This is a genomic window from Halopseudomonas salegens, assembly GCF_900105655.1.
Lineage (GTDB): Bacteria > Pseudomonadota > Gammaproteobacteria > Pseudomonadales > Pseudomonadaceae > Halopseudomonas > Halopseudomonas salegens.
Genome location: NZ_LT629787.1, coordinates 1,203,710 through 1,259,769 on the forward strand (window position 1 = coordinate 1,203,710; position 56,060 = coordinate 1,259,769).

A 56,060-nucleotide genomic window follows, 5' to 3' on the forward strand; every position below is an offset into this window, starting at 1 on the left:
ACAAACCGCTGTTTGGCGATGTGGTTGATGACTTCATGCGCTTTATCGAAGGCGCGCGTCTGGTGATTCACAATGCGGCCTTTGACGTCGGTTTTATCGACGCCGAGTTGCAGCGCCTGAAGCGCGGCCACGGCGTGGTGAAGGACCACTGCTCGGTGCTCGACACCCTGAAAATGGCCCGGGAAAAACATCCGGGCCAACGCAACAGTCTGGATGCCCTGTGCAAGCGCTATGGCATTGATAACTCCCAGCGCGACCTGCATGGCGCTTTGTTGGATGCCGAGATTCTCGCCGACGTTTATCTGACCATGACCGGTGGACAGACTGCGTTGACCCTGGCGGGTCATGGTCAGGATGCCGATGCCGAAGGCGGCGTTAGCCGCAGGCGGCCGGTCAGTCCTGACCTGAGTCAGCAACTGAGGCTGCTGCGCGCCAATGCCGGTGAGCTGGAACTGCACGCCGAGCGCCTGGCTGCGGTAGAGAAGGCCGCTGGTTTTGTCCTCTGGGAGGGCGCGCCGGCTGACAACTGAGACGGCTTGTGGATGCCTGTGACCATGAGTCTTGATATAGTCACATGAGGATTCACCGCTTTATCAGTTTCAGTGCGTTTTTGCATAATTCACCAGGAGTTGTCGTATGCCCGAGTATCAAAGCCTCAAGGTTGAACTGAATAATCAGATTGCCCACATTCAGCTCAATCGACCGGAAAAACTCAATGCCATGAACGCGGCTTTCTGGGAAGAGATGGTTGAGGTGTTCGATTGGGTTGATGCCACCGACGAGGCGCGAGTGGTGATTATCAGTGGCGCCGGCAAGCATTTTTCCGCGGGTATCGATCTCGCTTTGCTATCGACGGCAGCCGGGGAGATGACCCGGGATATCGGCCGCAATGCCGAACGCATACGGCGTAATGTCCTGCGTCTGCAAGCGGCGTTCAACGCCGTCGACAATTGTCGCAAGCCGGTGATTGCAGCCATTCAGGGCTACTGTATTGGTGGGGCTATCGACCTTGTCAGCGCCTGTGACATGCGCTATGCCACAACCGATGCCAGCTTCTCGATCAAAGAGATCGATATGGGTATGGCTGCCGATGTTGGCACTCTGCAACGTTTGCCGCATTTGATTGGTGATGGCATGATGCGGGAGTTGGCTTACACCGGACGCAGCTTTGCTGGCGAAGAAGCGGCAGCCCTGGGTCTGGTCAATCGCTGCTTTGCCGATGCGGATGCCTTGTTGGCTGGAGTAACAGCCATTGCTGAAGAAATTGCCGGCAAGTCCCCCTTGGCGATTCGAGGTACCAAGGAGATGATCCGCTATAGTCGTGATCACAGTGTGGAAGACGGTTTGAACTATATCGCTACCTGGAATGCGGCCATGTTGCAGTCGGAAGACATGAAGATTGCCATGACCGCACACATGACCAGGAAAAAAGCGGATTTTGCCGACTGATATCGGTCGGCTACAGGGAAGGCGGAGGCGTACACCATGTTGACGGGCGCGACATCACTGGACCTGGTCCTGCAGGAGCTTTCGAGCAGCTTGTCCGAGGTGGAGGATTTACTGCAGCGATTCCTGGAGGATCGGCACAACGGCGGTCTGCTGCAGCAGGCAATTGAGGGCTTGCAGCAGTTGCGAGGCACCCTGACGTTGATTGAGTTGCGTGGGGCAGCCTTGCTGGTGGAAGAAATGATCGCCCTGGCGACGGATATTCCCGAGCATGATGCCGAGCAACATAACGATGCATTGTCGGCCTTGTGTGACAGCCTGTTCGAGCTTGAGCGTTATCTGGAATTTACCCGCAGTATCGAGCACGAGTTGCCTGAACTGCTGTTGCCGGTGAGTAATCAGCTTCGTAGCCTGCGTGGCGGCCTGCCGCCATTGAGCGAAGACTTTTTCTTCGATCTGGATCCGCAGCGATTGGCGCGCAAACCCTGGCAGGGTAATGAATCACAGTTGGATGCCCGCAGCATGGCGCGTTTGCGGCAGATGTATCAGGTCGGTTTGTTGACCCTGTTGCGCGATGATGATGCCCGAGCTGCTGCGCCCTTGATGCGCCGGGCACTGCAACGCTGGATGGATGCGCTGCCGCAAGCCGCGGCCAATCTGTGCTGGGTGACTGATGCGGCTCTGGAGGCCGCCGAGCAGACCCCCCTGGCAATGACATCCGAGCGCAAGCGGCTCTTCGCCCGCATTGATCGTCAGATCAAACCTTTTCTCAAGCAGGATATTGCCGGCGCCGACGTTGATCGCGGCCTGATGCAGCATCTGTTGTTTTTGACTGCCCTGGCTGATGCCTCATGCGATCGCGCAGTGGCTGTGCGTGAGGCCTACAGCCTGCCCGATCCAGGCTATACCGAAACCGAGTTGCAGCTGGCCTTTGAGCGCCTGCGAGGGCCGGGTGTCGAGGTCATGCGATCCCTGGCCGATGCGCTGCGAGAAGAACTTACTGCGGTCAAGGACTTGCTTGATCTGTTGGCGCGCAATGCTGCAGGAGACATCGACCAGTCGCAGGAAACCCTGCGCACTGCGCTGGAACGTTTGAGCAAGACCTTTGCCATGCTGCAACTGCCGCGTGAATCGGATGGGCTTGGCCTGGCAGCCGCTCGGGTAGCCGAGTGGTCGTCGGAAAACCTGCCCCAGGGACTGGAACTGGTTGCCGACGCGGTACTCCAGGCCGAAACCACTGCCAATGCGCTTGACGGTCAGCAAAGCTACGCTCAGCGTAATGACGCCGGAGATAGTGCGCAGGAACCAGTGGAATTGAAAGAGGCGCGTATCGTCTTGAAAGAAGAGTCCCAGGCTGGTCTGGCACTGGCCAAGCGCGCCGTGACTGCTTACCTGGAGTCCGGCAATGACAATATGCATTTGTTGAATGTGCCCGGCTCGCTGGAAAGCGTTCGTGGTGGCCTGGTTTTCCTTGGCATGACGCGCGCTGCCGCTATCACTCGTCAGGCAAGTAATTACATTCAGCACAATATGCTGGATAAAAAACAGGTACCGGATGCGCGTCAGCTGGATGTACTGGCTGACGCCTTGACGGGTATCGAGTTCTATCTGGAATCTGCCAAACGCTCAGCCGCTTCCGCTGCAGATGTCCTGGTCATGGCCGAAGACGGCCTGGCTCAGCTCGGTTATCCGGTTACTCAGGAGTAAACATGCTGGCAGGTTTTACCCCGGCGAGCAGTTTCAGCAGTCCGCAGGCAGCTACGCGTTGCCTGATCATCAGTCAGCAGCAATTTGCTCTCTATCAGGGCAGCTTTCTGCTCGACCCGGACACTGCGCGCTATATCGGGAATGTACAACACACGCTGTTTATTGGTTATGTTGATGGTCATCCCTGTGAAGTCTGGCGACTGGAATCTGCGGACAGCTTTCCTGGTCTTAGCTGGCATGGGCTGCGCAGTCTGATTGGCCAGGTAGAGGATGTCGTGTTTCGTGTGCTGGGGCTGGCCCAGCAGCTGGATGCCTGGTACGACACTCATCAGTTTTGCGGTCGCTGTGGTCATCGCATGCAGCCTCATGCGAATGACCGGGCTATGCATTGCGAGCCTTGCGCGCAGACCCAGTATCCCAAACTGGCACCGTGCATTATTGTGCTGATTACCCGGGATGATGAAGTTTTGCTGGCCCGCTCGCCGCGCTTTCCTGCCGGTTTCTTCAGTACCCTGGCCGGTTTTATCGAACCCAGTGAATCAGTTGAAGAATGTCTGCATCGTGAAGTGATGGAAGAGGTCGGGCTTGAAGTCACTGATATTGAATATCTGGGCAGCCAGAACTGGCCGTTCCCGAATTCGTTGATGCTGGGTTTTCATGCCCGCTACCAGAGCGGTGAGATCGTGCCGCAACCCGGCGAGATTGAAGAAGCGTACTGGTGGCCTGTCGATCAGCTCCCGCAGATCCCACCGCGCGGAACCATATCTCGCTGGTTGATTGACTGTCATCTGGCCCGTTTGCGTGGCCAGTCCGAGCCGCCACCACCGCTCTGAAACGGAGTTCATCATGTCTATGCAATATGCGGGATTGGCCGGAGTGCTGCTGTTGCTGGCATGTATTCTGCTGATCATTACCATCCGTATCGGATGGCGTTTGAACTGGTTGTTGGGCTGGCTGCGTGGGCAGCTGATCACGCTGTTGCTGTTGTTCACGCTGGTTCTTGGTCTGATTGCCTGGGACCTGTCCCGTTATCAGGCGTTGCCACTGGAAGGTCGTCTGTTTACCGTGGAGATCCGCGCAACCAATGCCGGTCACGATTTACGCTTGCAGCATGCCGGTAAAACGCATGTTCACTCATTGCAGGGGGATCTTTGGCGTCTGGATTTGCAGGTACTGCGGTGGCAAGGTCTGGCGCACGCCATTGGCCTGCAGGACGGCTATCGGCCCTATCGCCTGAGTGGTCGTTTTCTGTTGCTGGAACGGCAACGGGCGGGTGCGACCCAGCTCGAGTTGCACAACACGCCGGCCTGGCGGGACCCATGGCATTGGCTGGATGGTGGTAGCGGGCGTGGGTGGCTGGCGGCTGATGCATTCAGCATCAATTTCATGCCCCTGGCTGACGGAGCGCGTTTTGCTATCGAGGCAGGGCCGACCGGTTTGACGCCAGTGCCACTGAATGCGCAGGCAGCAAGCGCTCTGACAGGGCAGCCCTGACAGACTGATAATACTGGCCGGCTGCAATAGCCGGCCATTGCTTCAGGCGAGCATGCCGCCGTCAACCGTGACTGTCGTCCCTGTGGTGTAGCTGGACGCGTCGCTGACCAGATACAGCACGGTACCAGCCATTTCAGTCGGATCGGCTGCACGACGAAGTGGAATGCGTTGCAGGGCTTGCTTCATGATGCTGTCGTTGCTGGTCAGCGCTGAAGCAAACTTGGTGTCGGTCAGACCCGGCAGCAGGGCGTTGCAGCGAATGCCGAACTGGGCACACTCGCGGGCAAACACCTGGGTCATGTTGATCACCGAGGCTTTGGTCATCGAGTAGATGCCCTGCATGTCACCGGGTACGCGGCCATTGACCGAAGCCACGTTGAGAATCACGCCACTCTTGTTCTCGCGCATCAGTTTGCCGGCTTCAATCGACATGAAGAAGTAGCCGCGAATATTCACGTCGACTGTCTTCTGGAAGGCACCGAGGTCGGTATCCAGTACGTTGCCGAAGTAGGGGTTGGCAGCGGCATTGTTGACCAGAATGTCCAGTTTGCCGAATTGCTCGCGAATCGCTGCAACCGTGTTGGTGATCTGCTCCATTTCACCAATGTGGCAACCCATGGCACTGGCCTTGCCGCCGGCAGCAACAATGGCGTCAGCGACTTTCTGGCAGTCTTCTACCTTGCGGCTGGATACAATCACGTGGGCACCTTGCTGAGCCAGCAGCTTGGCAATGGCTTCACCGATACCGCGGCTGGCGCCAGTTACCAGCGCTACCTTGCCATCGAGGTCAAACAGTTGGGTCTTTTGCATGGGGTAAATCCTTGTTCCTGGTGAATTACAGCGTTGATTGATCAATAACCTGCAGGCTCATCTGTTCCAGCAGCTTGTTCATGCCGATAAAGGCCGCAAAGCGCTGGTCCTGGGTTTGACCATGGTAGTAGCGATAGTAGATCTGCTGGACGATTCCGGCCAAACGGAACAGGCCGTAGGTGTAGTAATAGTCCAGATTGTTGATCTCGATTCCGGCGCGCTCGGCGTAGTAGTCGGCAAACTCCTGACGGGTCAGCATGCCCGGGGCGTGGCTGGGCTGACGGCGCATGGCCTGCACCGGGGCCGGATCGTCGGCTTGAATCCAGTAGGCGAGAGTGTTGCCCAGATCCATCAGCGGGTCGCCAATCGTGGTCATTTCCCAGTCGAGCACGCCGATGATCTGCATCGGGTTGTCCGGGTCGAGAATCACATTGTCAAAACGGTAGTCATTGTGCACCAGCCCGGGCTTGTGATGGTCAGCCGGCATTTTTTCGCGCAACCAGGCCATGACGGGTTCCCAGTTCGGTGCATCCGGGGTGATTGCCTTGTTGTAACGGCTGATCCAGCCTTCAATCTGGCGCTCGACATAGCCTTCGGGTTTACCCAGATCGCCAAGCCCGCAAGCAGCGTAATCAACATTGTGCAGGTCGACAAACTTGTCGATAAAGCTTTTGCACAGCTCCCGCGTGCTGGCTTCATCCAGGCCAAGTTCCGCTGGAAGATCAGCGCGCAGAATAACCCCGTTGACCCGTTCCATGACATAGAACTCACAACCCAGAACGCTTTCGTCGGTGCAGTGAACGTAAGCTTTAGGGCAATAGGGAAAGCCATCTTTCAGTTGGCTGATAATGCGGTACTCACGGCCCATGTCGTGGGCTGATTTGGCCTTGACGCCGAAGGGCGGCCGACGCAGAACGAATTCCTGTTCCGGGTAGGCGATCAGATAGGTCAGGTTCGAGGCACCACCGGGGAACTGGCGGATCTTCGGGCTGCCTTGCAGGCCCTCGATATGGCTTTTCAGGTAGCGATCTACTGCGTCTGCATCCAGCTCTTCGCCGGCGCGAATCTGGCTCGCCTGGTCTGTCAGAGTCATGGCTGTCCTTTAGGGTCGTTGTCGGAATAGTCGGTTAATCTAATCCAGCTCTGTCTGCGTAACAAGATCAAACGGTCGTTTGAAACCCGTTATCAGTCAGCGTGTTGTTGCTGAATTGGCTGGGCTGATGCGGCTGGAGGCCAACCGAATGGTTGTCAGGCCACGATGGCAGAGTCAAGCAGGCAGGGCAAGGTGGGGCGTGAGTAGCGAAAGCGGACGAAGGTAGAGCGCCGGCAGCGTGGTCCGGCGCTCCGGTCTATCAGCCAGCGGGGAAAAGTTCACCCAGCTTCATGGCCTGCATGATGTCGCCTTCGGCGCGCAGCTTGCCAGACATGAAGGCCTGCATGCCGTCGGTCTCGCCGGTCATGATACCAACCAGCGTATCGCTATCCATGATCAGGGTAACGGTCGGATTGGCAGCTTCGCCGGTATTGACGTCGCAGGTACCGTCCTTGACGGCTACATTGAAGTTGTTGTCATCTTCAATGTTGAACTGGAATACGATGTCCAGGCCCTGGGCGGCAGATGCATTGAAGCGGGAGTCCATCTTGCTGACGATATCGGCAACAGTAGTCATGAGCAATCCTTCCTTATCTTGTGGGGTGTGAGCAAGGCTCTGTGGCTAAGCCCACTGCCGAGATTAGGAGCCTCTCTGGCTGCTGTCAATACAAATTCATACGATCGTTTGAATTTTACCTGCAGCCTGTTGCTGTCACCCTTGAGGACTGTTCCTGTATGCTTGCAGGAACGTCTAGACAAGGAGATACCCGGTGGAATGGTTGGGTGATTACACACTGTTCATGGCCAAGGCAGCGACTGTGCTGGTTGTGGTCTTTCTGATTGTTGCGCTCATTGCCTCGCTGAAAGAACGGCAGCGCGGCAATGAAGGTTCATTGCAGGTCCACAAATTGAATGATCGCCTGGCCAGCATGACGGAAGTCCTGGGTGCAGAGGTGCTCGACAAACAGGCGTACAAGGCCATGCACAAGGCGCGCAAGCTGCAGGAAAAAAAACGCGCCAAGGGCACCGAAGATGCACCTCGAGTATATGTACTGACCTTTCATGGCGACATCAAGGCGGGTGCATTGGAGCATTTGCGGCATGAGGTGACTGCCGTGCTGGAGCTGGCCAGGGCCAGCGATGAAGTTGTGGTCCGGCTGGAAAGTGCCGGTGGCATGGTCCATGCTTATGGTCTGGCAGCCTCGCAGCTGGTGCGGGTGCGTGATGCCGGTATTCCGCTGACCATTTGCATCGACAAGGTGGCGGCAAGTGGTGGTTACATGATGGCCTGTATTGGCAACCGGATCATGGCGGCTCCTTTTGCCATGCTGGGCTCGATTGGCGTGGTTGCGCAGTTGCCCAACTTCAATCGACTGCTGAAAAAGCATGATATTGATTACGAAATGCTCACCGCTGGCGAATACAAGCGTACATTGACCCTGTTCGGTGAAAATACGGAGCAGGGCCGGGAAAAGTTCAAACAGGATCTGGAAACCATTCATCGCCTGTTCAAGCGCTTTGTCAGTGACTATCGTCCGGCACTGGATATTGATCAGGTCGCTACCGGAGAAGTCTGGTTCGGGGCGGATGCGTTGGAGCAGAAGCTTGCCGATGAACTTAAAACCAGCGATCAGTACCTGACCGAGCGGGTCCGGCAGGCCGATGTTTTTGAACTGCGTTACGTGCAGCGCAAGAAGTTGCAGGACAAGCTGGCCGGGGGCACTGCATCGGTGCTTGACCGTTTGCTGCTGACCTGGGCGTCACGCTTTCACAATCAGCGTTTTTGGTAGGAGAGTCGTATGTCTGAATTCAAGGCGTTGCTGGTCAGCGAAACTGAAGGGCAATATCAGTCTGAAGTGGTCAACCGCAAGATTGATGATCTGCCCCCGGGTGAAGTGCTGATTCGGGTCAGATATTCTTCCCTGAACTACAAGGATGCATTGTCCGCCAGTGGCAACAAGGGCGTTACCCGCAACTTTCCGCACACACCGGGCATTGATGCTGCCGGTGTGGTTGAAGCCAGTTCGGTCGGTGATTTTACCGCCGGTGATGAAGTTATCGTCACCGGGTACGATCTGGGCATGAATACCAGCGGGGGATTTGGTCAGTATATCCGTGTCCCGGCTGACTGGGTCTTGCGTCGTCCGCAGGGCCTGAGCTTGCGCGACAGCATGGTGCTGGGTACGGCGGGGCTGACGGCTGCTCTGTGCATTGACAAGCTGGAGCACGCTGGACTGGCGCCCGGCCAGGGGCCGGTGCTGGTGACCGGTGCTACCGGAGGCGTAGGCAGCATCGCCGTGGCCATGCTCAGCACCAAAGGCTACGAGGTTGCAGCGTCTACCGGCAAAGCCCTGCAAGCGGATTTTTTGCGCAAGCTGGGCGCCAACCAGATTGTTGATCGCAGCACACTGGAAAGTGGCAAAGACAAGGTGCTGCTGAAAGATCAGTGGGCCGGTGCGGTGGATACTGTGGGCGGCGACATCCTGTTCAATGTGGTCAAGTCATTGCGCTACGGCGCCAGTGTGGCCTGCTGTGGCATGACCGCAGGCGGCCAGTTCAATGCCAGCGTATTTCCTTTTATTTTGCGCAACGTCAATCTGCTGGGTATCGACTCGGTTGAACAGCCCCTGGTCGTCAAAGCGTCGATGTGGGACTTGCTCTCGGTGCAATGGAAGACCGACCTGCACAATCTGGAGCGTGAAATCAGCCTGGACCAGCTACCGGCAGAAATTGACAAGATCCTCGCCGGCAAAATGGTCGGTCGGATTGTCGTCAACCTCGGCTGAAGCATTTTTCCATAGTTGACCGGCTCAGACAGAAAAGCCACCGCGGGTAACCGCGATGGCTTTCTTTCCAGCTGATAAATCCAGCCGGGGGTTAGTTGCGATCCCGCTTGGGCAGCACATCCTTGATCTTCGCATGCATGCTGCGAATGCTCTTCACTGTCGTATCCCAATCAATGCAGGCATCGGTGATGGATACGCCGTATTCAAGATCTTTCAGGTCTTTGGGTATCGACTGGTTGCCCCAGCCGATATGGCTTTCAACCATCAAGCCGATAATGGACGTATTGCCCTCGAGAATCTGGTTGGCCACATTATCCATTACCAGTGGCTGCAAGCCCGGATCCTTGTTCGAGTTGGCATGGCTGCAGTCCACCATGATGTTCGGTTTGATCTTCGCCTTGGCCAAATCCTGTTCGCAGAGTGACACGCTGACCGAATCATAGTTGGGCTTGCCATTACCACCACGCAATACCACATGGCCGTACTGGTTGCCCTTGGTGGTTACGATGGACACCTGGCCATCCTGGTTGATGCCGAGGAAACGGTGCGGGCTGGAGACCGACTGCAGAGCGTTGATGGCAACAGTCAGGCCGCCGTCAGTGCCGTTCTTGAAACCGACGGCCGAGGACAGGCCGGAAGACATCTCGCGGTGTGTTTGCGACTCGGTGGTGCGCGCGCCAATCGCTGACCATGAAATCAGGTCTTGCAGATACTGGGGTGAAATCGGGTCCAGCGCTTCAGTCGCTGTCGGCAATCCCATCTCGGCCAGATCACGCAACAGTTTGCGCCCGATATGCAGGCCGTCTTCAATCTTGAATGAGTCATCCAGGTAAGGGTCGTTGATCAGACCTTTCCAGCCGACTGTGGTGCGGGGCTTTTCGAAGTACACTCGCATGACCAGGTACAGGGTATCCTTGACCTCGGCGGCCAGTTCCTTGAGGCGCTTGGCGTAGTCCATTGCCGCATCCAGGTCATGAATAGAGCAGGGACCGATAACGATAAACAAGCGATGGTCTTTGCCGTCCAGAATGTCACGAATCACCTGGCGACTTTCGGTCACCGTATGCTGTGCCGCTTCGCTCAGGGGGATCTTGGCCTTCAACTGCGCCGGGGTGATCAGCACTTCGTTGGAAGCAATGTTCAGGTCATCAATCGGTAAATCAGCCATCGGTAGTCTCAATTGGTTATCTGGACTGACGCCACGCCAGTGTCATTTATTTAGAGTGTGCACAGCATAATCAAGGACGCCGCCCCAAGCTAGTCCACAAAGGGGTATTGGGTTAATACAGCGGGTCAATAAGCCCAGGCTGCCATTGCGAGCAGTGCAGCGGCGCGGCAATCCATAAACAGTCCATACACATACGCTATTGTCACATGGCTGACGGTTTGGCCGGCTCAAGTGCACTATCATGCCCAACAGACCAATAATGAATGTAACGAGAGGCAGTCATGCAAACATCACCCCGCATCGGAATCATCGGTACCGGCGCCATCGGCGGCTTTTACGGCTTGATGCTCGCCAGGGCCGGTTTTGACGTACACTTTCTGCTGCGCAGCGAATACGACGCCGTCGCCGAACACGGCCTGTTCGTGCACAGCCCGGTGCATGGCGAGCTGCACCTGCACCCGGTCCAGGCCTACCGCGACGTCGCTGAGATGCCCGCCTGCGACTGGCTGCTGGTCGGCGCCAAATCCACCAGTAACCCGACCCTGGCGCCGATTGTCAGCGCCGCTGCCGCCGAAGGCGCCAAAGTCGTATTGCTGCAGAATGGCCTGAACAACGAAGCCAGCATGCGCAAGCTGCTGCCAGATCACGTGCACCTGATGGGTGGCCTGTGCTACGTCAGCCTGTTCCGTACTGAACCCGGTCACATTACCCACGGCGCCAACGGCCTGATCGACTTTGGCTACCATTCCGGCCCGGCCACGGACGAAGAGGGTGTCCAGGCCATCATCGGTGAACTGGCCGAGATGTTGAAAACGGCTGGTATTCCCACCCGCATTCTGCCCAACGTGGATGCTGCCCGCTGGCAGAAGCTGATCTGGAACGGCCCCTTCAACGGCGCTTCCGTGGTGCTCGACGCCGGCACCGATGCCATGCTCACAGACCCCGGCAGCCGCCAGTTGATCACCGACTTCATGGCCGAAATCACCACGGCAGCCGCCGCCTGCGGTCACCCGATTCCGGACGGTTTTGCCGATAATCTGCTGGCCGCCACCGCAAAAATGCCCGATTATTACCCGAGCATGTATCAGGACTGGAAGCACAAGCGCCCGATGGAGCTGGACAGCCTGTATGCTGAACCCATTGCCCTGGCCAAAGCCGCCGGTGCCGAGATGCCGAAAACCGAAGTTCTGTTGAACATGCTGCGCTTTATTCAGGCCCGCCGGCTGGCCGACGCCTGACGCAACCGAGGCCCGCACAAGGAGAGCACATGCCCGCACAACTGGGGGATAAACTGGTCATCGCGATTTCATCCCGCGCCCTGTTTGACCTGAGCGAAAGCCATCAGGTATTCGAGCAGGAAGGGCTGGAAGCCTACCGGCAATACCAGATAGCCCGCGAAGACCAACCCCTGGAGCGCGGCGAAGCCTTTGCCCTGGTGCAAAAGCTGCTGCATATCAACACCCTGCTGGAAGGCGACAGCCGCGTTGAAGTCGTCCTGCTGTCGCGCAACAGCGCCGACACCGGCCTGCGGGTGTTCAACTCCATCCAGCATTACGGCCTCAGCATTACCCGCGCCGCCTTCGCCGGCGGCCGTTCCCCCTTCGGCTATATCCCGGCCTTTGGCTGTCATCTGTTCCTGTCCACTCATGCCGATGACGTACGCAGCACTCTGGATGCAGGCTTTGCCGCCGCCACCATTCTGGCCTCCGGTATCCGGCGGGAAAGCGGTGACGAATTGCGCATCGCCTTTGATGGTGATGCCGTGCTGTTTTCCGACGAATCCGAACAGATCTTCCAGCGTGAAGGTCTGGCCGCCTTTCAGGCGCGGGAACAACAAAACGCCCACCAGCCCCTGGCAGGTGGGCCGTTCAAATCCTTCCTCGCGGCACTGAGCAAGATCCAGGCAGAATTCCCCGAAGTCGCCGACGCCTGCCCGATCCGCACCGCGCTGGTCACCGCCCGCAGTGCCCCCGCGCACGAACGCGTCATCCGCACCCTGCGCGATTGGGACATTCGCCTCGACGAATCCCTGTTCCTCGGCGGCATGGACAAATCTGCTTTCCTCCGCGCCTTCGGTGCGGACCTCTTCTTCGACGACCAGGAAGGCCACTGCCAACGTGCCAGCGGCGTCGTACCCACCGGGCATGTGCCGCACGGGATCAGTAACCTGCAAGTTACGGACGAATGAGCGGTCTGAAGCCCTGAAAAGCACATCCCCTGAATGTCAGGTCGTCACGGTCTGTGGCATCGCGGTGACGAAGAGGGTGCATGCAGAATGGGTTCTTGTTTGCCTGCTGGCTTTTCTAAATAAACAATCTAAGATAAAAGCTCATACTGTGCTTTATGGTTATAAAGCTGGTTTGGCGTTGGTCAGACCGCAGGGGGAATATCGATGAAGCTTCAGCAACTGCGTTACATCTGGGAAGTGGCGCATCACGACCTGAACGTCTCTGCCACGGCGCAAAGCCTGTTTACGTCCCAACCCGGTATCAGCAAGCAGATCCGGCTGCTGGAAGACGAGCTGGGTGTTGAAGTCTTCTCCCGCAGCGGCAAGCACCTTACGCGAATAACTCCGGCAGGTGAGCGCATCATTGCTACTGCCGGCGAGATTTTACGCAAAGTCGAAAGCATCAAGCAGATATCCCAGGAGTTCAGCAATGAGCGCAAGGGCACTCTGACCCTTGCGACCACGCACACTCAGGCCCGTTATGCATTGCCGCCGGTGATCAGTGGCTTTATCGAGCGTTATCCTGACGTATCCCTGCACATGCACCAGGGCACGCCGGTGCAAATTTGCGAAATGACAGTGGACGGCACTGCCGACTTCGCTATTGCTACCGAGGCGTTGGAGCTATTCACCGATCTGGTGATGATGCCCTGTTATCGCTGGAACCGATGCGTCATCGTTCCGCGGGGTCATCCGCTGACCGAGTTGCCGGAGCTGACGCTGGACGCCTTGGCTGATCACCCACTGGTAACTTATGTATTCGGCTTTACCGGGCGTTCGAAACTGGATGAAGCCTTCAGCCATCGGGGGCTGGCGCCCAAAGTGGTGTTCACCGCCGCCGATGCGGATGTGATCAAGACCTATGTGCGTCTGGGTTTGGGTGTGGGTATCGTCGCGCATATGGCACTGGACCCGAAGACCGACCAGGACCTGGTTACCATTGATGCCAGCAAACTGTTCGAACCCAGCATCACAAAAATAGGCATTCGCAAAGGTACTTTCCTGCGCGGCTTTATGTACGATTTTATCCAGGCTTTCGCACCGCACCTGACACGGGAGATTGTCGACCAGGCTCTGGCTGCGCATACCCGGCAGGAGCTGGAAGCCTTGTTTGCCGGGATCGAGCTGCCCTTGCTTTGAGGCGGGCAGGGCATGAACCCGGTGCTCAGGGCTTGCTGGATTTCTTGCCCAGGCGCACGGCTATCACATCGCAGGGTGCGCCATGCAGGACGTCGTTGGCAGTAGAGCCGAGCAGTAATGCCAGACCATGCCGGCCGTGGCTGCCAACAACAATCAGATCGCAGTCCTGTTCGTCGGCAACCCGGTGTATTTCCTGCCGTGGGTGACCGAAGGCAATTTGCAGCTGGTCTTCGGGCAGGCCGTAGTCGCCGGCAAACAGCTGCATCTTTTCCTTGGCCTGTTCAAATTGCTGTTGCTGCAGCATCGACAGGTCCATCGGCACATCACCCCCGTAGGCCATAGCCAGGGGCTCAACCACGTGCAGCAGGGTGAGTCGGGCATCCAGCGTTTTCGCCAGGGCCACAGCATGGTCGGCGACACTGCGACATTCCTCAATCAGATCAACGGCCACCAGAACGTGGTTATAGAGCATGAGATCCCCTGAATTGGTATTCTTTTGCTCGATAGTAGCAGCAACCTTGCTATCGTCCAGCGGTTTTTATGCATTCCCGATACGCTCGTACTGGATGGTCATTTTATGCCGAAAAGGTTTTATTGCGTTGCCATTTAAAGGCCTGCTGTTCAGTGTTTACTTTTCGAAAGATGCATAACCCATTGATATGTATTGTTATGCAAGCTCGACTTCAAAATGGTCTAGACTGGTTGGTCACATCGCTTACGCCTCCACAGATTGACAAGTTGGGCGTTTTCGCAGAAGGTGTGCGCACCCGAATCAAACAAGTGTATGAATTGTACGGCTAAAACCGGGCAATCCCTAACTCGGGACGTTCATGACACTGGCGGTAGAGCCTTCCGGGCCAGCCACCAGATGTTTCTCATGTGCTTTCACAGCGTGGAGATCAGTTGATGATTTACGAAGGTAAAGCCATCACGGTTCAGGCCCTCGAAGACGGCATCGTCGAACTCAAATTCGACCTGCAGGGCGAGTCGGTCAACAAATTCAACCGGGCCACCATGGCCGAGTTTCAGGCAGCCGTTGAAGCCATTCAGGGCGACAGCAGCATCAAGGGCGTTGTTGTCACCTCCGGCAAGGATGTATTCATTGTCGGCGCCGACATCACCGAATTCGTCGGGACTTTCCAGCTCCCTGAAGAAGACCTGGTCGCCGGTAATCTGGAAGCCAACAAGGTTTTCAATGCATTTGAAGACCTCAATGTGCCCACGGTAGCCGCCATCAATGGCATGGCGTTGGGCGGTGGTTTTGAAATGTGCCTGGCCTGTGACTATCGCGTCATGTCCAGCGCTGCGAAAGTTGGTCTGCCGGAAGTCAAGCTGGGCATCTACCCGGGTTTTGGCGGTACTGTACGTATGCCGCGTGTGATTGGCGTCGATAACGCCATCGAGTGGGTCTGTGCCGGCGCTGAACAGCGTGCCGACAAGGCACTGAAAGTCGGTGCCGTGGATGCTGTGGTTGAGCCGGCCAAGTTGAAAGAAACGGCCGTGGCTACTGTCAAGCGTGCCATTGCCGGCGAGCTGGACTACAAGGCCAAGCGTCAGCCCAAGCTGGAAAAGATCAAGCTGAATACCATCGAGCAGATGATGGCCTTCGAAACCTCCAAGGGTTTCATTGCCGGTCAGGCGGGTCCGAACTATCCGGCGCCGCTGGAAGCGGTCAAAACCATCCAGAAAGCTGCCAATCACGGTCGTGAAAAAGCGCTGGAAGTGGAAGCTGCAGGTTTTGCCAAACTGGCCAAAACCACGGTTACCCAGGCGCTGGTCGGTCTGTTCCTGAACGACACAGAGCTCAAGCGCAAAGCCAAGCAGTATGACAAGGAAGCGGCCGACGTGAACCTGTCTGCCGTGCTCGGTGCCGGGATTATGGGCGGTGGTATTGCCTACCAGTCAGCCGTCAAGGGCACGCCGATCCTGATGAAGGATATCCGTGAAGAGGGTATCCAGCTGGGTCTGGACGAAGCCTCCAAGCTGCTCGGCAAGCGTGTGGCCAAGGGCCGCATGAAGCCGGAACAGATGGCGCAGGCGCTGAACGCCATTCGCCCGACCATGTCCTACGGTGATTTTGGCAACGTCGATATCGTTGTTGAAGCTGTGATCGAGAACCCCAAGGTCAAGCACGCCGTGCTGGCTGAGGTGGAAGGTCATGTGAAGGACGATGCCATCATCGCTTCCAACACCTCGACCATCTCTATCACCTATCTGGCTCAGGCGCTCAAGCGCCCGGAAAACTTCTGCGGTATGCACTTCTTCAACCCGGTACACATGATGCCGCTGGTGGAAGTTATCCGTGGCGAGAAGTCCAGTGACCGCGCTGTTGCTACGACGGTTGCCTACGCGAAGAAGATGGGCAAGACGCCGATTGTGGTCAACGACTGCCCCGGCTTTTTGGTCAACCGCATCCTGTTCCCGTACTTCGGTGGTTTTGCTCGCCTGATCGGTATGGGTGCTGACTTCCAGCGCGTCGACAAGCTGATGGAAAAATTCGGCTGGCCCATGGGCCCGGCATACCTGATGGATGTCGTCGGCATGGATACCGGCCATCACGGCCGTGACGTCATGGCGGAAGGTTACCCTGATCGTATGGCTGACAAGACCAAGACTGCGGTCGATGTCATGTATGAAGCCAACCGTCTGGGCCAGAAGACCGGCAAAGGCTTCTACGCCTACGAGATGGACAAGAAGGGCAAGCCGAAGAAGGTCGTCGATCAGGAAACCTATGAGTTGCTGAAGCCGGTTGTGCTTGAGCAGCGTGAGTTCACTGACGAAGAAATCGTCGAGATCATGATGGTTCCGCTGTGCCTGGAAACTGTACGTTGCCTGGAAGATGGCATCGTTGAATCCGCAGCTGATGCTGACATGGGCCTGATCTACGGTATTGGCTTCCCGCCCTTCCGTGGTGGCGCCCTGCGTTACATCGACACTATCGGTGTAGCTGAGTTCGTTGCTATGGCCGACAAATATGCCGAGTTCGGTGCCATGTATCACCCGACCGAGAAGTTGCGTGAAATGGCCAAGAACGGTCAGAAATTCTTCGGTTAATTGCGGAACGTAAAGAGCGAGATTAAATCTATGAGCTTGAATCCGAGAGATGTCGTAATTGTCGACTTCGGCCGCACCCCGATGGGCCGTTCGAAAGGCGGTATGTACCGTAATGTGCGTGCCGAGACCATGTCCGCCAAACTGATCACCGGTGTGCTCGAGCGCAACCCGAAAGTTGATCCGGCTGAAGTGGAAGATGTGATCTGGGGCTGCGTCAATCAGACCCTGGAGCAGGGCTGGAACATCGCCCGCATGGCGTCATTGATGACACCGATCCCGCACACCAGTGCCGGTCAGACGGTCAGCCGCCTGTGTGGCTCGTCCATGAGTGCGCTGCACACGGCTGCCCAGGCCATCATGACCGGAAACGGTGATGTGTTCGTGGTCGGTGGTGTTGAGCATATGGGCCATGTTGGCATGATGCACGGGGTCGATCCGAATCCGGCATTGTCACTCTATGCGGCCAAGGCGGCCGGCATGATGGGCCTGACCGCGGAAATGCTGGGCAAAATGCACGGCATTACCCGCGAGCAGCAGGACCAGTTTGGCGAGCGCTCGCACCGCCTGGCGCACAAGGCCACGGTAGAAGGCAACTTCAAGGACGAGATCATCCCGATGGAAGGTCACGATGCTGATGGTGCCCTGCGTCTGTTCACCGAGGACGAAACCATTCGCCCGGAAACCACTCTGGAAAGTCTGGCTGCACTGCGTCCGGCCTTTAACCCCAAGGGTGGTACTGTGACTGCGGGTACGTCTTCGCAGATCACTGACGGTGCTTCCTGCATGATCGTAATGTCTGCCGAGCGCGCCAAGGCCCTGGGTCTTGAGCCGCTGGCAGTGATTCGCAGCATGGCTGTAGCCGGGGTGGATCCGTCGATCATGGGCTATGGTCCGGTACCGTCCACGCAAAAGGCACTCAAGCGTGCTGGCCTGAGCATGGATGACGTCAGCCACGTCGAACTCAACGAAGCCTTCGCTGCCCAGGCGCTGCCGGTCCTCAAAGACCTCAAGCTGCTGGACAAGATGGAAGACAAGGTCAATCTGCATGGCGGCGCCATCGCTCTGGGTCATCCCTTCGGCTGCTCCGGTGCGCGGATTTCCGGTACTCTGCTGAATGTGATGAAGCAGAACAACGGCACCATCGGCGTGTCGACCATGTGCGTTGGCCTCGGTCAGGGCATTACTACCATCTTCGAACGCGTTTGAAGCGGTAGTGGTTGAAAAAAGCCGGGGCTCAGCCCCGGCTTTTTTATGGCTGCTGCCTGCTGGGCGCAGCAAAAATGAGAACCGTCATCTAGAGTGTGGGCACTGACTACTGAGGAACTGACATGCGCGGTAATGATGCAAGCCTGTTGCGGCCGGGGTTGTACCGGCACTATAAAGGCAAGGACTACGCTGTGATCGGTGTGGCACGCCATTCGGAAAACGAAGAAGAACTGGTGGTTTATCGGACCCTGTATGGTGATTTTGATCTCTGGGTACGGCCATTGGCGATGTTCACCGAACAGGTGCAAGTGGATGGCGAGTGGTTGCCACGCTTTACCTTTATCCGCGAAGACGTGTAGGCTCTGGCCCTCCGGGCTTGCTGCGCCAGCATGCAGAGCGGAACCTCTGGCCTGAATCGGCCACTTCGAATTGATTGCGTCAGGAAAACTGTTACTCATGGGAAAAGCACTGGTCATTGTGGAGTCGCCGGCCAAGGCCAAGACGATCAACAAATATCTTGGTAACGACTTTGTGGTCAAATCCAGTATCGGCCACATCCGTGATCTGCCCACCAGTGGCAGCGGCAAGACCGAGAGCAAGCCCAAGGGTGGCCGCAAGGCTGCATCAGCGCCTGAGGTCGACAAGAAGACCAAGGCTCGCATGCAACTGGTCAATCGTATGGGGGTAGACCCCGAGAATGGCTGGGCGGCACGCTATGAAATCCTGCCGGGCAAGGAAAAAGTGATCGAAGAACTGCGGCGCCTGGCCAAGGACGCCGACACTGTCTATCTGGCAACGGATTTGGACCGTGAAGGGGAGGCCATTGCCTGGCACCTGCGTGAGTCCATTGGCGGCGATGAAAGCCGCTACAAGCGCGTGGTGTTCAACGAGATTACCAAGAAAGCCATCCAGGAAGCCTTCTCCAAGCCAGGCGAGCTGGATCTGAACCGGGTCAATGCGCAGCAGGCGCGGCGTTTTCTTGATCGCGTTGTGGGCTATATGGTCTCGCCACTGCTGTGGCAGAAAATTGCCCGTGGTCTGTCAGCCGGTCGTGTGCAGTCGGTGGCGGTAAAACTGATTGTCGATCGCGAGCGTGAAATTCGTGCCTTCATCCCGGAAGAGTTCTGGGAAGTACATGCCGGCTTGACGACCCCCAAGGGCGAGCCGGTGCGCTTTCAGGTGGTCAAGCAGCAGGGCGAGACTTTCCGCCCGGTCAGCAAGGCGCAGACTGATGCGGCGTTGAAGCTGCTTGAACAAGCCAGCTACGACGTTGCCAAGCGTGAAGACAAGCCGACCAGCAGCCGACCCAATGCGCCCTTCATTACCTCGACATTACAACAGGCTGCCAGCACGCGTCTGGGTTTCAGTGTGAAGAAAACCATGATGATGGCCCAGCGTCTTTATGAAGCGGGTTACATCACTTACATGCGGACCGACTCGACCAATCTGTCGGCCGATGCGATCAGTATGGCGCGCGCCTATATTGAGAAAAACTTTGGCGACAAGTATCTGCCTGAGAAGCCGAACCTGTATAGCAGCAAGGAAGGCGCTCAGGAGGCGCATGAGGCCATTCGCCCTTCCGATGCAAAGATACGCACCACTGACCTGAAAGGCATGGAGCGGGACGCTGAGCGCCTGTATGAGCTGATCTGGCGGCAGTTCCTCGCCTGTCAGATGATGCCGGCCAAGTACCTGTCAACCCTTATCACGGTCAAGGCCGGTGAATTCGAGCTGCGCGCCAAGGGGCGCATCCTGCAGTTCGATGGTTATACCAAAGTCATGCCGGCCCAGGGCAAGGGTGGTGAAGATGAAGTGCTGCCGGAGATTCAGGTCAAGGACAGCCTGGGGCTGGAAAAGCTTGACCCCAGGCAACACTTCACCAAGCCGCCGGCACGCTATTCCGAGGCCAGTCTGGTCAAAGAGCTGGAAAAGCGGGGTATTGGCCGGCCCTCGACCTATGCCTCGATTATTTCGACCATTCAGGACCGGGGTTATGTAACCCAGAATAGCCGGCGTTTTTATGCCGAGAAAATGGGTGACATTGTCACTGATCGCTTGAGTGAGAGTTTCCCCAATCTGATGGATTACAGCTTTACGGCAACCATGGAAGAGTCACTTGACGAGGTTGCTGAAGGGCAGGTGGTCTGGAAGCGGGTGCTGGATGATTTCTACCAGGATTTCAGCAAGAAGCTGGCGGTCGCCGAGTCCAGCGACAATGAACAGGGCATGCGCGCCAACCAGCCAACGCTGACCGATATTGCCTGTCACGAATGTGGCCGGCCGATGATGATTCGCACCGCCTCAACCGGTGTATTCCTCGGTTGTTCCGGTTATCAATTGCCACCCAAGGAGCGTTGCAAGGCTACTGTCAATCTGGTGCCGGGGAACGAAGTCGCCGATGACGATGAAGAGGGTGAATCCCGTGTTTTGCGCAGTCGCCGTCGCTGCCCGATTTGTGACACGGCGATGGACAGTTATCTGGTCGATGAAAAACGCAAGCTGCATGTCTGCGGCAACAATCCCGATTGCAACGGCTTCGAGATTGAAACCGGCCAGTTCAAGATCAAGGGCTACGACGGTCCGGTACTGGAATGTGACAAGTGCGGCAGCGAAATGCAGCTCAAGACCGGTCGTTTCGGCAAGTATTTTGGTTGCACCAACAGCAGCTGCAAGAACACGCGCAAACTTCTCAAGAGTGGCGAAGCCGCACCGCCGAAAATGGACCCGGTGTTGATGCCGGAGCTCAAGTGCGAGAAAGTCGACGACGTTTATGTGTTGCGTGACGGGGCCTCAGGTATGTTTCTCGCCGCCAGCCAGTTCCCGAAAAACCGGGAGACCCGGGCGCCACTGGTGCGCGAGCTGATTCCGCACAAAGCCGAGATCGACCCCAAGCATCACTATATTCTGGATGCTCCGCAAAAAGATCCCGAGGGTAATCCGAGTGTCGTGCGCTATAGCCGCAAGACCAAAGAGCAGTATGTGCAAAGCGAGATCGAGGGCAAGCCAACCGGTTGGAAGGCTTTCTTTGATGGCAAGCGCTGGGTGGAAGACGGCAGCCCCAAAGGCGCTACCAAAGCGGCTGCGAAAGGCAAAGCCAAGCCGGCTGCGAAGAAAGCCAAGAGCTGATCACGGCTATGGCCAACGAAGCCTATACCCGCACCAATCAGTCGTTGTATTTTGCCGCGACTGCCCTGGCGGCCTGGCAAGAGACTGAAGCCTCAGCGTCCCTGGATGCTCGTACGCAGGCCCGTTACCAGGGTGAAACCTGCCTGTTCCACCTGTACCGGGGTGTACTGGCGCTGATCCATGAGGTGGCGGATTTTTACCGTTGGCCGCTGGTGGATGTGAGGGATGTCGAGGCACTGCTGACGGATTCGCGCCTGGCGGATTTTCCCGGGCCTGAATTGGGTGAGTTGCTGGAATTGGCGCAGCGCCAGGATGACTGGTTGGCGCCGCTATTGATGGCCTGGAAAAGCTTGCTGGCCCCTCCTGTCGCAGGCAGCCAACCAGAGGCGCCGGAGCTGATTGTCCGGGTGGGCGGTCAGCCGGCTGCCTGGTCAATCGAGCGTGCGGAGGCTGCGTTGCAGGGCATCAAGGTTTTATGTGCACGACAGCGGGAGCTGATGCAGGAGTGGTAAGCGTCTGCGTCGTAGCGGCGGCTGTGTTACAATGCGGTTGAACTGCTCGGAGACCACGCAATGCCTTCACCCTTTCTCGAAATAGTCGAACTGTCCGACGGCCGTGTTGCCCTGCGTCGCTCTGATGACGATGGCGAGCCCTTGCTGGTTATCGAGTTTTCGGTCGATGCACAGGATTATCTGCAGGGACAGTACATTGAGGTGGCCAAGGCGATGATCAGTGCCGGCATGCAAATGGCCGGGCAGGTCATGGAAGATGATGATCAGTTGCCGGAAGACCGCGTTCTGCACTGAGTGCATGCCTGATTGACGCCGGCCGACTGCCGGCGTAGTGGTCAGGCTTTCATCGCCCGTTTCAGGGCATACGAATATTCAGACTTTTACACTGGCCTTGTCGGGCAGCCTTTTCCAGTTGAGCGCTTACGGCTGCATCAGTCGAAAGCCAGCTGATCACGGTATGGCTGCAACCCAGGCTGAGCAGTTCCTGGCATAGCTGATTCCCCTGCATGCGGCCGTTGCTGCGCACAATCAGAATGCGTTGCGGATCCAGTCCGGTAGCTCGCAGCCACGCATGGCTAACCAGCTGTGGCGGGTTGAGCAGGGTCAACCAGCGATCACCGGGGGTGTTGGCCAGATCGCGCAGGACCGGTGCCAGCCACTGCAAGCATTGTTGCGGCTGTCCGCTCAGCGCCATTTCGCTATAACCGCTATCACTTGTGTTGTGAGCTGATGGCAGGTTGGGTACGGGTCTGGTTTCACGTCGGGCAGGAAAACCCGAGGCCATCAGGGCATTATGAAACAGGTCGGCCTGAGTCAGGCTCTGCTGTGGGGCGCGATACTGCATGATTCTCTCCTCAGCGGCGAATTACACCAACACTCAATCCTTCGATGGCTAATTCTTCTTCGCCCAGATCGACTTCGATCGGGCTGAATTCAGGGTTTTCAGCAATCAGGGATACTTTGCGGCCTTTTTTCTGAAAGCGCTTGACGGTGACTTCATCACCGATACGGGCGACCACGATCTGGCCATTGCGTGCTTCGGTCGTGCGATGAACGGCCAGCAGGTCGCCGTCCAGAATGCCCACGTCTTTCATGCTCATGCCTTTGACGCGCAGTAGATAATCAGCGCGCGGCGAGAAGAAGGCGGGATCAATCCGGCAATGATCTTCAATGTTTTCCATCGCCAGAATCGGTGCACCGGCGGCAACCTGGCCAACCACGGGAAGCTGATTCTCGTCACTCACTTCGCCGTTATCAGGCAGGCGGATGCCGCGAGAGGCGCCAGGAATCATTTCAATGGCACCTTTACGTGCCAGGGCACGCAAGTGGTCTTCTGCAGCGTTGGGCGAGCGGAAGCCGAGCTCGCGGGCAATATCGACGCGGGTAGGTGGATAGCCATTGGTTTCCATGTATTCGCGGATAAAGGCGAGTATCTGCTGTTGCCGTGCCGTCAGTTTTTGCATTGCTGTGCTTCCCTGTTTTTATATACAGTAGCTGTGATTATATACAGTTGTTGTGTGGGCGCAAGTAGCTGTGTTGACTTTGTTCCATACAAGGCATGGGTATTCACCCGAGTGATGAACCTGGTCCAGGCGCCTGGGCTGCTTGCTCGCGCGTTCAGGTTTCTATAACGTCAGTCATCAGGCTTGACACTATTGCGTTTGAAACGTATGTTTCAAACATCTGTTTATCCAGTGGAGTCTGGCATGGCCCAGTCGGAAACCGTTGAACGCATCCTTGATGCTGCTGAACAACTCTTTGCTGAAAAAGGCTTTGCAGAAACGTCCTTGCGCCTTATTACCAGCAAGGCCGGGGTTAACCTGGCGGCAGTCAACTACCATTTCGGCTCCAAGAAAGCGCTGATCCAGGCAGTTTTTGTGCGTTTTCTGAATCCTTTTGTCAGCAGCCTTGAGCAAGAGCTCAATCGTCGCGGACAGTCACACGAGGAGGCGCCGGGGCTTGAAGAGCTACTCGACATGCTGGTGCGTCAGGCTCTGCTGGTGAAACCCCGTAGCGGGAATGACCTGTCGACTTTCATGCGTCTGCTCGGATTGGCCTTCAGTCAGAGTCAGGGTCACTTGCGCAAATACCTGGGTGAAGTCTACGGTGGGGTGTTCCAGCGCTACATGGGATTGGTGCATCAGGCGGCGCCCGATTTGCCGGCCCAGGAGTTATTCTGGCGTGTTCACTTCATGCTCGGCAGTGCGGCCTTCACCATGTCCAGCATGAAAGCCTTGCGGGCGATTGCCGAGGCTGAGCTGGGCTCGCATACCGGAATTGATCAGGTATTGCAGATGATGGTGCCTTTTCTGGCTGCAGGTATGCGTGCGGACAGTGCGGCCAAACGTGCCGATGCAGCAGACGCTGTCATGGAGTTGACCGAAGCCTGAAGTGCTTTGCTTCTCGCCAATAACTGTTTCGAGTCTTACCTGAACCTTGCTGATCCGTTATCGTGTGCACTTTCAAACGGAGAGTGCCATGGCCCTGGAACTGATCCATATCTCTTTGTCCGAACAGACCCTGCGTGGTTTTAGTGCTGGCCGGGAATCCTGTCTTTTTCCTGTGTCGACGGCGCTCAATGGTGCCGGGGAAATGGATGGCAGTGGCTGTACACCACGCGGCCAGCACCGCGTTCGTGCCCGTATCGGTGACGGTGAGCCGTTGGGTGCGGTTTTTGTCGGTCGCCGGCCTACCGGTGAAGTCTGGAGTCCCGAGCTGGCTGCATGCCATCCACAGCGTGACTGGATACTGACCCGGATTCTGTGGTTGTGCGGAGAGCAGCCCGGTTTCAACCGGGGTGGCGACTGTGACAGTCAACGCCGTTTCATTTATCTGCATGGTACCCCGGATGATCAGCCCATGGGCGTTGCTCTTTCCCATGGTTGCATTCGGCTGCGCAACACCGACATGCTTGAGCTCTTTGCGCAGACACCGGTCGGTTGTCGGGTGCTGATCAGTGAACAGTCAGGAGACAGCCTTTGAAACCCGATTCCCCGCAGCAAGCAGCCTTGATGATGGATGTCGAGGGGCTCTGGTTGACCCCTGACGACCGCAGTTTGTTGCGTCAGCCTGAAGTGGGCGGTGTGATATTGTTTGCGCGCAATTGCGCGCATCCGTCGCAGGTCCGTGAACTGGTGCGCAGTATCCGCCAGTTGCGTCCGGAGCTTTTACTGGCAATTGACCAGGAAGGCGGCCGGGTCCAGCGCCTGCGTCAGGGCGTCTTGCGCTTGCCGGCCCTGGGGCGTATCGGCGGTTCAGGAGAGCAGGCTGGTATTCTGGCCGAGGCAGCTGCCTGGCTAATGGCAACCGAGATGCTGGCCTGCGGTATCGATATCAGTTTTGCGCCGGTGCTGGATCTGGATCGCGGCCGCAGCCAGGTTATTGGTGATCGCTCTTTGGGGGCGGAGCCGTCTCGGGTCACCAGCCTGGCCAGCGCCTATATCCGTGGCTTGAACGCCGCCGGAATGGCGGCAACCGGCAAACATTTTCCCGGTCATGGTTGGGCAGAAGCTGATTCGCATATCGCGATTCCCGGCGATGAGCGTCCGCTGGAGGTGATCAAAGCCAGCGACATGCAGCCCTTTGCGGCCTTGGCCAGCCAACTGGCCGGCATTATGCCGGCACATGTGATTTATTCAGCGGTGGATTCACAGCCTGCGGGCTTCTCACGCTTCTGGCTGCAACAGGTTCTGCGTGGTGAGCTGGGCTTTGGTGGCGTGATTTTCAGCGATGATCTGAGCATGGCGGGTGCGCACGTTGTGGGCGATATTACTCGGCGCATTGATGCTGCCGCCAGTGCTGGCTGTGACATGCTGCTGGTCTGCAACGAGCGCGCAGCTGCCGAGCAGGCGCTGATCCACATGCAACAGCAAGGTTATGTACCCAGCGTGCGAGCCCAGTCATTATCCAGTCCTGTGGCGCGTGCCGCAGATTGCAATTATCGCTCTCAGCCTCGCTGGCAGGATGCCGTACAATTGTTGAAAACCCATTATTTGCTGTGAGTGCCGCATGGAAGAATTGATTGAACTGTTACCGGTCGACTCGGTGCCTTTTGCTGACAACCTCTGGGTTTACCAGGTTTTCAGCGTTATTTTTATCTCCCTGGTGCTCGCCTATGTAGGCAAGATCGTGCTCGACCGGCTGGAGAAGAAGGCGCACAGCACCAACAATGTCTGGGATGACGCTCTGGTTACCGCTGCGCGCAAGCCTCTATGGGTGCTGATCTGGAGCATGGGGTTGCTGTGGGCGGCGCAGATAACCGCTGTGCAGATGGATGATGGTCTGGCATCGGTACTGGATAAAGGGCAGTCGGTGCTGTTGATCATCCTGTTGGCCTGGTTTCTCCTGCGACTGAGCGGTGAAGTGGAAGTGCGCATTGTCGACCGGCGCTACCGGAAAAAACCGGTGGACCTGACCACAGCCAATGCGATTGGCAAACTGCTGCGGATTTCGGTGATTATCACGGCTGGCCTGGTGGTGCTGCAGAATATGGGTTACAGCGTATCGGGTGTGCTTGCTTTCGGTGGCGTTGGTGGTATCGCCGTCGGCTTCGCTGCGCGGGATTTGCTGGCCAACTTCTTTGGTGGCCTGATGGTATTTCTTGATCGGCCGTTTGCTGTCGGTGACTGGGTGCGCTCACCGGAAAAAGATATTGAAGGAACGGTCGAGCACATCGGCTGGCGACTGACGCGTATTCGTACCTTCGACCAGCGACCGATCTATGTGCCGAACGCGGTATTTGCCAATATCGTTATCCAGAACCCTTCACGCATGCACCATCGGCGTATTTTTGAGCATATCGGTATCCGTTACGACGATATTCAACAAATGGAGCCCATCGTCAAGGCGGTAAGGACGATGATTGATGAGCATGAGGATATCGCCCAGGACCAGACCAAGATGATTTACTTTGACCGCTGTGCGCCATCATCGGTGGATTTTTTCATCTATGCCTTTACCAAGACCAAGGTCTGGTCCGAGTTCCATCGAGTCAAGGAAGATGTGCTGCTCAAGGTATTGAAAATTGTCGATGATCACGATGCGCAGGTCGCCTTCCCGACCTCCACGCTGCATGTGCCGCAAGGTTTGCGTCTGCGCGGCGATGAATCAGGCGGTGAAGAGTCAGACGCTCCCGAAGGTCAGCGCGCATGAGCTGGGGCATTATCGGTGGCACAGGTCTTAATCAGATACCCGGGTTGCAGTTGCTCGCCCGTGAGGTAGTCAGCACGCCCTGGGGAGAGCCATCGGCTCCTTTGGTGCGTGGTTGCCTTGAGGGGCGGGAGGTGGTGTTTCTCGCGCGCCATGGTGAGCCGCATCGGATACCGCCGCACCGGGTGAATTACCGTGCCAACCTGTGGGCCATGCAGTCTGCAGGCGTTACCCGTATTGTCGCGGTCAACGCGGTTGGCGGTATTGATGCGGCTATGCCACCGGGGCATTTCTGCGTACCGGATGACCTGATCGATTACACCTGGGGACGCGACATGACTTACTTCGCGGATGATCTCGAGGCGGTCACCCATATCGACTTTACCCAGCCGTATACGTCCAGTGTGCGTAAAGCGCTGCTGGATGCCCTGCAGGCCGTCAATGTGGCGTACAGTGCGACCGGCGTTTATGCCGCGACTCAAGGGCCCCGGTTGGAAACCGCTGCCGAGGTGCGCCGCTTGCGCAAGGACGGATGTCACATTGTCGGCATGACCGGTATGCCGGAAGCGGCACTGGCGCGTGAGCTGAATCTGCAATATGCCTGTCTGGCGCTGGTGGTCAATGCCGCTGCGGGTATGGATGAAGCGCCGATCAGCATGGCCGCCATCGAGACGGTGATGGCGGCGGGCATGGATCAGGTGCGCGAGATTCTCGGTTGGGTGGTCAGCGCCGACTGACGCGCACCAGGGCGCCAATGCTCTGGTGGTCCAGGTAATGTACCTCATCCAGCCGCAGGCGGCGCTGCTCGCTCAGGCGCTCACTGGCGGCAAGATTGCGGCTTTCGCGGTCAATATGGTTGCGCCAGAAGGTGGCATCCAGCTCGACAAAACGATCGCGTTGCAAGCTGATCAGTGCCTGAACCGGGAATACTTCATCCAGAGGTTCGCCCTTGGCGACTGCAACGGTCAGGTTGCCATCGGCCGGTTGCACCCAGGCCTGATGCAGCAGGATGCTGCTGCCGCCCTGGCGCAGGCGGTCGGCCTGGCCGGTCATGCGCAACAGGGTTTCACTGACCGGACGCACATCGGCATTATTGTCGCGCTCAGCCCAGACTGCTTCATCAGCCCACTGATATTGCGGCATGGGGGCTGAATACAATGGGCTGCCGCTTTGGCTGAACAGGAGTACTTCTACCTGATACAGGGTTTGTCCCAGCGCCGGCAAGGCACTCAGGCTGAGCAGCAAAAACAGGCTGCGGGTTAGGGCTTTCATCAAGAGGTTTCCTTTGCCGTGTGCTTTTCGGTTGTCGGTTGCAGGCGTTCCAGCAGTGCCTCAACTGTGTTCAGGCGTAATTCAGGTTTGGCCATGGGGGCGCTGAAGCGGAAAATGCTGGCCCCTTCCAGCCGGTAACGTTGGGGATTGTCCTGAATCAGACGAACCAGGGTCAAGGGATCGACACGGGTTTCGCTGGCAAACTCCACGCGACCGTGTTCGGCCCCGACATCCAGCTTGCTGATGCCAAGCGGTTCGCAACGCAGTTTCAGCGCGGTAATGCGGAACAGGTTTTTTACCGGTTCCGGCAGCAGGCCGAAGCGATCAATCATCTCTACCTGAAGGTCTTTCAGTGCTTCATCGTCAATGGCGTTGGCAATGCGCTTGTACAGGATCAGTCGGGCGTGGACGTCAGGTAGATAGTCTTCGGGGATCAGCGCGGGCAGGCGCAGGTTGATATCCGGGCCACCACCCAATGGTTGCTGCAACTCGGGTTGCTTGCCCTGTTTGATGGCTTTGATGGCGCGTTCCAGCATATCCATATACAAGGTAAAACCGACGGCCTGAATCTGGCCGCTCTGGCCATCACCGAGCAGTTCACCGGCACCGCGAATTTCCAGGTCATGGGTCGCCAGGGTAAAACCGGCGCCCAGGTCCTGTGCGGCGGCGATGGCTTCCAGGCGTTTCTCGGCATCACCGGTCAGCTTGCGTCCCGGTGGCGTCAACAGATAGGCGTAAGCCTGGTGGTGGCTGCGGCCCACCCGGCCCCGCAACTGATGCAATTGGGCCAGGCCGAACTTGTCCGCCCGTTCAATGATAATGGTGTTGGCGCTGGGCACATCAATCCCGGTTTCAATAATGGTGGTGGTCACCAGAATGTTGAAGCGGCGATGATAAAAATCGCGCATCACCTGCTCCAGAGCCCGTTCAGGCATCTGCCCGTGGCTGACGCCAATGCGTGCTTCGGGCACCAGCTCGGCAAGATCGGCGGCGCATTTGTCGATGGTCTGAACTTCGTTGTGCAGGTAATAGATCTGCCCGCCGCGCAACAATTCGCGCAGTATGGCTTCTTTGACTACCGGGCCTTGTTGGGGCATGACAAAGGTCTTGACCGACAGGCGTCGCGCCGGCGGTGTGGCGATAATCGACAGCTCGCGCATGCCGGACATGGCCATATTGAGCGTGCGGGGAATCGGTGTGGCGGTCAGGGTGAGCACGTCCACTTCGCTGCGCAGCGCCTTCAGGCGCTCCTTCTGACGGACACCGAAACGGTGCTCCTCGTCAATAATCACCAGCCCCAGATCCTTGAACTGGATGTCGCCCTGCAGCAGCTTGTGCGTGCCGATCATGATGTCGACTTTGCCTTCGGCCAGTTCGGCGGCGGCGGCTTTGACTTCCTTGGCTGATTTGAAGCGGGACATCACCTCGACCTTGACCGGCCAGTCAGCAAACCGATCCTTGAAGCTGTTGTAATGCTGTTGGGCGAGCAGGGTAGTGGGTACCAGCACGGCTACCTGTCGGCCGCCATGCACGGCAAGGAAAGCGGCGCGCATGGCGACTTCGGTCTTGCCGAAACCGACATCGCCACAGACCAGGCGATCCATTGGCTGGCTGCCGACCATATCCTTGATGACGGCATTGATTGCGGCTTCCTGATCAGCTGTTTCCTCGAACGGAAAAGCCTCGGCAAAGGCCTGGTAATCACGCTCCGGATGACTGAAAGCATGTCCTTCACGCGCGGCGCGGCGGGCATAGACATCCAGCAATTCGGCCGCTACATCACACACCTGCTCGGCAGCCTTGCGCTTGGCCTTTTGCCATTGTTCTGAGCCCATGCGGTGCAGCGGTGCGTTGTCATCATCCGCTCCGGTATAACGGGCTATCAGGTGCAGGTTGGCCACCGGCACATAGAGCTTGGCTTCGTCGGCATATTCGAGGCTGAGAAATTCTGCCTGCTGGTCTTCGATGGTCAGATTGACCAGGCCGCGATAACGACCCACACCATGGTCGATATGCACGACCGGTGCACCTTCGCGAAGCTCGGTCAGGTTGCGCACCACCGCGTCACCAAGGTCGGTCGCCTTGCCGCGGCGGCGACGCTGCATCACGCGCTGGCCAAACAGCTGGCTTTCAGCAATCAACGCCAGCGCAGGTTGTTGGCACAGCAAGCCGCGATCCAGCGGGGCAAGCAGCAGGCTTACCCTGGCATCACCCGACGCAAATGCGGACCAGTCTGCATAACTCTGCGGCACAATGCCGGCTGGCTTGAGCATGTCCAGCAGGGCTTCGCGGCGACCAGCGGTTTCTGCCAGAAAGGCAACCCGGCCGGGAAACTCGTCAAGAAAGCGCAACAGGCTGGCCAGCGGCTCGGGGCTTTTATGATCAACCGCCAGTTCCGGGGCTGCCTGGCATGCCAGCTGGCGCTGCGCGCCTGGCTGCGGCCGGTCGTCACAGACAATGCGCGGGTACTTCTTCAGCGCGGCAAAGGCGCTTTCCACCGGTAAAAACAAATCCACTGGCGGCAACAGCGGTCGGGTCGGGTCAATGCCGTGTTCTTCGAAACGGTTGCGTACGTCCTGCCAGAAGTGTTCGGCACTGGCTTCGATGTCCGGCAGGCTGAAGGTCAGGGTGTTGTTCGGTAAATAGTCAAACAGACTGCCCAGTTCATCGAAGAACAGTGGCAAATAATATTCCACGCCAGGTGGTACCAGTCCCTCAGACAGGTCCTGATAAAGCGGGCAGCGGCGGTGGTCGACTTCGAAACGTTCGCGAAAACGCGCGCGAAATTGCGTCAATGCCGACTTGTTCAGGGGGAATTCCTTGGCCGGCAGCAAATGGATGCGCTCGACCTTGTCGACGGAGCGCTGGCTTTCCGGATCAAAGGTACGCAGGGTTTCGATTTCATCGTCAAACAGATCAATACGATAAGGTTGACGGCTACCCATGGGGAACAGGTCGAGCAGTGCGCCGCGCACGGCATAATCGCCATGCTCATAGACAGTGTCCACGCAACGATAGCCGCTGGCATCCAGGTCCCGACGCATCTGCTCGATATCCAGTCGCTGACCAACTTCCAGCAACAAAACCGAGCCACCGAGAAAGCTGCGGGGAGGGGTACGCTGCAGCAGGGTCGTCATGGGTACGACGAGAATGCCCTGGTTTACTCCGGGTAGCTGGTGCAAGGTGCGCAGGCGTTGCGAAATAATATCCTGATGCGGTGAAAAGCGGTCGTAGGGCAGGGTTTCCCAGTCGGGAAAGCTGAGCACGGGGAGTTGCGGAGAAAAAAAGCGCAGCTCTCGCTCCAACTGGTCCGCTTCGGCGCTGTCACGGCTGATGACCAGGCTCAGGCCCTGATGCTGGGCGGCAGCTTCGGCGATACTCAGGGCGCGGGCAGCATCGGTCAGGCCGGACCAGGTCTGCTTGCCTGAAGTCGGCAGCGGGCTATCGACGGGGAGAAGGCTGGTAGGGCCAGACATGCGGCAGTGTTCCTTGCTGAAAAGCCGTCAGTTTACCTGTTTGCAGGCTTTAAGGGGAAAGCCCGGGCGCTTTTGATGGTCTCAATTATTGCCTAATTTCACGCTAAAACGCATAATACTGCCCCCTTGCTACCCCTGACCTGGAAGGATGCGACGTGACTGATTCTCAATTCGAGCAATGTCTGGAAAACTGGGCTGACCGTGAAGCAACTGCGGAGGCAATGATTCCGCTGATTGGCAAGTTGTATCGTGAGCATAACGTGGTGACCTCCATTTATGGTCGCGGCCTGGTCAATCGCTCGGTGATCAGTATTCTCAAGTCGCATCGTTTTGCGCGTCAGATCGATGATACCGAGCTGTCAGTGCATGACACCTATCCGGTTATTCAGGCGCTGCTGGCGTTGAATCTGGGGTCGGCCTCGATTGATATTGCCCGTCTGGTCGACAAGTACCGCAAGTCCGGCAGCAGTGATCTGGATGGATTCCTGCGCCTGGAATTGGCCGATGCCATCGGCAAAAAAGCGGATCGTGGGCAGGGCCGTGATGTGGTGCTTTATGGTTTTGGGCGCATTGGGCGCTTGCTGGCACGCATTCTGGTCGAAAAAACCGGTGGTGGCGACGGTTTGCGCCTGCGCGCCATTGTCGTGCGCAAGGGCGCCGACAATGATCTGGCCAAGCGTGCCAGCCTGTTGCGACGTGATTCGGTGCATGGCTCCTTTCAGGGCACCATTACTATCGATGAAGAAGCCAGCACAATTACTGCCAATGGCGTGCAGATTCAGGTGATCTACGCCAAAGATCCCTCGGCAGTGGATTACACGCAATATGGTATCGAGAATGCCATTGTGGTCGATAATACGGGCGTCTGGCGCGACGAAGCCGGTCTGTCGCAGCATTTGCAGTGCCAGGGCGCCAGCCAGGTCGTGCTGACTGCTCCGGGTAAGGGCGATATCAAGAACATCGTGCACGGTATCAATCATGCCGCCATTACGCCTGATGACAAGATCGTCTCGGCGGCGTCCTGTACTACCAACGCCATCGTGCCTGTGCTCAAGGCAATCAATGACAAGTACGGCATCGTCAATGGTCACGTGGAAACCGTGCATTCCTATACCAATGACCAGAATCTGATCGACAACTTCCACAAGGGCAATCGCCGTGGCCGCAGTGCTGCATTGAATATGGTGATCACCGAGACCGGTGCAGCCAAGGCCGTGGCCAAGGCGTTGCCGGAGTTGTCCGGCAAGTTGTCCGGCAATGCTATCCGGGTGCCGACGCCGAACGTGTCCATGGCGATTCTCAATCTGAATCTGGACAAGTCGACCGATCGTGACGAGGTCAATGATTACCTGCGTTACATGGCATTGCATTCCGACCTGCACAAGCAGATCGACTTCACCAACTCGCAGGAAGTGGTGTCAACCGACTTCGTTGGCTCGCGTCATGCCGGTGTGGTGGATGCTGAAGCGACTATCTGCAATGACAATCGGGTCATTCTGTATGTCTGGTATGACAACGAATTTGGTTACAGCTGTCAGGTTGTCCGGATTCTGGAAGATATGGCCGGGGTCAATCCGCCGTCTTTTCCCAAATAGGTTTTGAATTGACCGAAAAAGGCGCCCAGCAATGCGGCGCCTTTTTTTATTGTCGGGATTACCCTCAGCGCTCTGCCAGCAGGCGTTGTCGCAGGCTGTCGGACAGTCCGTTTTCTTCCAGCCAGATACCGACATAGGTGCGTGCCAGCTCTTCGTTATCGCTGGTGAATATCACCTCGTCGTTATAGCTCAGCCGCAATGCCTGGCTATCGCTCAGGGTCAGGCTGTAGCGATCGCCCGACTGTATATCGCTGAAGGTGGCATGCAGTTCATCAATGGCCGGCCGCAAGCGTTCCAGTGTTGCATCGTCATGCTGGCGCTCGAGTGCCACCCAGGCTGCTTTGACAACATCCTCCCGGTCAATGTTGCGGTAATAATACAGCTCCAGATGCAGCGGACTTCGCTGGTCTACGGCGTTGGCCGGGCTGATGTCGGCGGGGGTCAGCAGGGCAGCGCTGTATACGTCGACAAACAGGTAGCGCAACAGGGATTCATTGCGCAGTACCAGGGTCTGCTCATCAACCTCCAGGCGCTCGGGGAAGTCGGGCTCATTGGCGAGAAGAAACGGGCTGAAAAGCATCATGGCGAGGCAGGTCAGGGTGCGGCGCATCAGAATTCACTCCGGTTTGCATTTGCAATCAATTTACAGTCGCACCGGGTGTCAGCGTCAAGCATGACATTAAAGCAATGTGTAACAGAAAAAGCCTGAAAAAACCAAGAGCTTGAGTAGCCATCGGGGGCCATGAACTTTATACTTAGCAGGATTTTTCGTGGGGGTTTGTGGTCACCTCATCCTGATTCCGTATTCGCCCAGCGCTGCGACATCGGGTTCCTGCTTTTATTCTGCATTGGCCACCAGCCGCCGAAGATTTTAACCAGTGATTAGGCTATTCGTATGATAAAAATCAAACGGGGCTTGGATCTGCCAATCACCGGCTCACCCGAGCAGCGTATCGAGGACGCCCGTTCCGTACGCAGCGTTGCCGTGATCGGCTTCGACTACCATGGCATGAAACCAACCATGGAAGTGCAAGAGGGTGACCGGGTCAAGTTGGGCCAGATCCTGTTCAGTGACAAGAAAACTGACGGTGTTGTCTACACGGCGCCGGCCAGTGGCGTGATCAGCGCAATCAATCGCGGTGAGAAGCGTGTTCTACAGTCGGTTGTCATTGATGTTGAAGGCGACGATGCCGTCACCTTCGATGCCCATGATGCCGGGCAGTTGGGTTCGCTTGATCCGCAAGCAATTCGTGATCAACTGGTACAGTCCGGTGTATGGACCGCGCTGCGCACGCGTCCCTACAGCAAGGTGCCCGCGCTGGACAGCAAGCCCAGCTCGATTTTTGTCACCGCGATCGATACCCATCCGCTGGCGGCTGATCCAGCCGTGATCATTCAGGAATATGCCACTGACTTTGAGAATGGCCTCAAGGTATTGGCGCGACTGGCCCCGATCTGGTTGTGCAAGGCTGATGGCGTCCAGTTGCCCGGCGAAAGCCTCGAGGGCGTGCGCTGCGAAAGCTTTGCCGGTCCGCATCCGGCAGGTTTGCCGGGTACGCATATTCACTCCCTGGATCCGGTCGGCGTCAGCAAGGAAGTGTGGCAGATCTATCCGCAGGACGTGATTGCCATTGGCAAGCTGTTTACCGAAGGGAAGATCTGGACTGAACGGGTTGTCGCACTGGCAGGGCCTCAGGTTGACAAGCCACGCCTGTTGCGGACCCGTCTGGGTGCAAGCCTGGAAGAGCTGACAGCCGGTGAGCTGAAGCCGGGTAATAACCGCCTGATCTCCGGTTCCGTGTTTGGTGGCCGTCACGCCCGCGGCGCGGTTGCCTATCTCGGTCGTTTCCACCAGCAGGTGTCGGTTCTGGCTGAAGGTGATGAGCGTGAAATGGTGCACTATCTGCGTGCCGGGGTGAACAAGCACTCGATGCTGAATATTTTCATCTCCAAGCTGACCTCGGGCAAGTTATTCGACTTTACCACCACGACCAATGGCAGCCCGCGAGCCATGGTGCCCCTGGGTAACTACGAAATGGTCATGCCGCTGGATATTTTGCCGACTCAGCTGCTGCGTTCCCTGATTGTTGGTGATACCGATACGGCGCAGAAACTTGGCTGTCTGGAGCTGGATGAAGAAGATCTGGCCCTGTGCTCCTACGTATGCGCTGGCAAGTACGAATATGGCCCGATTCTGCGGGACAACCTTACCCTTATCGAAAAGGAGGGTTAAGTCATGGGTTTGCGTAGCTACCTCGACAAAATCGAACACAACTTCGAAAAGGGCGGAAAACACGAAAAGTGGTATGCCCTGTACGAAGCGGTGGATACTTTTTTCTATCGTCCCGGCAGTGTCACCAAGACCACCGCTCACGTGCGTGATGGCCTTGATCTGAAACGGATGATGATTACGGTCTGGTTGTGCACCTTCCCGGTGATGTTCTACGGGATGTACAACATTGGTTTCCAGGCCAACAATATTTACGCTGCCAACCCGGAGTTGCTCACCGCTCAGGATAACTGGCGTCTGGCTTTGATCGCTATGTTCGCCGGCTTTGATCCGGGCAGTGTGTGGGATAACTTTATTCATGGGGCCGCATACTTCCTGCCGATCTACGCGGTGACCTTCCTCGTGGGTGGTTTCTGGGAAGTGCTGTTTGCCTCGATCCGCAAGCATGAAGTCAACGAAGGCTTCTTTGTTTCCTCGGTGCTGTTTGCGCTGATTCTGCCGGCCAGTATTCCCCTCTGGCAGGTGGCACTAGGCATTACCTTCGGTATCGTGGTGGGCAAGGAAGTCTTTGGTGGTACCGGCAAGAACTTCCTCAACCCGGCGCTGACCGGCCGGGCTTTCCTGTTCTTTGCCTACCCGGCACAGATTTCGGGTGATGCCGTGTGGACAGCGGTTGATGGCTACTCCGGAGCGACGGCACTGAGCATGGCAGCGGAAGGCGGTGTGCAGGCAATTGTCGACGGCGGCATTACCTGGTGGAACGCCTTCTCCGGCAGTATTCAGGGCTCGATGGGTGAGGTGTCCACGCTGGCCATCTTTATTGGTGGCGCAGTGCTGTTGATTACCAAGATTGCCAACTGGCGCATTGTTGCCGGTGTCATGCTCGGCATGATCGGCATGAGCCTGTTGTTCAACATGATTGGTTCTGATACCAATCCGATGTTCTCCATGCCCTGGTACTGGCATATGGTAGTGGGCGGTTTTGCCTTCGGCATGATCTTTATGGCAACTGACCCGGTGTCTGCGTCCATGACCAACCAGGGTAAATGGTTCTTTGGTGCACTGATTGGCGTTATGGTGATGCTGATTCGGGTAATCAACCCGGCGTTCCCGGAAGGCATGATGCTGGCAATTCTGTTTGCCAACTTGTTTGCTCCGCTGATTGACCACTTTGTCGTTCAGGCCAATATCAAACGGAGGGTTGCACGCCATGTCAGCTAAGAAAGAAACCATCGGGCGCACGATCACCGTCGCCTTTCTGGTCTGTCTGGTTTGTTCAGTAGTCGTGTCTACTGCAGCAGTCTCCTTGCGACCGACACAGATCCAGAACCAGTTGCTGGACAAGCAGCGCAATATTCTGTCGATTGCCGGCTTGTTGGAGCCCGGCACCAGTGTCGAAGAACAGTTCAGCAAGATCACTCCACGGCTGGTTGATTTGCGTACGGGTGAGTTCACCGATGCAGAAGACCCGTTGACCTATGACGCGCAAGTTGCCTCTGGTGACCCGGCGCGCTCAATGAGTCTGGATGCCGGCGAGGATACGGCCAGCATCCGTCGTCGAAGTCATTACGCGACTGTCTATATGGTCGAAGGCGAGGATGGCCAGGTTGATACCTTGATCCTGCCGATCTACGGCGCAGGCCTGTGGTCAACGCTGTATGGCTTTGTGGCTCTGGAGGGCGACCTGAATACAGTGGTCGGGTTGGGTTTCTATCAGCATGCAGAAACACCGGGCCTGGGCGGTGAAGTAGACAATCCGAACTGGAAGCAGCAATGGGAAGGCAAAAAAATCTACAATCCCGAAGATGACGTTGCGACTCGCGTCGTGAAAGGCGGTGTCGACAGCGGGAGCCCCAGAGCAGAGTATTCGGTGGATGCGCTTGCCGGTGCCACGCTGACTTCGCGCGGGGTAGAAAACCTGGTGCGTTTCTGGATGGGTGAAAACGGCTTCCGTCCGTTCCTGAACAACCTCAGTGCAGGGGAGGCATAATCATGGCTAAAGCAAGTGCCAAGCAGGTGCTCTTCGAGCCCATTTTCAGTAACAACCCGATCGCGCTACAAGTGTTGGGTATTTGTTCGGCTCTGGCCGTAACCACCAGTCTGAGCGTGACCCTGGTCATGTGTGTTGCTCTGACGATGGTGACTGCGTTTTCCAACCTGTTCATTTCGGTGATTCGTAACCAGATCCCCAGTGCGATCCGCATGATCGTACAAATGGTGATCATTGCTTCTCTGGTCATTCTGGTGGATCAGGTGCTCAAGGCCTATGCCTATGAAACCAGTCGGCAATTGTCGGTATTCGTTGGTCTGATTATCACCAACTGTATCGTCATGGGGCGCGCAGAAGCCTTTGCCATGCAGAATCCTCCGCATATGAGCTTTCTGGATGGTGTAGGTAATGGCCTGGGTTACAGTTTCATCCTGATTGTCGTTGCGGTCATTCGTGAGCTGTTCGGCGCTGGTTCGCTGTTCGGTATCGAGATTCTGCAATCGGTGAACAATGGTGGCTGGTATCAGCCCAATGGCCTGTTGTTGTTGCCGCCTTCAGCATTTTTCATCATTGGCTTCACCATCTGGATTTTGCGCACCTGGGACAAAGGCCAGGTTGAGGAAGAAGAATTCAGGATGAAGCCGCAGACCCGGTCCCTCAAGGAGGCCATGTAATCATGATTGAACATTACATCAGCCTGCTGGTCAGGGCGATTTTTGTCGAGAATATGGCTCTGGCCTTCTTCCTTGGCATGTGTACCTTCCTGGCCATCTCGAAAAAAGTGCAGACCGCGTTGGGTCTGGGTATTGCTGTAACCGTGGTACTGACTATCACGGTGCCGGCCAACAACCTGATCTTCAACTACCTTCTGCGCGACGGTGCGCTGGCCTGGGCCGGTATGCCGAACGTCGATCTCAGCTTCCTTGGCTTGCTCAGTTACATCGGTGTCATTGCAGCCATCGTGCAGATACTCGAGATGTTGCTGGATAAATATGTCCCCGTGCTTTACAACGCGTTGGGTGTTTTCTTGCCATTGATTACCGTGAACTGCGCCATTCTTGGTGCTTCCCTGTTCATGGTTGAGCGTGATTACGCTCTGGGCGAAAGCGTGGTGTATGGCTTTGGTGCTGGTGCCGGTTGGGCTCTGGCTATTGTTGCCCTGGCCGGGATCCGGGAAAAACTCAAATACAGTGACGTACCTGCGGGTCTGCGTGGCCTTGGCATCACCTTCATTATTGTTGGCTTGATGTCGCTTGGCTTTATGTCTTTCTCCGGCGTCCAACTGTAAAGAGGAGCTGTACCCGAGATGAATACTGAAATTATCCTTGGCGTCGGGATGTTCACTGCGGTCGTTCTGACCCTGGTGGGTGTTATCCTGGCTGCCCGTTCCAAGCTGGTTGCCAGTGGCGATATCAGCATTGAAATCAACGGCGAGCGGACCATCACTGTGCCCGCTGGCGGCAAGTTGCTGAATACGCTGTCCGACAATGGTATTTTCCTGTCGTCGGCCTGCGGTGGCGGCGGTACCTGTGCCCAGTGCAAATGCATTGTCGAAGAGGGCGGCGGCTCCATGTTGCCAACTGAAGAGACGCATTTCACCAAGCGTGAGGCCCGCGAAGGCTGGCGTCTGTCCTGTCAGGCTCCGGTCAAGCAGGACATGAAAATTGAAGTGCCGGAAGAGGTCTTCGGCGTCAAGAAATGGGAATGTACTGTTGAGTCCAACCCCAATGTGGCGACTTTTATCAAGGAATTGACCCTGAAGCTGCCCGGCGACGAAAACGTCGAGTTCCGTGCTGGTGGCTATGTGCAGCTGGAATGTCCGCCGCACACCGTTCACTACAAGGATTTCGATATCCAGAAAGAATTCCATGGTGACTGGGACAAGTTTGATGTCTGGCGTTATGTATCCAAGGTTGACGAAACCGTTATCCGCGCCTATTCGATGGCCAACTATCCCGAAGAGCGTGGTGTGGTCAAATTCAACATTCGGGTAGCTACGCCGCCGCCTGGTCGTGATGACTTGCCACCGGGCAAGATGTCGTCCTGGGTTTTCGCCCTCAAGCCGGGTGACAAGGTCGTGGTTTATGGTCCTTTCGGGGAGTTCTTCGCCAAGGAAACCGATGCCGAGATGGTCTTTGTTGGTGGTGGTGCCGGTATGGCCCCCATGCGTTCACACATCTTTGACCAGCTCAAGCGCCTGAATTCCACCCGCAAGATCAGCTTCTGGTACGGTGCTCGTTCGCTGCGCGAAGCCTTCTATGTTGAAGAGTTCGACAAGCTGGCGGAAGAGAATGAGAACTTTAGCTGGCACCTGGCTTTGTCTGAGCCATTGCCGGAAGACAACTGGGAAGGTCCGACCGGTTTCATTCACAATGTGCTGTATGACAATTACCTGAAGGATCATCCGGCACCGGAAGACTGCGAATTCTATATGTGCGGTCCGCCGATGATGAATGCCTCGGTCATCAAGCTGCTTGAAGACCTGGGGGTTGAGCCGGAAAACGTCATGCTCGACGACTTCGGCGGCTAGCATGCCCCTCAGGTGGTCCCGGCCCGTCATGGCCGCTGTTCTGGCAGCGCTCCTGGCGGGCTGTTTCATTTCTGGCAACTCTGTCAGGGAAGTCGAGGGCGATTCCCGCTTTGGTAGCTACAGCCTGAAGTGGCTGGACAGGCCCGGAACCCCGGCAGCAGATGATCTGCGACCACGCTTGCACGCCCGTATTGAGCAGTTGGCCACCGAGTTGCTGGCGCAGGCGGATAGTCCACTGGCGCAATTCAATCGTTTGCCGCTCGGTGAGTGCCTGGCAGTACCTGATTCTGTACGGCAACTGGTGCAACATCTGCAGGCCCTGCATGCGTTCAGTCTGGAGCAGGTTGAAACTGGTCATGCACCGATGGTGCGCTGGTGGTTGTTGACTGAGGACGGCACGCCCTTGTCGAGCACTCAACAGCAGGCAGCAGTCACCCTGGAAGGCGATCAGCTATGCCGGGAAATGGCGTTGCAGCTGGATCTGTCGAGTCTGGCCAACAGCTACGCTGTGGATGTACTGGATGATTGGTTGTTGCAGAATGGTATTGAGAATTACATGCTCGATATGGCCGGGGATGTTAGGGTAAAGGGGTATCAGGCAGATGGACGTCCCTGGCGGATCGCGGTAGAAGCGCCGCATGATCATGCGAGGCTGGCCTATCAACTGCTCGACCTGGATGGTCATGCGGCAGTTCGTGCCGGTGAGTATCAGGATTATGTGGCTCGCTCACGCAATCAATCGGTATGGCCACAGGCGCTCACTGCTGAGCAGACACACCAGCCTTTGCGGTGTGTCACGGTATTTGCCGAGTCGGCTGTTGAAGCCGATACTCTGGCACATCTTTTGATGTTCATGGGGGCCGAGCAGGGTTGGCGATTTGCCCGTGAACGGGACATTTCGGCTTTTTTTGTTGAACGGTATGCGGAGCAAGGGTTTGTTTCCCGAGGTACTCCGGCCTTCAATGCGCTGAAAAACAGCGAGGAGTAAGCAGATGATTTATGTACTGGCGTTTGTAGTCATGGCCGTCATTGTTATTGGCATGTCGGTGGGTGTCATGGCTGGTCGCAAACCGATTGCAGGCTCATGCGGTGGCATTGGCGCTACCGGGGTGGACAAGTCCTGCGGTATCTGTGGTGGCGACGTGCAAAAATGTGAAGAAGCCAATCCGACCGACGACACGGGCAATCTGCGCAGCGAGCTGGCACGCGATGCGACCAAGACCAAGGTCGACTAGTCAGCCGTGAGGATCGTTCAGTAAGCTGGGTTGGCTCATGGGAAAAGGAAACGATTGAATGGCTGTATACAATTACGACGTAGTTGTTCTGGGTTCGGGCCCGGCAGGTGAGGGTGCGGCCATGAATGCCGCCAAGCATGGCCGCAAGGTGGCAGTGGTTGAAGAGCGTGAAATGGTCGGGGGCAACTGCACCCATCTGGGTACCATTCCGTCCAAGGCGTTGCGCTACTCGGTCAAGCAGATCATTCAGTTCAATACCAATCCCATGTTTCGCAAGATTGGCGATCCGCGCTGGTTTTCTTTTCCCGATGTATTGCGCAGCGCGGAAAAGGTGATGAACAAACAGGTGGCTTCGCGTACCAGTTATTATGCGCGCAACCGGGTAGATGTGTTCTTTGGCAAGGGCAGCTTTGCTGATGAACGCACCATTGAGTTGGTCAGCCCGTCAGGTGGGCTGGAAAAGCTGATCGCCAGGGAAGTCATCATCGCCACGGGTTCACGTCCCTATCGGCCGGCTGATGTCAATTTCAGCCATCCGCGAATCTATGATAGCGACACCATTCTCAAGCTGAACCACACCCCGCGTACCTTGATCATCTATGGTGCTGGAGTGATTGGTTGCGAATACGCGTCCATCTTCTGTGGTCTGGGGGTCAAAGTCGATCTGATCGATACCCGTGATCGTTTGCTCAGTTTCCTTGATGACGAGATTTCCGATGCTCTCAGTTACCACTTGCGCAACAACAGTGTTCTGATTCGGCATAACGAGGAATACGAGAAGATCGAAGGTACCGACAAGTCGGGTGTGGTACTGCACCTGAAGTCCGGCAAGAAACTCAAGGCAGATGCATTGCTCTGGTGTAATGGCCGCACGGGCAATACGGATGGTCTGGGGCTGGAGAATATAGGCTTGCAAGCAAATGGTCGCGGCCAGTTGGTAGTCGACGAGAATTATCGTACCGAGATGCCGAATATCTATGCGGTAGGCGATGTCATTGGTTGGCCCAGTCTGGCCAGTGCTGCCTTTGACCAGGGCCGCTCGGCAGCAGGCAATATCGTCAGCAATGATGCCTGGCGTTTCGTTGATGACGTGCCGACCGGTATCTATACCATTCCTGAAATCAGCTCGCTGGGTAAAACCGAGCGTGAACTGACAGAGGCCCAGGTGCCTTATGAAATCGGCCAGGCCTTCTTCAAGAATATTGCCCGTGCCCAGATCAGCGGGGAACCGGTTGGCTTGCTGAAAATCCTCTTTCACCGGGAAACCCTGGAAGTGCTGGGGATTCACTGCTTTGGTGATCAGGCGGCCGAGATCGTGCATATCGGTCAAGCGGTCATGACCCAGAAAGATGCTGCCAACAGCATTCAGTATTTCGTCAATACTACCTTCAATTATCCGACCATGGCGGAAGCCTATCGGATCGCCGCGCTGGATGGCTTGAACCGGCTATTCTAGTCGGCTCAGGCCAGCACCCGCATCGCCAGGTGCGGGTAGTCGGTAATGATGCTGTCGACACCCATGTCGATCAGACGTTGCATCTGCTCAATCTCGTTCACCGTCCAGACGGACACATGCAGACCCTGCGCCTGGGCCTGCTGGATAAGGGTAGGGCGGCACAGAGTCCATTTCAGGATCAGGAAGCGGCACTGATAGCGGCGGGCGCTTTTCAATGGGTCAAGCAGGCCGTATTCCTCAACCAGTCCAGTCGCCAGTGGGTAGGCGGTATCCCGCGCGGTGCGAAGCAGGGTGCGACTGCTGGATGTGACCACCACGCGATTTTGCAGACCGAAACGCTCGACCAGTTGCAGAATCGCGGCCAGGACAATGCGCGACTGTGCTGTAGAGCCGCTTTTGACTTCCAGTTGATAGTGTTCGATGTCAGGGAAAGTGCCGAACACTTGCTCCAGTGTCGGAATCGGGCAGGGCTCCGGCCAGCCGGGCAAGCCAAGACGAGCGTCAATACGTTGCAAATCCTCGGCACTATGCTGGGCGACCTTGCCACGCACGCCCGTTGTCCGTTTCAGGGTGGGGTCATGGATTACCATCAACTGGCGATCAGCTGACAGGTGCAGGTCCAGTTCTACCCGCGTTACGCCGGCAGCCAGGGCCTTGGCAAAACTTGCCAGGGTATTTTCCGGCGCTTCGCCGCGGGCACCGCGATGCCCGACGATCAGCGTCATTCGCCGGAGTGAGCTGGGCGATGATGATGCACGCTGTGCACCACGTGGTCATATTCGAAATACACGCTGAAATCGGCATAATCCCAACGGCTGATCGGCGGCTGGCCCACGGCAGCTTGACGTTTCAGGGGTTCGCCGTGACGCTGTAACACCGTTTGGGTGCTGCTGCCATGACTGGGCAAGCTGGCGCTATTCTGGCTGGCTTGTGTCCCGATGGGGATCTGCAGGGTATCGGCGTTGGTCAGGTTGACGGTCAACAGCAGGCCGGTAGCGGCAAAGACGGCGATCAGTGGTTTCATCATGGCGTCCCTTCTTCTGAACTCTTGGCGGCACGGATTTCCTGTGCCTGTTTTTGCAGAATATGCCGTGCCAGCATTTGCCGCTGCGCGTCGGCCAGCTGCTCAAAGCTTACAGCGATTGACCAGGTGTCGGTAGCGTCGGCAATGGCTTCGCAGCGTATCACTTTGCCCGCCAGCAGCATGCACAGGGGAGAGGGTAGCAATACCAGGCGCAATGCCAGCAATTGGTCCAGCTCCAGCGGTTCATTGGTGGTAAATGACATGCCGCCTTCGCTGATGGTAACCTCAACCGGGCTGCCCAGATCATCGGTCAGCTGCATGGCCAGTGCCTGCCCGACCAGGTCGATGCGCTTGTTGACCACTTTCAGGTAGTGGGCCATGGCACGATCACGTTCACTGATCTGGCGCAACAAGTGCTGGGACTCATATTCCAGTACATGCAGGTCAGTCAGCAAGTCAAACATGGGCGCCTGACGGGAAAAAGCCTGCTTCAGCTCATCCAGGCTATCCAGCCGCCGATACTCCAGTGCCAGTTCATCACTGATGCGAAAAAAATCGCGCTTGTCGATATAGTCGTCGTCGGTGCTCATGCTGGGTTCCATGACCAGAAGGGTGGCTGTAACCGCCTTGAATTCAGTGTAACATGCCTTATTCGACTGGTAGCCAGCAAGCTCTTCATGCATCAAGCGCTGGCCCGGCAGTTAAGGACTTATCTGTGCTTCCCTAAGGGCTTTACATGTTCCGACCCCTGCCGTTTTTCATCGGCCTGCGCTATACCCGTGCCAAGCGCCGCAATCATTTCATTTCCTTTATCTCATTGATTTCCATGCTTGGGCTGACCCTGGGCGTGATGGTCATGATACTGGTGCTCTCGGTCATGAATGGCTTTGACCGTGAGCTGCGTACGCGCATTCTGGGGATGGTCCCGCACGCCACTATCAATGGCTATGATCCGATTGAAGACTGGCAGCAGTTGAGTGAACGGGTGCAGGAGCATCCCCGGGTGATCGGCGCCGCCCCCTTCATTCAATTGCAGGGCATGTTGACCCACGACGGCAATGTGGCACCGGTGCTGGTCAACGGCATTATTCCCGAGTCCGAATCGGACGTGTCCATCATTGACCAGCATATGCAGGCCGGTAGTCTGGATGCATTGGAGGATGGCGGCTTCGGTATCGTGGTTGGTGAACTGGTGGCGCGCCGTTTTGGTGTCGGGGTCGGCGACCGGTTGACCTTTGTGCTGCCGGAAGCTTCGGTCACGCCCGCTGGAGTGTTTCCCCGTCTCAAGCGGTTTGAAATAAAGGGCATTTTCAAGGTCGGTGCCGAGCTGGATGGCTCGCTCGGATTGATTCACGCCCATGATGCAGCCCGATTGAAACGCTGGTTGCCCGGGCAAATGCAAGGGTTGCGCATTCAGCTGGATGACTTGTTTCTGGCCCCGCAGGTATCGTGGGATCTGACCGGACAACTACCGGGTGATTACTATGCCCAGGACTGGACACGCACCCACGGCAACCTGTTTGCAGCCATTCGCATGGAAAAAACCATGATCAGTCTGTTGCTGGTGCTGATTGTTGCAGTCGCCGCATTCAATATCATCTCTACGCTGGTGATGGTGGTCACCGACAAGAAAGCCGATATTGCCATTCTGCGAACCCTGGGGGCTTCGCCGTTGAAAATCATGGGTATTTTCATGGTGCAAGGATCGGTCATCGGTGTGATTGGTACTGTCGCCGGTTGTATTCTTGGTGTGCTGGCGGCTTTGAATGTGTCAGGTCTGGTGGCTTTGCTGGAACGCCTGTTTGGTGTGCAGTTCCTCAGCTCGGACGTTTATTTCATCAGCTATCTGCCTTCTCAGTTGATCTGGTCGGATGTGGTGACCATTTGTACGACTGCCCTCGGCCTGAGTTTTCTGGCGACCCTTTACCCGGCTTGGCGGGCTTCACGAACCGATCCGGCGGAGGCCTTGCGTTATGACTGATCCTGTTTTGCACTGCCATGCCTTATGTAAAGACTACGCGATAGGCCCGCAGCAATTACGGGTGCTGGATGATGTGAATCTCAGCCTGGTTGCTGGTGAGAGGGTGGCAATTGTCGGTACCTCGGGGTCGGGCAAGACTACTTTGCTGAACCTGTTGGGTGGGCTGGATACTCCCAGCAGCGGTGAGGTCCACCTGGCGGGCAAGCAGATGTCCGCTCTGAAGGAAGCGGAGCGTGGCCGTTTGCGCAATACCCAGCTTGGCTTCGTTTACCAGTTTCATCATTTGCTGGCTGAGTTCAGCGCCCTGGAAAATGTTTCCATGCCACTGTTGATTGGACGCACTCCGGTTGCCGAAGCGCGTGATCGAGCTGCGGCCATGCTCGCTCGTGTTGGGCTGGAGCAGCGCGTGGCGCACAAGCCGGCGGAGCTCTCTGGTGGTGAGCGTCAGCGTGTGGCTATTGCGCGGGCATTGATCTCCGAGCCAGCTTGCGTGTTGCTTGACGAGCCCACCGGTAACCTGGACCAGCACACTGCCGCGACTGTGCAGGCATTGATGCTGGAACTGAGCACAACCTTGAATACCGCTTTTCTGGTGGTAACCCATGATCAGAGGCTGGCAGCGAAAATGGACCGGGTGCTTAGCCTCAACCAGGGTAAGCTGGAAACACTGGCGCGGGAACAATTGGTGATTTAGCAAGAATGCCTGCAGCAAGGCATTCAAGCGCAATACAGGCAGCGATGGTTTCAGGAATGCCGGCTGCGGCGTAACTTGCGTTGGTGCCAGCTGCGGCTGACCCAGAAGCGCCAATAGAGCATGGTGCCGGCATAGCCGATGATGGCCAGGCCGATGCCCATGATCAGGGCTCCGGCCAGGAGTGGCTGCCAGAAATGCTGGATTTCAGCCATAATCCAGCTCAGCGATAACCGCATGGGGATACTGTGTTCTTCGGTGCCCAGTAACCAGGCACCCAGTTTGTACTGGAAAAAGAACAGTGCCGGCATGGTCACCGGATTGGATACCCAGACCAGTGCTACCGAGATCGGCAGGTTGGCGCGCAGAGGCACAGCCAGGATGGCAGACAACAGCATCTGCAGGGGGATCGGCAGCATACCGTTGAACAGGCCAAGCGCCATGCCGCGCGCAACACTGTGGCGATTGAGGTGCCAGAGATTGGGATCGTGCAGCATGCTGCCGAGAAAACGCAGGGATTTATGCCCGGTTATTTTCTCAGGTTTGGGCAGGTAGCGTTTGATCAGATTGCGCGGCATCGCTGTTTGGTCGGCGACAAGAGAATGTAATTTCGATTATGCCCTTAATGAAGCGCAGTCTCTAGCTACTGTGGGCAAATCTGCCAGGAAAAACAGATAGTTTTTACGGTTGTTCATTTCATGGTGTGACCAGGAAGGTTGCGCCGTTTGACAGGAAGTCATGGATGCACGTTCCCAGTCATTTGTTGGCCATTATCATTGGCCTGCTGTTCCCTTTGATACTCAGTGAGTTGTGGTCGCCGTGGTGGTTGCTGCTGTCCGGGCTGCTGCTTGCACTGCTATTGCGGCGCGTCAGGCTGTATCGTCCCGCCTTTACCCTGGTGTGCAGTTTGCTGTTTGGCGCCAGTTGGGCGTTGCACTGGCATAGCGGTCAACTGCTTCAGCGTTTGCCTCTGACGCTGGATAATCAACGCGTCATCATCGAAGCGAGGGTCGACGGACTGCCGGAGCCGACCGCACAAGGTTGGCGTTTTCAGCTTGGTGATGCTTATCTGGCGGACAGCGGAGAAGCCTTGCCACGGCTCCGGGCCAACTGGTTTCGTGGTGAGCCGGTGGCACATGGCGAGTGGTGGCGCTTTGAAGCAAGCCTGCGACGTCCCCGTGGAATGTCCAATCCCGGCAGTTTCGATTATGAAGGCTGGTTATACGCCCAGCAGATCGGTGGGCTGGCCAGTATTCGCAGCGGCGAGAAGCTGGGGCATGCAGATCCACAGGTGTTCGGTGGTTGGCGTTCGGCATTGCGTCTGCGTCTGCTCGACAGGTTCAGCGCCAGCGAACAGAATCCACGCGTGCTGGCGTTGATTACCGGTGACCGGAGTGTGCTTTCGCGTGAAGACTGGCAGGTGTTGCAGGCCACCGGGACCAGTCACCTGATGGTGATTTCCGGGTTGCATGTGGGCATTCTGGCAGCCAGTGTATTTGCGCTTTTCAGCTTCTTGTGCCGTTGTGGTGGCTTGCCCTGGCCATGGCCGCGCTTGTGGCTGGCAGCACCCTTCGCCCTGTGTGTGGCTGCTCTGTATAGCGCTCTGGCCGGCTTTGCGGTGCCAACCCAGCGGGCAGTCCTCATGGTGGCCCTGGTTTTGGGTTGTCAGCTGCTCTACCGTCGCCCCGGACCCTGGGCCCTGTGGTTGGCTGCATTCTGTGCTGTGTTAATGATCAATCCGGCCGCGCCGCTGCGTGCTGGTTTCTGGTTGTCGTTCATGGCGGTGGCCATTTTGCTGTACAGCTTCAGTGGGCGCCTGAATCCGGGCTCCTGGTGGGTGCGTCTGGGATTACCGCAATGGGTGATATTTGTCGGCTTGTGGCCGTGGTTGGTGCTCTGGGGTATGCCCGGTAGCTTGAGTGCGCCACTGGTCAACCTGTTTGCCATTCCATGGGTCGGGTTGGTGATTGTGCCCATGGCATTGCTGGGTACGCTGGTGGAGCTGATCGCCGGGCAAGATTCTCTGTTGCGTTTGGCGGCCGGGTGCTTGAATGGATTGTTTCATGTACTGGAACAGCTGGCGGCCTGGCAGGGCTCCCGCTTGCTGGCCTTTTCCGACTGGCTCTCCTGGCTGAGTGGTCTGGCAGGAACGCTCATGTTGTTGAGCCCTTTGCGGCGCTTGCTCTGGCCGGCAGCACTGGCCTGTCTGTGGGGGTTGTTCTTTCCGCAGCAACCACAGCCAGAGGTCGGTGAGTTCTGGTTGACGGTATTGGACGTAGGGCAGGGCACGGCCGTTCTGGTGCAAACACGGGAGCACGCCATGCTGTACGATGCCGGCGCACGCTTTGCCACCGGTTTTGATCTCGGTGAAGCAGTGGTCCACCCGGCATTGCTGGCCCTGGGTGTGCGTCGACTGGATCTGATGTTGATCAGTCATGCGGACAATGACCATGCCGGTGGCGCACCGGCAGTAGCGCGTTTGCTCGGGGTGCAGCGCGTTCTGGCAGGGCAGCATGAAGCCCTGCCTGAGGTATTGGACGCCAGGGCCTGCCAGGCAGGTGAGGCCTGGGATTGGGATGGGGTTCGTCTCGAGGTGGTCTACAGTGCCCCGGCACCAGCTCCGGCCAATGAGCGCTCCTGTGTCCTGCGCGTGGTGGCGGCCAATGGCTCGGCTGCCCTGTTACCCGGTGATCTGGGTATTCGTGGCGAGTACCAGATGCTGGATCGTCCGTTACAGGCCAGTGTCTTGCTCGCTCCGCATCATGGTAGCCGAAGTTCATCTTCCTACGCGCTGATACGTGCCGTGGCACCGGAGTGGGTGGTGTTCAATGCCGGGCACCACAACCGCTTCGGTCATCCACATCCGCTGGTGGTGGAACGTTATCGGGAATTAGGTGTAGAACCGGTTTATACTTCACGCTCTGGTGCGGTACGCTTCCAGTTTGGGCAAGAAGTTGTCGCCGAGCCACAATGGCGTTGGCGGACACAAGCCAGACGCTTCTGGCATGAGCCATGAGAACGGTGCCGGCGCCAGCCGAAATCCGCGACAGGGTAAAAGATGGAACCTGACATGGAATACAAGAGAGTGAACCGGGGGAGGGAACGCGTGTGTGGGAATTGATCAGTGCGGGCGGCTGGCTGATGCTGCCGATTATCTTGTCGTCAGTCATCGCTTTGGCCATCATTATCGAGCGGTTGTGGACCTTGCGCTCCCGGCGCATTGCTCCACCCAACCTGTTGGGGCAGGTCTGGCGCTGGATCAAGGACGGCCAACTGGATGCAATGAAACTGAAAACCCTGCGTGCCGACTCACCTCTGGGTGAGATTCTTGCCGCCGGTCTGGCGAACTCGCGGCATGGTCGCGAAGTGATGAAAGAATGTATTCAGGAAGCCGCCAGCAAGGTTATTCACGACATGGAACGCTACCTCAGTACGCTGGGCACCGTTGCTGCAATTACCCCTTTGCTTGGCTTGCTGGGTACCGTGATCGGCATGATCGATGTGTTCAGCGCCATCATGATCGAGGGCAGTGGCAATACAGCCGTGCTGGCTGGAGGCATCTCCAAAGCCCTGATTACCACGGCAGCCGGCCTGACCATTGCAATTCCTGCGCTGGCTTTCCATCGTTTTCTGGTTCGCCGGGTTGATGAGCTGGTTATTGCCATGGAGCAGGAGGCAACCAAACTGGTTGAAGTCGTGCATGGCCAGCGGGACGTCGAAGGCAGTGGCCTGAGCGGCAATGGAAACGGCAAGTCCAGACTCAAGCCTGCGGCTCCAGCCCCGGCTGGCAAGGGAGCCTGAGTGTGAACTTCCGTCGCCAGCGAGCAGAAGAGGTTAGCGTCAACCTGACACCACTGATCGATGTGGTGTTTCTGTTGCTTATCTTCTTCATGGTCTCGACTACCTTTACCCGTGAAACCCAATTACAGCTCGATCTACCACAGGCTGACTCGGGTCAGCCAGTCGAACAGACCGAGGTAGAGCTGATCGAGCTGTTGATAGCCGCCAATGGCGATATCGTGATCAATGATCGCGCGTTGGTGGATAATCGTCTGGATACCCTGAAAAATGCGTTGCAACGTGAGTCTGGCGGCAATAACCAACTGCCGGTGGTGATTACAGCAGATGCCAAGACGCCGCACCAGGCGGTTATCACCGCGATGGATGCGGCGGGTCAACTCGGCTTCAATCGCTTGCGCCTGACCACTATGGAACGCGAGGACAATGGCAGCCCGTGAGTGCTTCCGCCTGGCAGCAGCGCTTGCAGAATGCCTGGTATCAGGGTGCACCGGGCCTGTGTCTGCTGCGCCCCCTATCCTTGCTCTATGCTCGGGTGGCGCAGCAGCGTCGGCAGAACTACCTGTCGTCACCCGAGCGCATCTGGCAGTCACCAGTACCCCTGATCGTGGTTGGCAATATTACTCTGGGCGGCACCGGTAAAACGCCCATGACTCTCTGGTTGATTGACTGGCTGCAAGCGCGTGGCTTGCGCGTCGGTGTCGTCAGTCGGGGATATGGCGGCAAACCACCCAGCCAACCCTGGCAGGTTGACCCCGCCCGTGATGGCCCTGAGGTAGCGGGTGACGAGCCACTGTTGATTGCTCGCCGTGGTCGTGTGCCGGTGGTGATTGATGCCAATCGACCGCGCGCCTGTCGGCATTTGCTGGCCCGTGAGCCGGTGGACATCCTGATCAGTGATGACGGTTTGCAGCATTATGCGCTGGGACGCGATATTGAATTGGCCATGCTCGATCATCAGCGCGGTGTAGGCAATGCGCGATGTCTGCCGGAAGGGCCGCTACGTGAGCCGGCTGAGCGTTTGCAGTCAGTCGATCTGGTGATCCGTACCGGCGCTGCGGCAGACAGTGACCAGGGGTATGCCATGACACTGGAACCCACGCATCTGGTCAATATCAGAAGCGGTGAGTCGGTTGCCATTGCCAACTGGGGGCGTGATATGAAGGTGGTGGCGCTGGCTGGAATTGGACACCCACAGCGGTTTTTTGCCAGCTTGCAGGCGCTGGGTTTTAGCGCCGAATGCCACGCGTTTGCCGATCATGCCGAGTACACAGCATTACAATTACAGGCGCTCAGCGCGGGTCGACCGTTGTTGATGACCGAGAAAGATGCGGTCAAATGCCGTGAATTTGCCGCTGAAAACTGGTGGTATCTGCGCGTCGACGCGCAACTCAGCGAGGCCTTTGCTTCGCGCCTGAACACTTTGCTGGCTGCGATCATGGCGCAGCCCCGATAATCTGAACAGCAGGACACTGTCATGGATCCGAAATTGCTCGATATTCTCGCTTGCCCTATCTGCAAGGGGCCGCTGGCTCAAAATAGTGACAAGACCGAACTCTGGTGTCGCGCCGATGGTCTGGCGTTTCCGGTGCGTGACGGTATTCCGGTCATGCTGGAAAGCGAAGCCCGTCCGTTGGACGCCGACGAAAAGCTGGATCGCTAGGCAATGTTTCACGTCATTATTCCCGCCCGGTATGCCTCGTCCCGTCTGCCCGGCAAACCACTGGAACTGCTTGCCGGCAAACCGATGATTCAGCACGTCTGGGAGCAGGCGCAGCGCAGCCAGGCGGCCAGCGTAACCGTGGCAACGGATGATCAGCGTATCGAAAAGGCCTGCCATGCTTTTGGCGCGCGTGTGATCATGACCCGCGCCGATCATCCGTCGGGTACCGACCGGCTGCAGGAAGTCGCCAGTCTGTTGGGGTTGGAGGACAAGGCTGCAGTCGTTAATGTGCAGGGTGACGAGCCTTTGATTCCACCCGCGCTGATCGACCAGGTGGCGGGTAATCTGCTGGCATTCCCTGCAGCCAGTATGGCTACACTGGCGGAGCCATTGCACGATGCGGCTGCGCTGTTCAATCCCAATGTGGTCAAGGTGGTATGTGACCGGGAAGGCTTTGCGCTGTACTTCAGCCGCGCCCCCATGCCCTGGTGCCGGGATGATTTTGCCCACAATCGTGAGCAACTGCCGGCCAAGGTACCCTTTCGTCGGCATATTGGTCTGTATGCCTACAAGGTCAGCTTTCTGCACGATTATGTGCGCTGGCCAGCCAGCCCGCTGGAACAGGCGGAATCGCTCGAGCAATTGCGGGCACTCTGGTTTGGCTGCCGGATCCATGTGGCTGATGCTTGCGAAGCACCGCCTGCCGGCGTCGATACGGCAGAAGATCTGGCACGTTTGCGCACCTTGATGGAGGCGTCCGAATGAAGGTGCTCTTTGTCTGCCTGGGTAATATTTGTCGTTCCCCCAGCGCTGAAGGCGTTTTCCGTCAGCGTTTGGCGCAACGGTCGCAGCCTGGTGTCAGTGTCGACTCGGCTGGAACCGCAGGCTATCACGTCGGCAAAGCACCAGACCCCCGTGCGGTGGCTGCCGCGCGCAAACGCGGTATCGATATCAGTGGCTTGCGCGCACGGCAGGTCAGTGCTGAGGATTTCTCCCGTTTTGACCTGATTCTGGCCATGGACCGGAGCAATCTGACCGACCTGCACCGGCTTGATCCGGGCAACGGCGCTCGCCTGCGCCTGTTTATGGAGTATGCCCCGGACCAGCCACTGGAGGTTCCGGACCCTTATTACGGCGGCGAGCAAGGCTTTGAACAGGTGCTGGATATGCTCGAGCAAGCGTCTGACGCCCTGTTGAATGAATTGCAGGCGACATGCTGAGGCTTCGCCAGCAGGTCTCCCTGCGCACCTGCAACAGCCTGGCGATTGACGAACTGGCCGAGTACCTGGTTGAGGTTGCCTCGTACGCAGAGCTGCTTGAAGCGCTGACTCTGGCCAGACAGCATGCCTGGCCTGTGACGCTGCTCGGTGGCGGCAGCAACGTGTTGTTGTGCGGCCCGGTGCCCGGCCTGGTGATCGTTCTGGCGCTGCGCGGACGACGGTTGTTGCAGCGGAGCCGAACCGAAGCACTGATTGAAGCTGAAGCGGGTGAGAACTGGCATCAGCTGGTCAACTGGACGCTGGATATGGGCCTGGCCGGGTTGGAAAACCTGTCCCTGATCCCGGGTACAGTGGGTGCTGCGCCGGTACAGAATATCGGTGCCTACGGTGTTGAACTGGAGCAGTGCCTGCACAGCCTGGATGCCTACGATCGCAGTCAGAACAAGATCGTCAGCCTGATGGCTGACGACTGTCAATTCGCTTACCGTGATAGCCTGTTCAAACGCAGCCCCGGTCGTTTCGTCATTCTGCGTGTACGCTTGCGGTTGTGGCCGCAGGCAGTGGCTCCTCTGCATATCGATTACGCGCCGCTGGCCAGGGCCTGGCAAGCTACCGGGTTGGTCTCTCCGGATGCGCGGGTGGTCAGCGAGCTCGTCTGTCAGATCCGTCGCAGCCGCTTGCCTGATCCTGCCGTGCTGGCGAATGCCGGCAGTTTTTTCCACAATCCCATTGTTTCAGGTGAGCAGGCACAGGCGTTACTGGCCAAACATCCGGCTCTGGTGCATTACCCGCAAGCCGGTGGGCGGGTCAAGCTGGCCGCTGGCTGGTTGATCGATCAGGCAGGCTGGAAAGGGTATCGCGAGGGGCCGGTAGGGGTGCATGCCGAGCAGGCGCTGGTGCTGGTCAATCACGGCGGCGCCAAGGGGCGGGATATTCTGCAGCTGGCCCGGCGCATTCAGGCTGATATCCAGCGGCGCTATGGGCTGGAATTGCAGATTGAACCGCAGGCTGTGGGCGTGCCAAGTCTCTGATCAGAGACTTGGCAAAGTGCCGCAGAACTATTGCTCTGACGCTTCCCGCTTCTCCCCGGCGATGCGCGAAATGCGCTCAATCACCACAGGATTGACCGGCACATCGCCGTGCCCGCCCTGAGTCGTAGTGGGTACCTTGGCGATCGTCTCCACCACATGCTGGCCCTCGATGACCTGGCCAAATACGGCGTAACCAAAATTGCCGGGGTTGTGATCAAGAAAGTCATTGTGGCTGAGGTTGATAAAAAACTGGCTGGTGGCACTGTCGACCACGCTGGTGCGCGCCATGGCAACGGTATAGCGGCGATTGCGCAGGCCATTGTCCGCTTCGTTCTTGATTGCCGCCACGGTGTCTCGTTGGCGCATATCCGGCGTAAAGCCGCCGCCCTGAATCATGAAGCCGGGAATGACCCGATGGAAAAGCAGGCCCTCATAGTGCCCGGCATCGACATAGCGTAAGAAATTGGCGACGCTGATGGGCGCTTTCTCGGCATTCAGCTCCAGGGTGATGTCACCCAGGCTGGTGTGCAAGGTGACCTGTGGCCGGGTTTCCTCGGCCGCAACGAGCTGGCTGTTGAGTAATAGCAGGGTGGTCAGGCAGGCAAGCAAGGTTTTCAGCATGGTGCAGTCTCTTTTGATTACAGGTGGGGTTGATGGGATGCAACTTGCCGGTCAAGAAAGTCCAGCAGTAACTGATTGAACTCATCCGGCTGGTCTACCGGGGTGGCATGGCGAGAATTGCGGATAACTTCCAGCTGCGCATTGGCCAGCTCTTTCACGTAGGCCCGCTTTTGCTCGACCGGGGTATAGTCCTGGTCGGCACAGATCACCAGCACCGGACAGCGGATGTCACCCAGCCGTTCGCGCACACCCCAGCCAACAATGGCACGCAATGACGCCAGATAGGCGTTGCGATCATTGGCCTGCCATCGGCGTTCAAACTTCTGTCGAAGCTCTTCCTGTTGCGGTTCCGGAAAGAGCAGGCGGGCCAGCCCTCGGGATACGGTCTTCAATGGCAAAACGTGAGCAAAGAACAATCGCTTGCCGGCCATGCGGTAATCAGCAAAGCTGCGTGGCACCACTTCCGGCCCGCTATTGACGATGGTCAGGCTGGCGGGAATGTCCGGATGATCTACGCTGACTTGAAAAGCAATCATGCCGCCCATGGAAATGCCGACGATATGCGGCTGCTCCAGCCCCAGGTGCTGGATAAAAGCCAGGGTGTCATCAGCAAAGGCCTTGATACTGTAGCCGGAACGCGGCTTGTCGCTTTGTCCGTGACCCAGCATGTCGAGTGTAAGCACGCGATAGTTCGGGGTTAGCGCCGGCAATTGATACTCCCAGTCCAGGCTGCTGGAGCCCAGGCCGTGAATCAGGAGCACCGCAGGGCCTTGTCCCTGATCGGTGTAATGCAGGCGGTGGCCGTTTAGCTGAATGTCTGGCATGGCTAACCTGTTTCGGTTGGCATTGGAGCACAGAGCATAACGCATTCAGCGTGGTTGTGGTGCATGCCACAGATGCAATCAGGGGCGCCTTGGCGCCCCTGATTGGATTGGTTGCAGGGTTTAGCTGCGTTTATCGTCAGTGTCAGTCGTATCCGGCCTGGAAGGCTCCTCGTTATCAATCGGCAAGGCACTTTGTTGCGGTGCCTGAGTGGGTTTGACCTGAGGTTCATCGTGACTGTCGGTGGGTTCGGCTTTGGCCTCGGGAGCCTCGGCCTGTGGTGCCTCTGCATCGATGTGTGGTTGCAGGGCCTTTTCAGTCGCTTCGGCTTCTGCCTGGCTAGCCGCTGCTTGCTCTTTGGCCGCCTCTGCTGCAGCGTCGGCAGCGGCTGTATCGGCGGCACGTTTGGCCAGCTCGGCAGCTTCAGCTTCCGCCTGGGCAGATGCCTGTTCCGCAGCCTTGCGCTTTTCTTCATCGCGACGGCGACGAATTTCACGCGGATCGTTGA

58 protein-coding genes (2 of these 58 running past the window's edge) are annotated in these 56,060 nt (G+C 57.2%); 41 read left to right on the forward strand and 17 right to left on the reverse strand.

Annotated elements, in window-relative coordinates; all coding sequences use genetic code 11:
* The 5 genes from dnaQ to BLU07_RS05365 all read left to right on the forward strand — a co-directional run.
* Positions 1-530 carry the 3' portion of a DNA polymerase III subunit epsilon gene (gene dnaQ / locus BLU07_RS05345; protein WP_092384879.1) on the forward strand. Its footprint begins 196 nt before the window's first position, so the window shows 530 of its 726 coding nt (coding positions 197-726); its start codon lies off the left edge, out of view; it ends in the stop codon at positions 528-530.
* A gap of 106 nt (positions 531-636) precedes the next feature.
* Positions 637-1,449 (forward strand): crotonase/enoyl-CoA hydratase family protein, encoded by an 813-nt coding sequence (locus BLU07_RS05350; protein ID WP_092384881.1) that lies wholly within the window; start codon positions 637-639, stop codon positions 1,447-1,449.
* A gap of 36 nt (positions 1,450-1,485) precedes the next feature.
* Positions 1,486-3,153, forward strand: a complete 1,668-nt coding sequence (locus tag BLU07_RS05355; RefSeq protein WP_092384883.1) for a hypothetical protein — start codon at positions 1,486-1,488, stop codon at positions 3,151-3,153.
* 2 nt (positions 3,154-3,155) lie between these two features.
* Complete coding sequence (gene nudC, locus BLU07_RS05360; RefSeq protein ID WP_092384885.1) at positions 3,156-3,986, forward strand: NAD(+) diphosphatase; 831 nt, start codon at positions 3,156-3,158, stop codon at positions 3,984-3,986.
* Positions 3,987-3,999: 13 nt separating this feature from the next.
* Positions 4,000-4,647 (forward strand): hypothetical protein, encoded by a 648-nt coding sequence (locus BLU07_RS05365; protein WP_092384887.1) that lies wholly within the window; start codon positions 4,000-4,002, stop codon positions 4,645-4,647.
* Between the two features lie 42 nt (positions 4,648-4,689).
* Here the strand turns inward: BLU07_RS05365 and BLU07_RS05370 are convergent, their stop codons facing one another.
* The 3 genes from BLU07_RS05370 to BLU07_RS05380 all read right to left on the reverse strand — a co-directional run bounded on the left by BLU07_RS05370 (position 4,690) and on the right by BLU07_RS05380 (position 7,127).
* On the reverse strand, positions 4,690-5,457 hold the full coding sequence (locus tag BLU07_RS05370) for an SDR family oxidoreductase (protein ID WP_092384889.1): 768 nt from the start codon (positions 5,455-5,457) through the stop codon (positions 4,690-4,692).
* A 25-nt stretch (positions 5,458-5,482) separates the two neighbouring features.
* On the reverse strand, positions 5,483-6,550 hold the full coding sequence (locus BLU07_RS05375; RefSeq protein ID WP_092384891.1) for a phosphotransferase family protein: 1,068 nt from the start codon (positions 6,548-6,550) through the stop codon (positions 5,483-5,485).
* 259 nt (positions 6,551-6,809) lie between these two features.
* Positions 6,810-7,127 carry an SCP2 sterol-binding domain-containing protein gene (locus tag BLU07_RS05380; RefSeq protein ID WP_092384893.1) on the reverse strand — a complete coding sequence of 106 codons (318 nt, stop codon included), beginning with the start codon at positions 7,125-7,127 and terminating at the stop codon, positions 6,810-6,812.
* A 193-nt stretch (positions 7,128-7,320) separates the two neighbouring features.
* On the opposite strand from BLU07_RS05380, the gene sohB reads away from it, so the two are divergent.
* Together sohB and BLU07_RS05390 are read left to right on the forward strand one after the other, a co-directional pair.
* Complete coding sequence (gene sohB, locus BLU07_RS05385; protein ID WP_092384895.1) at positions 7,321-8,340, forward strand: protease SohB; 1,020 nt, start codon at positions 7,321-7,323, stop codon at positions 8,338-8,340.
* Positions 8,341-8,349: 9 nt separating this feature from the next.
* Positions 8,350-9,336 carry a YhdH/YhfP family quinone oxidoreductase gene (locus BLU07_RS05390; protein ID WP_092384897.1) on the forward strand — a complete coding sequence of 329 codons (987 nt, stop codon included), beginning with the start codon at positions 8,350-8,352 and terminating at the stop codon, positions 9,334-9,336.
* Between the two features lie 91 nt (positions 9,337-9,427).
* Here BLU07_RS05390 and BLU07_RS05395 read toward each other — a convergent pair whose 3' ends face one another.
* On the reverse strand, positions 9,428-10,504 hold the full coding sequence (locus BLU07_RS05395) for a 3-deoxy-7-phosphoheptulonate synthase (protein WP_092384899.1): 1,077 nt from the start codon (positions 10,502-10,504) through the stop codon (positions 9,428-9,430).
* 281 nt (positions 10,505-10,785) lie between these two features.
* Between BLU07_RS05395 and BLU07_RS05400 the strand changes: the two genes are divergently transcribed.
* The 3 genes from BLU07_RS05400 (at position 10,786) to cysB (ending at position 13,871) form a co-directional block, all read left to right on the forward strand.
* Entirely contained in the window at positions 10,786-11,742 is a 957-nt protein-coding gene (locus tag BLU07_RS05400) for a putative 2-dehydropantoate 2-reductase (protein ID WP_092384901.1), read from the forward strand.
* A 29-nt stretch (positions 11,743-11,771) separates the two neighbouring features.
* A complete protein-coding gene (locus BLU07_RS05405; RefSeq protein WP_092384903.1) occupies positions 11,772-12,692 on the forward strand; it encodes a 5'-nucleotidase in 921 nt (306 codons plus the stop codon).
* A 204-nt stretch (positions 12,693-12,896) separates the two neighbouring features.
* A complete protein-coding gene (gene cysB, locus BLU07_RS05410) occupies positions 12,897-13,871 on the forward strand; it encodes an HTH-type transcriptional regulator CysB (protein ID WP_092384905.1) in 975 nt (324 codons plus the stop codon).
* Positions 13,872-13,896: 25 nt separating this feature from the next.
* On the opposite strand, the gene BLU07_RS05415 is transcribed toward cysB, so the two are convergent.
* The gene (locus BLU07_RS05415) at positions 13,897-14,343 is read right to left on the reverse strand and encodes a universal stress protein (protein ID WP_092384907.1); all 447 of its coding nucleotides are present in this window, start codon (positions 14,341-14,343) and stop codon (positions 13,897-13,899) included.
* A 434-nt stretch (positions 14,344-14,777) separates the two neighbouring features.
* On the opposite strand from BLU07_RS05415, the gene fadB reads away from it, so the two are divergent.
* From fadB to BLU07_RS05445, 6 genes are all read left to right on the forward strand, one after another.
* On the forward strand, positions 14,778-16,925 hold the full coding sequence (gene fadB / locus BLU07_RS05420; RefSeq protein ID WP_092384909.1) for a fatty acid oxidation complex subunit alpha FadB: 2,148 nt from the start codon (positions 14,778-14,780) through the stop codon (positions 16,923-16,925).
* A gap of 30 nt (positions 16,926-16,955) precedes the next feature.
* Complete coding sequence (gene fadA, locus BLU07_RS05425; protein ID WP_092384911.1) at positions 16,956-18,131, forward strand: acetyl-CoA C-acyltransferase FadA; 1,176 nt, start codon at positions 16,956-16,958, stop codon at positions 18,129-18,131.
* 122 nt (positions 18,132-18,253) lie between these two features.
* The gene (locus BLU07_RS05430; RefSeq protein ID WP_092384914.1) at positions 18,254-18,490 is read left to right on the forward strand and encodes a DUF1653 domain-containing protein; all 237 of its coding nucleotides are present in this window, start codon (positions 18,254-18,256) and stop codon (positions 18,488-18,490) included.
* A 97-nt stretch (positions 18,491-18,587) separates the two neighbouring features.
* Positions 18,588-21,257, forward strand: a complete 2,670-nt coding sequence (topA, locus tag BLU07_RS05435) for a type I DNA topoisomerase (RefSeq protein ID WP_092384916.1) — start codon at positions 18,588-18,590, stop codon at positions 21,255-21,257.
* A gap of 8 nt (positions 21,258-21,265) precedes the next feature.
* Complete coding sequence (locus BLU07_RS05440; RefSeq protein WP_092384918.1) at positions 21,266-21,769, forward strand: DUF6586 family protein; 504 nt, start codon at positions 21,266-21,268, stop codon at positions 21,767-21,769.
* Positions 21,770-21,829: 60 nt separating this feature from the next.
* Positions 21,830-22,063, forward strand: a complete 234-nt coding sequence (locus BLU07_RS05445; protein WP_092384920.1) for a hypothetical protein — start codon at positions 21,830-21,832, stop codon at positions 22,061-22,063.
* A 61-nt stretch (positions 22,064-22,124) separates the two neighbouring features.
* Here the strand turns inward: BLU07_RS05445 and BLU07_RS05450 are convergent, their stop codons facing one another.
* Both BLU07_RS05450 and lexA read right to left on the reverse strand, forming a co-directional pair.
* A complete protein-coding gene (locus BLU07_RS05450) occupies positions 22,125-22,613 on the reverse strand; it encodes a SulA-like leucine-rich domain-containing protein (RefSeq protein WP_092384922.1) in 489 nt (162 codons plus the stop codon).
* 10 nt (positions 22,614-22,623) lie between these two features.
* Entirely contained in the window at positions 22,624-23,232 is a 609-nt protein-coding gene (gene lexA, locus BLU07_RS05455) for a transcriptional repressor LexA (protein ID WP_092384924.1), read from the reverse strand.
* Positions 23,233-23,475: 243 nt separating this feature from the next.
* On the opposite strand from lexA, the gene BLU07_RS05460 reads away from it, so the two are divergent.
* The 5 genes from BLU07_RS05460 (at position 23,476) to BLU07_RS05480 (ending at position 27,654) form a co-directional block, all read left to right on the forward strand.
* Complete coding sequence (locus BLU07_RS05460) at positions 23,476-24,159, forward strand: TetR/AcrR family transcriptional regulator (RefSeq protein WP_092384926.1); 684 nt, start codon at positions 23,476-23,478, stop codon at positions 24,157-24,159.
* A gap of 88 nt (positions 24,160-24,247) precedes the next feature.
* Complete coding sequence (locus tag BLU07_RS05465; RefSeq protein WP_092384928.1) at positions 24,248-24,751, forward strand: L,D-transpeptidase; 504 nt, start codon at positions 24,248-24,250, stop codon at positions 24,749-24,751.
* A gap of 29 nt (positions 24,752-24,780) precedes the next feature.
* Positions 24,781-25,770, forward strand: a complete 990-nt coding sequence (gene nagZ / locus BLU07_RS05470; RefSeq protein ID WP_092389602.1) for a beta-N-acetylhexosaminidase — start codon at positions 24,781-24,783, stop codon at positions 25,768-25,770.
* Between the two features lie 7 nt (positions 25,771-25,777).
* Positions 25,778-26,920 (forward strand): mechanosensitive ion channel family protein, encoded by a 1,143-nt coding sequence (locus tag BLU07_RS05475; RefSeq protein WP_092384930.1) that lies wholly within the window; start codon positions 25,778-25,780, stop codon positions 26,918-26,920.
* Positions 26,917-27,654, forward strand: a complete 738-nt coding sequence (locus BLU07_RS05480; RefSeq protein WP_092384932.1) for an S-methyl-5'-thioinosine phosphorylase — start codon at positions 26,917-26,919, stop codon at positions 27,652-27,654. Before BLU07_RS05475 ends, BLU07_RS05480 begins: the two co-directional genes overlap by 4 nt.
* On the opposite strand, the gene BLU07_RS05485 is transcribed toward BLU07_RS05480, so the two are convergent.
* Positions 27,641-28,189: a CsiV family protein gene (locus tag BLU07_RS05485; RefSeq protein WP_092384934.1), complete on the reverse strand. Its 549-nt coding sequence runs from the start codon at positions 28,187-28,189 to the stop codon at positions 27,641-27,643. The genes BLU07_RS05480 and BLU07_RS05485 overlap by 14 nt on opposite strands.
* Positions 28,189-31,665, reverse strand: a complete 3,477-nt coding sequence (gene mfd / locus BLU07_RS05490) for a transcription-repair coupling factor (RefSeq protein ID WP_092384936.1) — start codon at positions 31,663-31,665, stop codon at positions 28,189-28,191. The genes BLU07_RS05485 and mfd overlap by 1 nt, the downstream gene beginning before the upstream one ends.
* Positions 31,666-31,820: 155 nt before the next feature.
* Here mfd and BLU07_RS05495 point away from each other — a divergent pair, with 155 nt between their 5' ends.
* On the forward strand, positions 31,821-33,260 hold the full coding sequence (locus tag BLU07_RS05495; RefSeq protein WP_231701698.1) for a glyceraldehyde-3-phosphate dehydrogenase: 1,440 nt from the start codon (positions 31,821-31,823) through the stop codon (positions 33,258-33,260).
* 64 nt (positions 33,261-33,324) lie between these two features.
* Here BLU07_RS05495 and BLU07_RS05500 read toward each other — a convergent pair whose 3' ends face one another.
* Positions 33,325-33,870: a chalcone isomerase family protein gene (locus tag BLU07_RS05500; RefSeq protein WP_092384940.1), complete on the reverse strand. Its 546-nt coding sequence runs from the start codon at positions 33,868-33,870 to the stop codon at positions 33,325-33,327.
* Positions 33,871-34,155: 285 nt separating this feature from the next.
* On the opposite strand from BLU07_RS05500, the gene BLU07_RS05505 reads away from it, so the two are divergent.
* Genes BLU07_RS05505 through sthA form a run of 9 tightly spaced genes read left to right on the forward strand, consistent with a single transcriptional unit; the run spans position 34,156 to position 42,701 of the window.
* Complete coding sequence (locus BLU07_RS05505) at positions 34,156-35,493, forward strand: Na(+)-translocating NADH-quinone reductase subunit A (RefSeq protein ID WP_092384942.1); 1,338 nt, start codon at positions 34,156-34,158, stop codon at positions 35,491-35,493.
* 3 nt (positions 35,494-35,496) lie between these two features.
* Positions 35,497-36,711, forward strand: a complete 1,215-nt coding sequence (locus BLU07_RS05510; protein WP_092384944.1) for an NADH:ubiquinone reductase (Na(+)-transporting) subunit B — start codon at positions 35,497-35,499, stop codon at positions 36,709-36,711.
* A complete protein-coding gene (locus BLU07_RS05515) occupies positions 36,701-37,480 on the forward strand; it encodes a Na(+)-translocating NADH-quinone reductase subunit C (protein ID WP_092384946.1) in 780 nt (259 codons plus the stop codon). The genes BLU07_RS05510 and BLU07_RS05515 overlap by 11 nt, the downstream gene beginning before the upstream one ends.
* A 2-nt stretch (positions 37,481-37,482) precedes the next feature.
* Entirely contained in the window at positions 37,483-38,154 is a 672-nt protein-coding gene (locus BLU07_RS05520; RefSeq protein WP_092384948.1) for an NADH:ubiquinone reductase (Na(+)-transporting) subunit D, read from the forward strand.
* A gap of 5 nt (positions 38,155-38,159) precedes the next feature.
* Positions 38,160-38,768, forward strand: a complete 609-nt coding sequence (gene nqrE, locus BLU07_RS05525; RefSeq protein WP_092389604.1) for an NADH:ubiquinone reductase (Na(+)-transporting) subunit E — start codon at positions 38,160-38,162, stop codon at positions 38,766-38,768.
* 18 nt (positions 38,769-38,786) lie between these two features.
* Positions 38,787-40,010 (forward strand): NADH:ubiquinone reductase (Na(+)-transporting) subunit F, encoded by a 1,224-nt coding sequence (gene nqrF / locus BLU07_RS05530; RefSeq protein WP_092384950.1) that lies wholly within the window; start codon positions 38,787-38,789, stop codon positions 40,008-40,010.
* Positions 40,011-40,038: 28 nt separating this feature from the next.
* Positions 40,039-40,998 carry an FAD:protein FMN transferase gene (locus BLU07_RS05535; protein WP_157719092.1) on the forward strand — a complete coding sequence of 320 codons (960 nt, stop codon included), beginning with the start codon at positions 40,039-40,041 and terminating at the stop codon, positions 40,996-40,998.
* A 4-nt stretch (positions 40,999-41,002) separates the two neighbouring features.
* Complete coding sequence (nqrM, locus tag BLU07_RS05540) at positions 41,003-41,245, forward strand: (Na+)-NQR maturation NqrM (RefSeq protein ID WP_092384954.1); 243 nt, start codon at positions 41,003-41,005, stop codon at positions 41,243-41,245.
* A gap of 58 nt (positions 41,246-41,303) precedes the next feature.
* Positions 41,304-42,701, forward strand: a complete 1,398-nt coding sequence (sthA, locus tag BLU07_RS05545; RefSeq protein WP_092384956.1) for a Si-specific NAD(P)(+) transhydrogenase — start codon at positions 41,304-41,306, stop codon at positions 42,699-42,701.
* Positions 42,702-42,706: 5 nt separating this feature from the next.
* Here the strand turns inward: sthA and BLU07_RS05550 are convergent, their stop codons facing one another.
* The 3 genes from BLU07_RS05550 to BLU07_RS05560 are packed head-to-tail and all read right to left on the reverse strand — an operon-like array spanning position 42,707 to position 44,315.
* Entirely contained in the window at positions 42,707-43,426 is a 720-nt protein-coding gene (locus BLU07_RS05550) for a glycerophosphodiester phosphodiesterase (protein WP_092384958.1), read from the reverse strand.
* The gene (locus BLU07_RS05555; protein ID WP_231701699.1) at positions 43,423-43,728 is read right to left on the reverse strand and encodes a phosphodiesterase; all 306 of its coding nucleotides are present in this window, start codon (positions 43,726-43,728) and stop codon (positions 43,423-43,425) included. Before BLU07_RS05555 ends, BLU07_RS05550 begins: the two co-directional genes overlap by 4 nt.
* A complete protein-coding gene (locus BLU07_RS05560; RefSeq protein ID WP_092389606.1) occupies positions 43,725-44,315 on the reverse strand; it encodes a PilZ domain-containing protein in 591 nt (196 codons plus the stop codon). Before BLU07_RS05560 ends, BLU07_RS05555 begins: the two co-directional genes overlap by 4 nt.
* Before the next feature lie 146 nt (positions 44,316-44,461).
* Between BLU07_RS05560 and BLU07_RS05565 the strand changes: the two genes are divergently transcribed.
* Entirely contained in the window at positions 44,462-45,706 is a 1,245-nt protein-coding gene (locus tag BLU07_RS05565; protein WP_092384962.1) for a lipoprotein-releasing ABC transporter permease subunit, read from the forward strand.
* Positions 45,699-46,400, forward strand: coding sequence for a lipoprotein-releasing ABC transporter ATP-binding protein LolD (lolD, locus tag BLU07_RS05570; protein WP_092384964.1), 702 nt, complete (start codon positions 45,699-45,701; stop codon positions 46,398-46,400). Before BLU07_RS05565 ends, lolD begins: the two co-directional genes overlap by 8 nt.
* A 50-nt stretch (positions 46,401-46,450) precedes the next feature.
* On the opposite strand, the gene BLU07_RS05575 is transcribed toward lolD, so the two are convergent.
* On the reverse strand, positions 46,451-46,975 hold the full coding sequence (locus BLU07_RS05575) for a DUF2062 domain-containing protein (RefSeq protein WP_092384966.1): 525 nt from the start codon (positions 46,973-46,975) through the stop codon (positions 46,451-46,453).
* A gap of 164 nt (positions 46,976-47,139) precedes the next feature.
* Between BLU07_RS05575 and BLU07_RS05580 the strand changes: the two genes are divergently transcribed.
* The 8 genes from BLU07_RS05580 (at position 47,140) to murB (ending at position 54,109) form a co-directional block, all read left to right on the forward strand.
* Entirely contained in the window at positions 47,140-49,413 is a 2,274-nt protein-coding gene (locus BLU07_RS05580; RefSeq protein ID WP_092384968.1) for a DNA internalization-related competence protein ComEC/Rec2, read from the forward strand.
* 92 nt (positions 49,414-49,505) lie between these two features.
* Positions 49,506-50,198 (forward strand): MotA/TolQ/ExbB proton channel family protein, encoded by a 693-nt coding sequence (locus tag BLU07_RS05585; protein WP_092384970.1) that lies wholly within the window; start codon positions 49,506-49,508, stop codon positions 50,196-50,198.
* Between the two features lie 2 nt (positions 50,199-50,200).
* Complete coding sequence (locus BLU07_RS05590; RefSeq protein ID WP_092384972.1) at positions 50,201-50,635, forward strand: ExbD/TolR family protein; 435 nt, start codon at positions 50,201-50,203, stop codon at positions 50,633-50,635.
* On the forward strand, positions 50,632-51,651 hold the full coding sequence (gene lpxK / locus BLU07_RS05595; RefSeq protein ID WP_092384974.1) for a tetraacyldisaccharide 4'-kinase: 1,020 nt from the start codon (positions 50,632-50,634) through the stop codon (positions 51,649-51,651). The genes BLU07_RS05590 and lpxK overlap by 4 nt, the downstream gene beginning before the upstream one ends.
* A 21-nt stretch (positions 51,652-51,672) precedes the next feature.
* Complete coding sequence (locus BLU07_RS05600; RefSeq protein ID WP_092384976.1) at positions 51,673-51,858, forward strand: Trm112 family protein; 186 nt, start codon at positions 51,673-51,675, stop codon at positions 51,856-51,858.
* Positions 51,859-51,861: 3 nt separating this feature from the next.
* Positions 51,862-52,623, forward strand: a complete 762-nt coding sequence (gene kdsB / locus BLU07_RS05605; protein ID WP_092384978.1) for a 3-deoxy-manno-octulosonate cytidylyltransferase — start codon at positions 51,862-51,864, stop codon at positions 52,621-52,623.
* Positions 52,620-53,078, forward strand: coding sequence for a low molecular weight protein-tyrosine-phosphatase (locus BLU07_RS05610; RefSeq protein ID WP_092384980.1), 459 nt, complete (start codon positions 52,620-52,622; stop codon positions 53,076-53,078). Before kdsB ends, BLU07_RS05610 begins: the two co-directional genes overlap by 4 nt.
* Positions 53,072-54,109 carry a UDP-N-acetylmuramate dehydrogenase gene (murB, locus tag BLU07_RS05615; RefSeq protein ID WP_092384982.1) on the forward strand — a complete coding sequence of 346 codons (1,038 nt, stop codon included), beginning with the start codon at positions 53,072-53,074 and terminating at the stop codon, positions 54,107-54,109. The genes BLU07_RS05610 and murB overlap by 7 nt, the downstream gene beginning before the upstream one ends.
* Before the next feature lie 27 nt (positions 54,110-54,136).
* Here the strand turns inward: murB and BLU07_RS05620 are convergent, their stop codons facing one another.
* From BLU07_RS05620 to rne, 3 genes are all read right to left on the reverse strand, one after another.
* A complete protein-coding gene (locus BLU07_RS05620; RefSeq protein ID WP_092384984.1) occupies positions 54,137-54,730 on the reverse strand; it encodes a peptidylprolyl isomerase in 594 nt (197 codons plus the stop codon).
* A 17-nt stretch (positions 54,731-54,747) separates the two neighbouring features.
* Positions 54,748-55,554 (reverse strand): alpha/beta fold hydrolase, encoded by an 807-nt coding sequence (locus tag BLU07_RS05625; RefSeq protein ID WP_092384986.1) that lies wholly within the window; start codon positions 55,552-55,554, stop codon positions 54,748-54,750.
* Between the two features lie 120 nt (positions 55,555-55,674).
* Positions 55,675-56,060 carry the 3' end of a ribonuclease E gene (gene rne / locus BLU07_RS05630; RefSeq protein ID WP_197675068.1) on the reverse strand. It continues 2,908 nt past the right edge of the window, so 386 of the gene's 3,294 nt are visible here — the last part of the coding sequence; its start codon lies off the right edge, out of view — the gene reads right to left on this strand; its stop codon occupies positions 55,675-55,677.

Coding starts and splice junctions, on each gene's coding strand:
- BLU07_RS05350 (WP_092384881.1), top strand. CDS start 637: ATGCCCGAGTATCAAAGCCTCAAGGTTGAACTGAATAATCAGATTGCC.
- BLU07_RS05355 (WP_092384883.1), top strand. CDS start 1,486: ATGTTGACGGGCGCGACATCACTGGACCTGGTCCTGCAGGAGCTTTCG.
- nudC (WP_092384885.1), top strand. CDS start 3,156: ATGCTGGCAGGTTTTACCCCGGCGAGCAGTTTCAGCAGTCCGCAGGCA.
- BLU07_RS05365 (WP_092384887.1), top strand. CDS start 4,000: ATGTCTATGCAATATGCGGGATTGGCCGGAGTGCTGCTGTTGCTGGCA.
- BLU07_RS05370 (WP_092384889.1), bottom strand. CDS start 5,457: ATGCAAAAGACCCAACTGTTTGACCTCGATGGCAAGGTAGCGCTGGTA.
- BLU07_RS05375 (WP_092384891.1), bottom strand. CDS start 6,550: ATGACTCTGACAGACCAGGCGAGCCAGATTCGCGCCGGCGAAGAGCTG.
- BLU07_RS05380 (WP_092384893.1), bottom strand. CDS start 7,127: ATGACTACTGTTGCCGATATCGTCAGCAAGATGGACTCCCGCTTCAAT.
- BLU07_RS05390 (WP_092384897.1), top strand. CDS start 8,350: ATGTCTGAATTCAAGGCGTTGCTGGTCAGCGAAACTGAAGGGCAATAT.
- BLU07_RS05395 (WP_092384899.1), bottom strand. CDS start 10,504: ATGGCTGATTTACCGATTGATGACCTGAACATTGCTTCCAACGAAGTG.
- BLU07_RS05400 (WP_092384901.1), top strand. CDS start 10,786: ATGCAAACATCACCCCGCATCGGAATCATCGGTACCGGCGCCATCGGC.
- BLU07_RS05405 (WP_092384903.1), top strand. CDS start 11,772: ATGCCCGCACAACTGGGGGATAAACTGGTCATCGCGATTTCATCCCGC.
- cysB (WP_092384905.1), top strand. CDS start 12,897: ATGAAGCTTCAGCAACTGCGTTACATCTGGGAAGTGGCGCATCACGAC.
- BLU07_RS05415 (WP_092384907.1), bottom strand. CDS start 14,343: ATGCTCTATAACCACGTTCTGGTGGCCGTTGATCTGATTGAGGAATGT.
- fadB (WP_092384909.1), top strand. CDS start 14,778: ATGATTTACGAAGGTAAAGCCATCACGGTTCAGGCCCTCGAAGACGGC.
- fadA (WP_092384911.1), top strand. CDS start 16,956: ATGAGCTTGAATCCGAGAGATGTCGTAATTGTCGACTTCGGCCGCACC.
- BLU07_RS05430 (WP_092384914.1), top strand. CDS start 18,254: ATGCGCGGTAATGATGCAAGCCTGTTGCGGCCGGGGTTGTACCGGCAC.
- topA (WP_092384916.1), top strand. CDS start 18,588: ATGGGAAAAGCACTGGTCATTGTGGAGTCGCCGGCCAAGGCCAAGACG.
- BLU07_RS05440 (WP_092384918.1), top strand. CDS start 21,266: ATGGCCAACGAAGCCTATACCCGCACCAATCAGTCGTTGTATTTTGCC.
- BLU07_RS05445 (WP_092384920.1), top strand. CDS start 21,830: ATGCCTTCACCCTTTCTCGAAATAGTCGAACTGTCCGACGGCCGTGTT.
- BLU07_RS05450 (WP_092384922.1), bottom strand. CDS start 22,613: ATGCAGTATCGCGCCCCACAGCAGAGCCTGACTCAGGCCGACCTGTTT.
- lexA (WP_092384924.1), bottom strand. CDS start 23,232: ATGCAAAAACTGACGGCACGGCAACAGCAGATACTCGCCTTTATCCGC.
- BLU07_RS05460 (WP_092384926.1), top strand. CDS start 23,476: ATGGCCCAGTCGGAAACCGTTGAACGCATCCTTGATGCTGCTGAACAA.
- BLU07_RS05465 (WP_092384928.1), top strand. CDS start 24,248: ATGGCCCTGGAACTGATCCATATCTCTTTGTCCGAACAGACCCTGCGT.
- nagZ (WP_092389602.1), top strand. CDS start 24,781: ATGATGGATGTCGAGGGGCTCTGGTTGACCCCTGACGACCGCAGTTTG.
- BLU07_RS05475 (WP_092384930.1), top strand. CDS start 25,778: ATGGAAGAATTGATTGAACTGTTACCGGTCGACTCGGTGCCTTTTGCT.
- BLU07_RS05480 (WP_092384932.1), top strand. CDS start 26,917: ATGAGCTGGGGCATTATCGGTGGCACAGGTCTTAATCAGATACCCGGG.
- BLU07_RS05485 (WP_092384934.1), bottom strand. CDS start 28,189: ATGAAAGCCCTAACCCGCAGCCTGTTTTTGCTGCTCAGCCTGAGTGCC.
- mfd (WP_092384936.1), bottom strand. CDS start 31,665: ATGTCTGGCCCTACCAGCCTTCTCCCCGTCGATAGCCCGCTGCCGACT.
- BLU07_RS05500 (WP_092384940.1), bottom strand. CDS start 33,870: ATGCGCCGCACCCTGACCTGCCTCGCCATGATGCTTTTCAGCCCGTTT.
- BLU07_RS05505 (WP_092384942.1), top strand. CDS start 34,156: ATGATAAAAATCAAACGGGGCTTGGATCTGCCAATCACCGGCTCACCC.
- BLU07_RS05510 (WP_092384944.1), top strand. CDS start 35,497: ATGGGTTTGCGTAGCTACCTCGACAAAATCGAACACAACTTCGAAAAG.
- BLU07_RS05515 (WP_092384946.1), top strand. CDS start 36,701: ATGTCAGCTAAGAAAGAAACCATCGGGCGCACGATCACCGTCGCCTTT.
- BLU07_RS05520 (WP_092384948.1), top strand. CDS start 37,483: ATGGCTAAAGCAAGTGCCAAGCAGGTGCTCTTCGAGCCCATTTTCAGT.
- nqrF (WP_092384950.1), top strand. CDS start 38,787: ATGAATACTGAAATTATCCTTGGCGTCGGGATGTTCACTGCGGTCGTT.
- BLU07_RS05535 (WP_157719092.1), top strand. CDS start 40,039: ATGGCCGCTGTTCTGGCAGCGCTCCTGGCGGGCTGTTTCATTTCTGGC.
- nqrM (WP_092384954.1), top strand. CDS start 41,003: ATGATTTATGTACTGGCGTTTGTAGTCATGGCCGTCATTGTTATTGGC.
- sthA (WP_092384956.1), top strand. CDS start 41,304: ATGGCTGTATACAATTACGACGTAGTTGTTCTGGGTTCGGGCCCGGCA.
- BLU07_RS05550 (WP_092384958.1), bottom strand. CDS start 43,426: ATGACGCTGATCGTCGGGCATCGCGGTGCCCGCGGCGAAGCGCCGGAA.
- BLU07_RS05555 (WP_231701699.1), bottom strand. CDS start 43,728: ATGATGAAACCACTGATCGCCGTCTTTGCCGCTACCGGCCTGCTGTTG.
- BLU07_RS05560 (WP_092389606.1), bottom strand. CDS start 44,315: ATGAGCACCGACGACGACTATATCGACAAGCGCGATTTTTTTCGCATC.
- BLU07_RS05565 (WP_092384962.1), top strand. CDS start 44,462: ATGTTCCGACCCCTGCCGTTTTTCATCGGCCTGCGCTATACCCGTGCC.
- lolD (WP_092384964.1), top strand. CDS start 45,699: ATGACTGATCCTGTTTTGCACTGCCATGCCTTATGTAAAGACTACGCG.
- BLU07_RS05575 (WP_092384966.1), bottom strand. CDS start 46,975: ATGCCGCGCAATCTGATCAAACGCTACCTGCCCAAACCTGAGAAAATA.
- BLU07_RS05580 (WP_092384968.1), top strand. CDS start 47,140: ATGCACGTTCCCAGTCATTTGTTGGCCATTATCATTGGCCTGCTGTTC.
- BLU07_RS05600 (WP_092384976.1), top strand. CDS start 51,673: ATGGATCCGAAATTGCTCGATATTCTCGCTTGCCCTATCTGCAAGGGG.
- kdsB (WP_092384978.1), top strand. CDS start 51,862: ATGTTTCACGTCATTATTCCCGCCCGGTATGCCTCGTCCCGTCTGCCC.
- BLU07_RS05610 (WP_092384980.1), top strand. CDS start 52,620: ATGAAGGTGCTCTTTGTCTGCCTGGGTAATATTTGTCGTTCCCCCAGC.
- murB (WP_092384982.1), top strand. CDS start 53,072: ATGCTGAGGCTTCGCCAGCAGGTCTCCCTGCGCACCTGCAACAGCCTG.
- BLU07_RS05620 (WP_092384984.1), bottom strand. CDS start 54,730: ATGCTGAAAACCTTGCTTGCCTGCCTGACCACCCTGCTATTACTCAAC.
- BLU07_RS05625 (WP_092384986.1), bottom strand. CDS start 55,554: ATGCCAGACATTCAGCTAAACGGCCACCGCCTGCATTACACCGATCAG.